General features: G+C 59.5%; 39 protein-coding genes, 1 tRNA gene and 1 pseudogene (1 of these 41 cut by a window edge). 24 read left to right on the top strand and 17 right to left on the bottom strand.

Going from position 1 to position 57,671, the window contains the following annotated elements:
• From E3O56_RS26210 to E3O56_RS26190, 5 genes are all read left to right on the top strand, one after another.
• Positions 1 to 11: the final stretch of a YciI family protein gene (locus E3O56_RS26210; protein ID WP_005790820.1), read on the top strand. Its footprint begins 289 nt before the window's first position; 11 of the gene's 300 nt are visible here — the last part of the coding sequence; the start codon falls outside the window, past its left edge; its stop codon occupies positions 9 to 11.
• A 100-nt stretch (positions 12 to 111) separates the two neighbouring features.
• Complete coding sequence (locus E3O56_RS26205; RefSeq protein ID WP_078822169.1) at positions 112 to 789, top strand: response regulator transcription factor; 678 nt, start codon at positions 112 to 114, stop codon at positions 787 to 789.
• A gap of 103 nt (positions 790 to 892) precedes the next feature.
• A complete protein-coding gene (locus tag E3O56_RS26200) occupies positions 893 to 1,351 on the top strand; it encodes a hypothetical protein (protein WP_005790823.1) in 459 nt (152 codons plus the stop codon).
• A 65-nt stretch (positions 1,352 to 1,416) separates the two neighbouring features.
• Positions 1,417 to 2,760, top strand: a complete 1,344-nt coding sequence (locus E3O56_RS26195) for a HAMP domain-containing sensor histidine kinase (RefSeq protein ID WP_032879728.1) — start codon at positions 1,417 to 1,419, stop codon at positions 2,758 to 2,760.
• Between the two features lie 40 nt (positions 2,761 to 2,800).
• Complete coding sequence (locus tag E3O56_RS26190; protein ID WP_248129192.1) at positions 2,801 to 4,150, top strand: CoA transferase; 1,350 nt, start codon at positions 2,801 to 2,803, stop codon at positions 4,148 to 4,150.
• 573 nt (positions 4,151 to 4,723) lie between these two features.
• Here the strand turns inward: E3O56_RS26190 and E3O56_RS26185 are convergent.
• Positions 4,724 to 5,587 carry an AlkA N-terminal domain-containing protein gene (locus tag E3O56_RS26185; protein WP_248129191.1) on the bottom strand — a complete coding sequence of 288 codons (864 nt, stop codon included), beginning with the start codon at positions 5,585 to 5,587 and terminating at the stop codon, positions 4,724 to 4,726.
• Positions 5,584 to 7,011, bottom strand: coding sequence for an arginine-ornithine antiporter (gene arcD, locus E3O56_RS26180; RefSeq protein ID WP_248092657.1), 1,428 nt, complete (start codon positions 7,009 to 7,011; stop codon positions 5,584 to 5,586). Before arcD (E3O56_RS26180) ends, E3O56_RS26185 begins: the two co-directional genes overlap by 4 nt.
• A 404-nt stretch (positions 7,012 to 7,415) precedes the next feature.
• Here arcD (E3O56_RS26180) and arcD (E3O56_RS26175) point away from each other — a divergent pair, with 404 nt between their 5' ends.
• The 12 genes from arcD (E3O56_RS26175) to E3O56_RS26120 all read left to right on the top strand — a co-directional run bounded on the left by arcD (E3O56_RS26175) (position 7,416) and on the right by E3O56_RS26120 (position 21,869).
• Positions 7,416 to 8,843, top strand: coding sequence for an arginine-ornithine antiporter (arcD, locus tag E3O56_RS26175; protein ID WP_032879725.1), 1,428 nt, complete (start codon positions 7,416 to 7,418; stop codon positions 8,841 to 8,843).
• Positions 8,844 to 8,868: 25 nt separating this feature from the next.
• Entirely contained in the window at positions 8,869 to 10,125 is a 1,257-nt protein-coding gene (gene arcA / locus E3O56_RS26170) for an arginine deiminase (RefSeq protein ID WP_005790835.1), read from the top strand.
• Positions 10,126 to 10,137: 12 nt separating this feature from the next.
• Complete coding sequence (locus tag E3O56_RS26165) at positions 10,138 to 11,148, top strand: ornithine carbamoyltransferase (protein WP_248129190.1); 1,011 nt, start codon at positions 10,138 to 10,140, stop codon at positions 11,146 to 11,148.
• Between the two features lie 151 nt (positions 11,149 to 11,299).
• Complete coding sequence (arcC, locus tag E3O56_RS26160; protein ID WP_248092655.1) at positions 11,300 to 12,229, top strand: carbamate kinase; 930 nt, start codon at positions 11,300 to 11,302, stop codon at positions 12,227 to 12,229.
• Between the two features lie 18 nt (positions 12,230 to 12,247).
• Positions 12,248 to 12,610, top strand: coding sequence for a DUF5064 family protein (locus E3O56_RS26155; RefSeq protein WP_005790842.1), 363 nt, complete (start codon positions 12,248 to 12,250; stop codon positions 12,608 to 12,610).
• Positions 12,611 to 12,819: 209 nt separating this feature from the next.
• Positions 12,820 to 14,328 carry a sigma-54-dependent transcriptional regulator gene (locus E3O56_RS26150; protein WP_005790844.1) on the top strand — a complete coding sequence of 503 codons (1,509 nt, stop codon included), beginning with the start codon at positions 12,820 to 12,822 and terminating at the stop codon, positions 14,326 to 14,328.
• Between the two features lie 410 nt (positions 14,329 to 14,738).
• On the top strand, positions 14,739 to 15,122 hold the full coding sequence (gene gcvH, locus E3O56_RS26145; protein ID WP_248129189.1) for a glycine cleavage system protein GcvH: 384 nt from the start codon (positions 14,739 to 14,741) through the stop codon (positions 15,120 to 15,122).
• Positions 15,123 to 15,132: 10 nt separating this feature from the next.
• Entirely contained in the window at positions 15,133 to 17,970 is a 2,838-nt protein-coding gene (gene gcvP, locus E3O56_RS26140) for an aminomethyl-transferring glycine dehydrogenase (protein ID WP_248129188.1), read from the top strand.
• A 159-nt stretch (positions 17,971 to 18,129) separates the two neighbouring features.
• Complete coding sequence (locus E3O56_RS26135; protein WP_248129187.1) at positions 18,130 to 19,506, top strand: L-serine ammonia-lyase; 1,377 nt, start codon at positions 18,130 to 18,132, stop codon at positions 19,504 to 19,506.
• Positions 19,507 to 19,545: 39 nt separating this feature from the next.
• Complete coding sequence (gcvT, locus tag E3O56_RS26130; RefSeq protein ID WP_248129186.1) at positions 19,546 to 20,670, top strand: glycine cleavage system aminomethyltransferase GcvT; 1,125 nt, start codon at positions 19,546 to 19,548, stop codon at positions 20,668 to 20,670.
• Positions 20,671 to 21,064: 394 nt separating this feature from the next.
• Complete coding sequence (locus E3O56_RS26125; RefSeq protein WP_014719702.1) at positions 21,065 to 21,286, top strand: cold-shock protein; 222 nt, start codon at positions 21,065 to 21,067, stop codon at positions 21,284 to 21,286.
• Positions 21,287 to 21,380: 94 nt separating this feature from the next.
• Complete coding sequence (locus tag E3O56_RS26120) at positions 21,381 to 21,869, top strand: RDD family protein (protein WP_034128556.1); 489 nt, start codon at positions 21,381 to 21,383, stop codon at positions 21,867 to 21,869.
• A 63-nt stretch (positions 21,870 to 21,932) separates the two neighbouring features.
• Here E3O56_RS26120 and nadA read toward each other — a convergent pair whose 3' ends face one another.
• A complete protein-coding gene (gene nadA / locus E3O56_RS26115; protein WP_032879720.1) occupies positions 21,933 to 22,991 on the bottom strand; it encodes a quinolinate synthase NadA in 1,059 nt (352 codons plus the stop codon).
• Positions 22,992 to 23,462: 471 nt separating this feature from the next.
• Here nadA and E3O56_RS26110 point away from each other — a divergent pair, with 471 nt between their 5' ends.
• From E3O56_RS26110 to E3O56_RS26100, 3 genes and pseudogenes are all read left to right on the top strand, one after another.
• A complete protein-coding gene (locus E3O56_RS26110) occupies positions 23,463 to 25,178 on the top strand; it encodes a ShlB/FhaC/HecB family hemolysin secretion/activation protein (RefSeq protein WP_248129185.1) in 1,716 nt (571 codons plus the stop codon).
• Positions 25,179 to 25,284: 106 nt separating this feature from the next.
• The gene (locus E3O56_RS26105; RefSeq protein ID WP_248129184.1) at positions 25,285 to 30,240 is read left to right on the top strand and encodes a hemagglutinin repeat-containing protein; all 4,956 of its coding nucleotides are present in this window, start codon (positions 25,285 to 25,287) and stop codon (positions 30,238 to 30,240) included.
• A 31-nt stretch (positions 30,241 to 30,271) separates the two neighbouring features.
• Positions 30,272 to 30,358: pseudogene (locus E3O56_RS26100) on the top strand (outer membrane lipoprotein carrier protein LolA); the annotation flags it as partial.
• 37 nt (positions 30,359 to 30,395) lie between these two features.
• On the opposite strand, the gene E3O56_RS26095 reads toward E3O56_RS26100, so the two are convergent.
• The 5 genes from E3O56_RS26095 to E3O56_RS26075 all read right to left on the bottom strand — a co-directional run bounded on the left by E3O56_RS26095 (position 30,396) and on the right by E3O56_RS26075 (position 36,114).
• Positions 30,396 to 30,857, bottom strand: coding sequence for an SRPBCC family protein (locus E3O56_RS26095; protein WP_103734725.1), 462 nt, complete (start codon positions 30,855 to 30,857; stop codon positions 30,396 to 30,398).
• An 86-nt stretch (positions 30,858 to 30,943) separates the two neighbouring features.
• Complete coding sequence (locus tag E3O56_RS26090; RefSeq protein ID WP_248129183.1) at positions 30,944 to 32,491, bottom strand: MDR family MFS transporter; 1,548 nt, start codon at positions 32,489 to 32,491, stop codon at positions 30,944 to 30,946.
• A complete protein-coding gene (locus tag E3O56_RS26085; protein ID WP_248129182.1) occupies positions 32,484 to 33,635 on the bottom strand; it encodes an HlyD family secretion protein in 1,152 nt (383 codons plus the stop codon). Before E3O56_RS26085 ends, E3O56_RS26090 begins: the two co-directional genes overlap by 8 nt.
• A complete protein-coding gene (locus tag E3O56_RS26080; RefSeq protein ID WP_248129181.1) occupies positions 33,632 to 35,113 on the bottom strand; it encodes a TolC family protein in 1,482 nt (493 codons plus the stop codon). Before E3O56_RS26080 ends, E3O56_RS26085 begins: the two co-directional genes overlap by 4 nt.
• Before the next feature lie 260 nt (positions 35,114 to 35,373).
• Positions 35,374 to 36,114 carry a helix-turn-helix transcriptional regulator gene (locus E3O56_RS26075; protein ID WP_103734721.1) on the bottom strand — a complete coding sequence of 247 codons (741 nt, stop codon included), beginning with the start codon at positions 36,112 to 36,114 and terminating at the stop codon, positions 35,374 to 35,376.
• A gap of 332 nt (positions 36,115 to 36,446) precedes the next feature.
• Between E3O56_RS26075 and E3O56_RS26070 the strand changes: the two genes are divergently transcribed.
• Positions 36,447 to 37,835, top strand: a complete 1,389-nt coding sequence (locus E3O56_RS26070) for a lipid II-degrading bacteriocin (RefSeq protein WP_032879713.1) — start codon at positions 36,447 to 36,449, stop codon at positions 37,833 to 37,835.
• Positions 37,836 to 37,915: 80 nt separating this feature from the next.
• Positions 37,916 to 38,470: a hypothetical protein gene (locus E3O56_RS26065; protein ID WP_248129180.1), complete on the top strand. Its 555-nt coding sequence runs from the start codon at positions 37,916 to 37,918 to the stop codon at positions 38,468 to 38,470.
• A 110-nt stretch (positions 38,471 to 38,580) separates the two neighbouring features.
• Here E3O56_RS26065 and E3O56_RS26060 read toward each other — a convergent pair whose 3' ends face one another.
• The 3 genes from E3O56_RS26060 to E3O56_RS26050 form a co-directional block, all read right to left on the bottom strand.
• Positions 38,581 to 39,459 carry a PoNe immunity protein domain-containing protein gene (locus E3O56_RS26060; protein WP_148852621.1) on the bottom strand — a complete coding sequence of 293 codons (879 nt, stop codon included), beginning with the start codon at positions 39,457 to 39,459 and terminating at the stop codon, positions 38,581 to 38,583.
• A gap of 92 nt (positions 39,460 to 39,551) precedes the next feature.
• On the bottom strand, positions 39,552 to 40,151 hold the full coding sequence (locus tag E3O56_RS26055) for a hypothetical protein (RefSeq protein WP_103734717.1): 600 nt from the start codon (positions 40,149 to 40,151) through the stop codon (positions 39,552 to 39,554).
• A gap of 13 nt (positions 40,152 to 40,164) precedes the next feature.
• A complete protein-coding gene (locus tag E3O56_RS26050; RefSeq protein WP_248129179.1) occupies positions 40,165 to 40,749 on the bottom strand; it encodes a papain-like cysteine protease family protein in 585 nt (194 codons plus the stop codon).
• 535 nt (positions 40,750 to 41,284) lie between these two features.
• On the opposite strand from E3O56_RS26050, the gene grxD reads away from it, so the two are divergent.
• Both grxD and E3O56_RS26040 read left to right on the top strand, forming a co-directional pair.
• Positions 41,285 to 41,602, top strand: coding sequence for a Grx4 family monothiol glutaredoxin (gene grxD, locus E3O56_RS26045; protein WP_103734715.1), 318 nt, complete (start codon positions 41,285 to 41,287; stop codon positions 41,600 to 41,602).
• Positions 41,603 to 41,779: 177 nt separating this feature from the next.
• Complete coding sequence (locus E3O56_RS26040; RefSeq protein ID WP_248129178.1) at positions 41,780 to 43,165, top strand: IS4 family transposase; 1,386 nt, start codon at positions 41,780 to 41,782, stop codon at positions 43,163 to 43,165.
• Positions 43,166 to 43,247: 82 nt separating this feature from the next.
• Here the strand turns inward: E3O56_RS26040 and E3O56_RS26035 are convergent, their stop codons facing one another.
• The 6 genes from E3O56_RS26035 to ybgF all read right to left on the bottom strand — a co-directional run.
• Positions 43,248 to 43,727, bottom strand: a complete 480-nt coding sequence (locus E3O56_RS26035; protein WP_081883329.1) for a pentapeptide repeat-containing protein — start codon at positions 43,725 to 43,727, stop codon at positions 43,248 to 43,250.
• Entirely contained in the window at positions 43,724 to 54,070 is a 10,347-nt protein-coding gene (locus E3O56_RS26030) for a filamentous hemagglutinin N-terminal domain-containing protein (protein ID WP_248129177.1), read from the bottom strand. The genes E3O56_RS26035 and E3O56_RS26030 overlap by 4 nt, the downstream gene beginning before the upstream one ends.
• Before the next feature lie 30 nt (positions 54,071 to 54,100).
• Entirely contained in the window at positions 54,101 to 55,822 is a 1,722-nt protein-coding gene (locus tag E3O56_RS26025; RefSeq protein ID WP_103734714.1) for a ShlB/FhaC/HecB family hemolysin secretion/activation protein, read from the bottom strand.
• Positions 55,823 to 56,223: 401 nt separating this feature from the next.
• Positions 56,224 to 56,299 (bottom strand) — tRNA-Lys (locus E3O56_RS26020).
• A 123-nt stretch (positions 56,300 to 56,422) separates the two neighbouring features.
• On the bottom strand, positions 56,423 to 57,070 hold the full coding sequence (queE, locus tag E3O56_RS26015) for a 7-carboxy-7-deazaguanine synthase QueE (RefSeq protein WP_020302705.1): 648 nt from the start codon (positions 57,068 to 57,070) through the stop codon (positions 56,423 to 56,425).
• A gap of 164 nt (positions 57,071 to 57,234) precedes the next feature.
• Positions 57,235 to 57,671 (bottom strand): tol-pal system protein YbgF (gene ybgF, locus E3O56_RS26010; protein ID WP_248129176.1); only part of this gene is annotated, 437 nt, incomplete at its 5' end.

Raw genomic sequence — 57,671 nt, 5'->3', positions numbered from 1 at the left:
TCCTGCCTTGAACCCGGCTGCGTCGAACCTAATCGTTTCGGCGCACTCCTAATGGCTCACGGCGGCACCGGTGGGGTCGTCGCCGTCGACAATGGCTAAATCGAGTGAGTCATGAGCGAGCTGTTACTGATAGATGATGACCAGGAGCTCTGTGAGCTGCTGAACAGTTGGTTGAGCCAGGAAGGCTTCCAGGTGCGCGCCTGCCACGATGGCCTGAGCGCCCGCAAAGCCTTGGCCGAAGCCGCCCCGGCGGCGGTGGTGCTCGACGTGATGTTGCCCGACGGCAGCGGCCTGGAGCTGCTCAAGCAACTGCGCAACGACCACCCGGAACTGCCGGTGCTGATGCTCTCGGCGCGGGGCGAACCCCTGGACCGCATCCTCGGCCTGGAGCTGGGCGCCGACGACTACCTGGCCAAGCCTTGCGATCCGCGCGAACTGACCGCCCGCCTGCGTGCCGTATTGCGCCGCAGCCACCCGACCGCGGTCTCGACCCAGCTTGAGCTGGGCGACCTGTGCTTCAGCCCGGTGCGCGGCGTGGTGAGCATCGATGACCAGGAGTTCACCCTGACCGTCTCCGAAAGCCGCCTGCTCGAAGCCTTGCTGCGCCAGCCCGGCGAGCCCCTCGATAAACAGGAACTGGCGCAGATCGCCCTGGGCCGCAAGTTGACCCTTTACGATCGCAGCCTGGACATGCACGTCAGCAACCTGCGCAAAAAGATCGGCCCGCACCCGGATGGCCGGCCGCGGATCGTGGCGCTGCGCAGTCGCGGCTACTATTACAGCCTCTAGAGGCAGCCTTACCAAATCTTTACCCTCCGCTGACGGCGGCTGACCTTGCTCTGCGTAACCTACTCACATCCGGACTCACCGGAATAGAGACAGGAGAATCACCATGCGCAAGACCCTTATCGCTTTGATGCTCGCCGCTGCACTGCCTACCGTCGCCATGGCCATGCCTGAAGGCCCGGGCCCGATGGGCGGGCACGAAGGCCACATGATGGGCGGCCCTGGCCACGGCGAACACGGCCCGCGTGGTAAAGGCGGCCCGTTCAGCCAGCTGGACTTGAGCAAGGAACAGCGTGAGCAGATCCGCAAGCTGATGGGTGACCAATGGCACGCTCGCAAAGACCTGACCCAAAAGTACCTGGACAAACTCCCGGCCGCTGACCAGAAAGCCATGCAGGACGAGATCGCCGCCGGCAAGCAGAAAACCCAGGCCAATATCCGCGCCGTGCTCAAGCCTGACCAGCAGAAGCAATACGACGAGATCGTCAAAAAGCAAGCCGAGCGCCGCGCCGAGTGGAAGCAATTCCAGGAATGGAAAGCCCAGCAAGCGCAAAAAGCGCAATAATGCAAACGTAATGCCTACGGCCCAGTGGTTCACACCACTGGGCTTTTCCTGTTTGAGGGTTTCCTGTGCGTTCATTGTTCTGGCGTATCCTGGCGAGTTTCTGGCTGGCCATCGCCCTGGTTGGCGGGTTGTCGATTCTGCTTGGGCATATGCTCAACCAGGACGCCTGGATTCTCAGCCGCCACCCCGGCCTGAACAACCTGGCGCAAGAGTGGACGCAACTCTACGAAGCCCAGGGTGAGGACGCCGCCCAGGACTTGCTGCAACAGCGCAAACGCCAGTACCACATCGATGTGCAAGTGCTTAACGAGAGCGGCGAGCCGGTGGTGCGCGGTACCTTCCCGCGTCGCGCCGCCGCCTTTGAAGCCCGGCAGAATGACAGCCAGGACGGCCACCTGCCCTGGCGGCGCCTGACCGCCGAGTACACCAGCGACAAAACCGGCGACACCTACCTGCTGATCTACCGCATTCCCCACCCGGAGTTGGAAGCCTGGCACCGCAGTAGCCTGCTGTGGCCGCTCAGTGCCCTGGCAATCACCCTGGTGGTGTTGACCCTGTTCAGCCTGCTGGTGACCTTGTCCATCACCCGCCCACTCAGCCGCCTGCGCGGCGCGGTGCATGACCTGGGGCAAACCACCTATCAACAAAACAGCCTGGCGCAACTGGCCAACAGGCGCGACGAATTCGGTGTGTTGGCCAATGACTTCAACCGCATGGGCGCGCGCCTGCAAAGCCTGATCGGTAGCCAGCGCCAGTTGCTGCGCGACGTGTCCCACGAACTGCGCTCGCCCCTGGCACGCTTGCGTATCGCCCTGGCCCTGGCCGAGCGCGCCAGCCCCGAAGAGCGGGAAAAACTCTGGCCGCGCCTGACCCGCGAATGCGACCGCCTGGAAGCCTTGATCAGCGAAATCCTGGTCCTGGCGCGGGTCGACGCCGACAACGCCAGCGCCGAAGACATTGACCTCAACCCATTGCTCAAGACCCTGCAAAAGGACGCCCAGCTCGGCGCGCCCGAGCAAGTGGTGCACCTCAGCACCGACGTCGACCTGCGGCTCAAGGGCTGGCCGACCATGATCGAGCGCGCCGTGGATAACCTTCTGCGCAATGCCCAACGCTTCAACCCGGCCGGCCAACCGATTCAATTGCAGGCCCAGCATCAAAACGGGCGCATTCTGATCAGCGTACGCGACCACGGCCCCGGCGTTGAAACCGAACACCTGGGCCAACTGGGCGAGCCGTTTTACCGTGCGCCGGGCCAGACTGCGCAAGGTCATGGCCTGGGCCTGGCCATCGCCCGCCGTGCTGCCGAGCGCCATGGCGGCACCCTGATCCTGGCCAATCATCCCGACGGCGGTTTTGTCGCCAGCATCGAACTGCCCTTGGTCCCAGGGGCTGCCACACCGGTGTGATGTTCTTCTATAGTGGCCCTTCTCTTACGGAGGGCCTTAGATGACTGACCTGCTGACTCCCATCCAAGCTGCACTCGATTTACCGCACATTGCGCTGCCCGAGACCTCGGCAGGCGCGCTGCCCTCGTCCTTCGCCGTGACCGACCTGGCCGTCGCCAGCATCGGCGCCGCTGGCCAGGCTGTTGCCCAGTTGATCCAGCAACAGACCGGGCGGCTGCCCAGCGTCAGCGTGGATCGGCGTCTCGCCTCGCTGTGGTTTTCTTCGTCGATTCGCCCAGTGGGTTGGCAAGTACCGCCGCTGTGGGACCCAGTGGCCGGTGACTACGCCAGCGCCGAGGGCTGGATTCGTCTGCACACCAACGCACCCCATCACCGTGCAGCGGCCGAACGGGTGCTTGGGCCTGTGGCCGACCGCGCCGAGATGGCGACCAAAGTCGCTACATGGAACGCCGCAGAACTGGAACAGGCCATTGTCGACGCCGGCGGTTGTGCGGCGCAGATGCGTACGTGGCAAGCCTGGCAGCAGCATCCGCAAGGCTTGGCGGTGAATGCCGAAGAGTTGATACAGCGTCAGGTCTTCGACCCTGGTATCGACAAACCCTGGCTTGGCTCACCTGCGCGCCCGCTGGCGGGTATCAAGGTGCTGGACTTGACCCGCGTATTGGCCGGCCCCGTGGCCAGTCGTTTCCTCGCCGGATTGGGTGCAGATGTACTGCGCATTGATTCGCCAACCTGGAACGAACCGGGCGTGGTACCGGAGATGACCCTGGGCAAGCGCTGTGCCCGCCTCGACCTGAAAAGCCCTGAAGGCCGGCAGGTATTCGAAGCCTTGCTCAAGGACGCTGACGTACTGTTCCATGGTTACCGCGCCGATGCACTGGAACAGCTGGGTTACACCCTCGGCGAGCGCCAACATATCGCCCCCGGCCTGATTGACGTCAGCCTCAATGCCTATGGCTGGAGTGGCCCGTGGCGTAACCGTCGCGGTTTTGACAGCCTGGTGCAGATGAGCAGCGGGATCGCCGAGGCGGGCATGGCCTGCAAGCAAGCGGATAAGCCCGTGCCGCTGCCGGTGCAGGCGCTGGATCACGCTACCGGTTACCTGATGGCCGCCAGTGCGATCCAGGCCTTGAGCGAGCGGTTTGCGTCAGGTCGGGGCGGTTCGGCGCGGTTGTCACTGGCGCGCACGGCCAAATTGCTGGTGGACGCAGGACAGGTGCCGCAGCACGCAGCGTTGCGCGGCGAAGACATCAATGATCAAGGCTTGGTGGTAGAGCAGACCACCTGGGGCCAGGCCCATCGGTTACTGGCGCCGCTGAGCATCAGTGGCACGCCGTTGCAGTGGGATTTGCCGGCAGGGGAATTGGGCGCGCACCGGCCTCAGTGGTGAACTGAAGACCGCCATCGGGGGCAAGCCCCCTCCCACTTTTGAATGTATTCACACATCAAATGTGGGAGGGGGCTTGCCCCCGATGAGCATGGGTATCTACACAACTTCGTAGCAGTCACCAGTAACCACGATGCGAAGCGAGCCGCTCTTGATCTGTTTTTGATCTTGGGCGCCCCGTTAAACCACGCTGGCCGGAATTCGACAGGGATTTTGGGGGTAAACCGGCAGGGATGCCGGTTTAGCCGCCCCGCGCCATGGATGGCGCGTGGCGGCGGCCCCCCAAATCCCTGTCGGATTACGGGCACACCGAGCCTGAGCGAGGTGCCGAGTGGTGGGGCGAGGACCTTTTGCTTACTTTTGGGTCCTTCCAAAAGTGAGCCGCTGTAAGAGCGGAACCCTAAGTGGCCGTTACCTAAATAACGGATATGTACTCGGTTTGATCCGGCATCCTGGTCGGCCCTAAGGCCGCCATCGGGAGCAAGTCGAATCGTCGCACCGCCCCTCCCACAGCTACAGCGCCATACCAGAAGTTGTGTAGATACCCATGTCCCGATGAGGCCAGTACAGCCCCCATCAATCCCCGCGGTTCAACGACGTCCACAAATGCTGCGCTGCATACGCCCTCAACGGCCGCCACGCCTCTGCCCGCGCCAGCAACTGCCGTGCCGACACCGGCCCGCCTTCCAGCGCCGTCAGCGCATTGATCAAGCCGATGTCCCCCGACGCAAACGCATCCGCCTCGCGCAACTGGCGCATGGCGATGTACTGCGCGGTCCAATCGCCAATCCCCGGCAATGCCACCAAGCGTGCAACACCGTCCTTGAGACTGGCCTTGGGCTCGAAAATCCGAGGGTCATCCAACAACGCCTGGGCCACACCGGACAAGGTGCGGCCTCGCGCCTTGGGCATGCCCAGGGCCGCCAGGTCCGCCGCCGCCAGCACCTCGGGTGCCGGGAACAGGTGAGTAATACCGGCGTGGGGGGTTTGCAACGGCTGGCCATACTGCGCCACCAGCTTGCCCGCCAACCGGATCGCCGCCGCCACCGTGATCTGCTGGCCCAGCACTGCGCGAATGGCCAACTCCAGGCCGTCCCATGTACCCGGCAACCGCAGCCCTGGTCGAGCCGCAACCAGTTGCGCCATCAACGGGTCCTTGGCCAATTGCAGGTTGATCACGGCGGGCACGGCATCCAGATCGAACATCCTGCGCAGGCGCCGCTCGATCTCGGGCAGCGCGACCGGCTCGGGAAAGTCGACCGTCACCTCCAGCCAATCCCCCGCCCCCGGCGCGACGCTGATCCAGCCATGTCGCCCGGCCACACTGATGCTGCGTCGATACACTCCGGCCACCACGGTTTCCAACCCGGTGATTGCCCGGGCCGATAAGAACTCCACCATCGCCGCCCAGTCGTAAGGCGGTTGATACGCCAACCTCACAGCGACAATACCCCGCTATACAGCCCGTACGCAGCCAACCCGGCGCCCGCGATCACACAACCGAAAATGCCTTTTTCAAGCGAGGTAAACAACGGGCGGCCCTGCTCCCGCTTGGCCAGGGCAAACAGGATCACACCCGGTGCATACAGCAGCGCCGACAGCAGCAAATATTTCAAACCGCCCGCATACAACAGCCACACCGCGTAACCGAGGGCAATCAAGCCTACCAGCAGATCCTTCATGCGTCGGCGCTGAGCGCCTTGATAGGTTTCGCCGCGCGCGCTCAACAGCACCGCATAGGCCGCCGACCACAGGTACGGCACCAGAATCATCGAAGACGCCAGGTAGATCAGGGTGGTATAGGTACTGGCCGAAAACAGCGTGATCACCAGAAATGCCTGGATCATCACATTGGTCAGCCACAACGCGTTAACCGGCACCTGATTGGCATTTTCCTTTTTCAGGAACGCCGGCATGGTCTTGTCATGGGCAGTGGCATAGAGGATTTCCGCGCAGAGCAACGCCCACGAAAGCAATGCCCCGAGCAGCGAAACCGCCAGGCCGAGGCTGATCAATACTGCGCCCCAGGGCCCGACAATATGCTCCAGCACGCCCGCCAGGGACGGGTTCTGCAACTGCGCCAGTTCCGGCTGGCCCATGATGCCCAACGACAGCACATTCACCAGCACCAGAAGCGCCAGCACGCCCAGGAAACCAATCACCGTCGCGCGCCCCACATCCGAGCGTTTCTCGGCCCGCGCCGAGTACACACTGGCGCCTTCGATACCGATAAACACAAACACCGTGACCAGCATCATGTGGCGCACCTGCTCGACCACGCTGCCCATCTGCGGGTTGCCCAGGCCCCAGATATCACGGGTGAAGATGTCGGCCTTGAACGCCACGGCGGCAATCACGATAAACATCAGCAGCGGCACGATCTTCGCCACGGTGGTGATCTGGTTAATGAACGCCGCTTCCTTGATTCCGCGCATCACCAGAAAATGCACCGCCCACAGCAACAGCGATGCACAACCGATGGCCAGTGGTGTATTGCCCTGACCGAACGCCGGGAAGAAGTAACCCAGGGTGCTGAACAGCAACACGAAATAGCCGACGTTGCCCATCCACGCACTGATCCAGTAGCCCCAGGCCGAGGAGAACCCCATGTAATCGCCGAAGCCGGCCTTGGCGTAGGCGTACACCCCGGAATCCAGTTCCGGTTTGCGGTTGGCCAGGGTCTGGAACACAAACGCCAGGGTCAACATGCCAACCGCGGTAATGGCCCAACCGATCAGCACCGCGCCTACTTCGGCGCGGGCCGCCATGTTTTGCGGGAGCGAGAAGATCCCGCCGCCGATCATCGAACCTACTACCAGGGCGATCAGGGCACTGAGCCGAAGTTTCTGGGCTGGTTGGGACATGCAGGTTCCTCGCAATAAATGTTTGAGCCGACCACCGCGCACTCAACTAATTCAATTTAATGACGCTAGCGTTTCATAACATAAGGGTATGTAAACGCAGGAAGTTTAGGCTTATTTAGAATTTAAATACGGCAATTATGAAGCGCTCGTCAGGCAACATACAAAAAGTTTGCACATTCGCAAATACGAACTAGCTTCAACACCCATGCCCCAGACCAAATGATTAACCACATTGTAGGAGACCGCTCTAGCGAGCGCCTTTGCACAGGCCGTGTCGCCCCGCAACTTCCACCCTAAGTCGTTAATTCACAATGGAATGTGCCAATGAACTGATCTGAGTCAGCTGTTTTATTAGCGCACGGAATTATTCTGTGATCTCTCTTCTCCTGCATTGGAGTCACGCAATGTCTGATTCTCCCGGAAAACTTAGGCTTGGTGCGCTGGTTGCACTTGTCGTGGGCTCAATGATTGGCGGCGGGATCTTTTCACTCCCGCAAAACATGGCCGCCAGTGCCGACGTAGGCGCCGTGTTGATTGGTTGGGTGATCACCGCCATCGGCATGTTGACCCTCGCATTCGTGTTCCAGACCCTCGCCAACCGCAAGCCCGATCTCGACGGCGGGGTGTACGCCTACGCCAAGGCCGGTTTTGGCGATTACATGGGGTTCTCATCGGCCTGGGGTTACTGGATCAGTGCCTGGCTGGGCAACGTCGGGTACTTCGTACTCTTGTTCAGCACCCTGGGTTACTTCTTCCCGATCTTTGGCGAAGGCAACACGCCAGCGGCGGTGATAGGTGCCTCGGTACTGCTGTGGGCGGTGCACTTTCTGGTGCTGCGCGGCATCAAGGAAGCAGCGTTCATCAACCTGGTGACCACCGTTGCCAAGGTGGTGCCGCTGCTGCTGTTCGTGCTCATCGCCCTATTCGCGTTCAAGCTGGACATCTTCACCGCAGACATCTGGGGGGTAAAAAACCCTGACCTGGGCAGCGTGATGAACCAGGTGCGCAACATGATGCTGGTCACTGTGTGGGTGTTCATCGGCATCGAAGGCGCGAGCATCTTTTCCTCCCGTGCCGAGAAACGCAGCGACGTGGGCAAGGCCACCGTGATCGGTTTTATCACCGTGCTGCTGTTCCTGATGCTGGTGAACGTGCTGTCTTTGGGGATCATGACCCAACCGGAACTGGCCAAGTTGCAGAACCCGTCGATGGCTGCCGTGCTTGAGCATGTGGTGGGCCACTGGGGTGCGGTGCTGATCAGCGTCGGCTTGATCATCTCGCTGCTGGGCGCGTTGCTGTCGTGGGTGCTTCTGTGTGCGGAGATCATGTTTGCCGCCGCCAAGGACCACACCATGCCGGAGTTCTTGCGCAAGGAAAACGCCAACCATGTGCCGGTCAATGCCCTGTGGCTGACCAACGCGATGGTTCAGATATTCCTGGTGATCACCCTGTTTTCCGCGAGCACCTACCTGTCGCTGATCTACCTCGCCACCTCGATGATCCTGGTGCCTTACCTGTGGTCGGCGGCCTACGCCCTGCTGCTGGCGGTGCGCGGCGAAACCTACGAAAACGCGCTCAAGGAGCGCAAGAAAGACCTGTTCATCGGCGCCGTCGCCCTGATCTACGCGATCTGGCTGCTCTATGCCGGCGGCACCAAGTACCTGCTGCTCTCCGCCCTGCTCTACGCCCCCGGCGCGATCCTGTTCGCCAAGGCCAAGCGTGAACTGGGCAAACCGATTTTCACCAACGTCGAGAAGCTGATTTTTGCCGCAGTGGTCATTGGCGCCCTGGTGGCGGCCTATGGGCTCTACGACGGCTTCCTGACTCTGTAATTGTATGTTCACTGGAGGATCTGTAATGACCACGGAAAAAGTTAAGTACGGCGTACATTCCGAAGCCGGCAAACTGCGCAAAGTCATGGTGTGCTCCCCAGGTTTGGCCCACCAGCGGCTGACCCCCAACAACTGCGACGAGCTGCTGTTCGATGACGTGCTGTGGGTGGCCCAGGCCAAACGCGACCACTTCGACTTCGTGACCAAGATGCGCGAGCGGGATATTGATGTGCTGGAAATGCACAACCTGCTCACCGATATCGTCGCCATCCCCGAAGCGCTGGACTGGATCCTGCAACGCAAGATCACCGCCAACACCGTGGGCCTGGGCCTGGTCGACGAAGTCGGCTCGTGGCTGCGTAGCCTGGAGCCGCGCAAGATCAGCGAGTATTTGATCGGTGGCGTATCGGCCGATGACCTGCCGAGCAGCTTTGGTGGCAAGACCATCGAGATGTTCCGCGACTTCCTCGGCCACGCCAGCTTCATCCTGCCGCCGCTGCCCAACACCCAGTTCACCCGCGACACCACCTGCTGGATCTATGGCGGCGTAACGCTCAACCCGATGTACTGGCCGGCCCGACGCCAGGAAACCCTGCTGACCTCCGCCATCTACAAGTTCCACCCGGAGTTCACCAACGCGGACTTCCAGATCTGGTACGGCGACCCCGACCAGGAGCACGGCGCTGCCACACTGGAAGGCGGCGACGTGATGCCGATTGGCAATGGCGTGGTGTTGATCGGCATGGGCGAGCGCTCGTCCCACCAAGCCATCGGCCAACTGGCGCGCAACCTGTTCAAGAACAAAGCGGTGGAGCGCGTCATCGTGGCCGGCCTGCCCAAATCCCGCGCAGCGATGCACCTGGACACCGTGTTCAGCTTCTGCGACCGCGACCTGGTCACCGTCTTCCCGGAAGTGGTCAACCAGATCGTGCCGTTCACCCTGCGCCCTGACGAAAGCAAGCCTCACGGTATCGACATTCAACGGGAGAAAACCAACTTCCTCGAAACCGTCGCCGCAGCGCTCAACCTCAAGGCCCTGCGCGTGGTCGAGACCGGCGGCAACAGCTTCGCCGCCGAACGCGAGCAGTGGGATGACGGCAACAACGTAGTGGCCGTGGAACCCGGCGTGGTGATCGGTTACGACCGCAACACCTACACCAACACCTTGCTGCGCAAGGCCGGTGTGGAAGTCATCACCATCAGCGCCGGTGAGCTCGGCCGTGGCCGTGGCGGCGGCCACTGCATGACCTGCCCGATCATCCGCGACCCTATCGACTATTAAGGAGATTCCATCATGGCTTTCAATATGCGCAACCGCAGCCTGCTGTCGCTGATGCACCACACTACTCGCGAACTGAACTACCTGCTGGACCTGTCCCGCGACCTCAAACGCGCCAAATACACCGGCACCGAGCGTCCGCACCTGCAAGGCAAGAACATCGCGTTGATCTTCGAAAAAACCTCGACCCGCACCCGCTGCGCCTTCGAAGTCGCGGCCCATGACCAGGGCGCCCACGTCACCTATATCGACCCGGTGTCGTCGCAGATCGGCCACAAAGAAAGCATGAAAGACACCGCCCGCGTCCTGGGTCGGATGTTCGATGCCATTGAGTACCGTGGCTTCGAACAGGAAATCGTCGAAGAGCTGGCCAAGTTCGCCGGTGTGCCGGTGTTCAACGGCCTCACTGCCGAATTCCACCCGACCCAGATGATCGCCGACACCCTGACCATGCGCGAACACAGCGACAAGCCGCTGCATGACATCAGCTACGCCTACCTGGGGGACGCCCGCTACAACATGGGCAACTCGCTGCTGATGATCGGCGCCAAGCTCGGCATGGACGTGCGCATCGGCGCGCCGAAAGCGCTGTGGCCGCACGAGGATTTCATCAAGCAATGCCAGGCATTTGCCGAGGAAAGCGGCGCGTGCATCACCATCACCGAAGACCCGAAAGAAGCAGTGAAGGGCGTGGACTTCATCCACACCGATATCTGGGTGTCCATGGGCGAGCCGGTGGAAGCGTGGGACGAGCGTATCGAGCAACTGCTGCCGTACCAGGTCAACGCGAAGATGATGAAAGCCTCGGGCAACCCCCGGGTGAAATTCATGCACTGCTTGCCGGCGTTCCATAACAGCGAAACCAAGGTCGGCAAGGACATCGCGGCGCGCTATCCGCACCTGGCCAATGGTGTGGAAGTGACCGAGGAAGTCTTCGAGTCGCCGGCCAATATCGCGTTTGAGCAGGCGGAAAACCGCATGCATACCATCAAGGCGATCCTGGTGTCGGCGTTGGCGGATATCTAACTCTCACTGTCGGAACAGGGTTCAAAAATGTGGGAGGGGGCTTGCTCCCGATAGCGGTGGCTCAGCTATAGATAGATTGACTGTCCTGCCGCCATCGGGAGCAAGCCCCCTCCCACATTGGGCTCTGCTCACACCCTAAAAGGATTGCATTATGCGCATCGTCGTAGCCCTGGGCGGCAACGCCCTCCTGCGCCGTGGTGAACCCATGACCGCAGACAACCAACGCGCCAATATCCGCATCGCTACCGAACAGATCGCCAAGATCCACGCCGGCAACGAACTGGTGATCGCCCACGGCAATGGCCCGCAAGTCGGCCTGCTGTCGTTGCAGGCGGCGGCCTACACCAGCGTCTCACCCTACCCGCTGGACGTACTGGGCGCTGAAACCGAAGGCATGATCGGCTACATCATCGAACAGGAACTGGGCAACCTGCTGGACTTTGAAGTGCCGTTCGCCACCCTGCTTACCCAGGTGGAAGTGGACGCCAAGGACCCCGCCTTCCAGAACCCCACCAAGCCTATCGGCCCGGTGTATGCCAAAGCCGAAGCGGAACAACTCGCCGCCGAAAAAGGCTGGGCCATCGCCCCCGATGGCGACAAATACCGCCGTGTGGTTGCCAGCCCGCGCCCTAAACGCATCTTTGAAATCCGCCCGATCAAGTGGCTGCTGGAGAAAAAAGCCATCGTGATCTGCGCCGGCGGCGGCGGCATCCCGACGATGTATGGCGAAGACGGCAAGCTGCGCGGCATTGAAGCGGTGATCGACAAAGACCTGTGCTCGTCGCTGCTGGCCGCGCAACTGGACGCCGACCTGCTGGTAATCGCCACCGACGTCAATGCCGCTTTTATCGACTTCGGCAAGCCAACCCAGAAGGCCATCGGCCAGGCCCACCCGGACGACATGGAAAAACTCGGCTTCGCCGCGGGCTCCATGGGCCCCAAGGTACAGGCAGCCTGCGAGTTCGCCCGCCAGACTGGCAAAACCGCGGTGATCGGTTCACTCTCGGATATCGAAGCCATCGTCCAGGGCAGCGCCGGCACTCGCATCAGCACGGCCAAACCTGGCATCACCTATCTGTGAAGTAGAGGAGAAACGCCTATGGCCATCTTTGAACCCGGTCACTTGCACGTCGAACGTCACGCGCTCAACAAGGACGACTACAGCTACAACCTGTGCATCGACTATGAAGTCAGCCAGGACCCCAAGGAAGGCAAAGGCATGTTATTCAAACTGCACGGTTCGGTGCAGGGCAAGGACCTCAAGGAGGAGTTCTTCCTGCCCAAGGACCAGGCATTCGACTTTGCGCGGCATGCGATGAACATCGCGCAGAAATACGGCATGCCGAAGGTCGCGGTGTTGAACGGCTCGATGCACAAGCAGTACGACTTGATGTTTGAGGACGTGCGGCATCAGTTGGATGTGAAGCCAGGCGACCCGGTCAAACCCGAACACCTGGAGTAACACGCCTGCACTGACACAATACAGTTCAAAATGTGGGAGGGGGCTTGCTCCCGATAGCAGTGTGTCAGCCACAGGTTGATTGGCTGATCCAACTATATCGGGAGCAAGCCCCCTCCCACATTTTGATCTCCATCATTTGTCAGATTTCACCTGCGCCCCGCGCCAAGGCATACTTGCCGCCTCTGCTCTCCAGAATTGCCAATCGCCCCATGCGTATCCACGTCAGCTTCATCGACCGCGTCGGTATCACCCAGGAAGTCCTGGCCTTGCTCGGTGGGCGCAATCTCAACCTGGATGCGGTGGAGATGGTGCCGCCCAACGTCTATATCGACGCACCCACCCTCAGCGCCGAGGTGCTTGAAGAACTGCGCGATGCGCTGTTCAGCGTGCACGGCGTGCAAGCGGTGAAGGTGGTCGACATCCTTCCGGGCCAACGCCGCCACCTGCAACTGGACGCCCTGCTGGCAGCCATGACCGACCCGGTGCTGGCCCTGGACAGCGCGGGCAAGATTTTGCTGGCCAACCCGGCATTGATCGCGCTGTACGGGCGCGAACCGGCCGGCGAAAGCATCGCCGAGCTGTTCAACGACCCCGCGCTGCTGGAGACCTTGCTGGAGCATGGCTTTCGCTTGCCGTTGCGCGAGATCAGCGTCAATGGCCAGACCCTGCTGCTGGACGCCACGCCGATCACCGACGCCGGAGCCCTGCTCACCCTCTACCAGCCCAACCGCATCGGCGAACAGCTATCGGCGCTGCACCACGACCATGCCGAAGGTTTTGATGCTCTGCTGGGCGAATCCCCGGCGATCCGCACCCTCAAGGCACGGGCACAACGGGTGGCGGCGCTGGATGCACCGCTGCTGATCCAGGGCGAAACCGGCACCGGCAAGGAGCTGGTGGCCCGCGCCTGTCACGCGATCAGCACGCGCCACAGTGCACCGTTTTTGGCGTTGAACTGCGCGGCGCTGCCGGAAAACCTCGCCGAAAGCGAGTTGTTCGGTTACGCCCCGGGCGCCTTTACCGGCGCCCAGCGCGGTGGCAAGCCAGGGCTGATGGAACTGGCGAACCAGGGCACGGTGTTTCTCGATGAGATCGGCGAGATGTCGCCGTACCTGCAAGCCAAGTTGCTGCGTTTTCTCAACGACGGCAGCTTTCGCCGGGTGGGCGGTGACCGTGAGGTGAAGGTCAATGTGCGCATCCTCAGCGCCACCCACCGCGACCTGGAAAAAATGGTCAGTGAGGGCACCTTTCGCGAAGACCTGTTCTACCGCCTCAACGTGCTTAACGTTGAAGTGCCGCCACTGCGCGAACGCGGCCAGGACATCCTGCTGCTGGCCCGCTATTTCATGCAGCAAGCCTGCGCGCAGATCCAGCGCCCGGTCTGCCGCCTGGCGCCCGGCACCTATCCAGCGCTGCTGGGCAACCGCTGGCCGGGCAATGTGCGCCAGCTGCAAAACGTGATCTTCCGCGCCGCCGCCATCTGCGAGGGCAGCCTGGTAGACATCGGCGACCTGGACATCGCCGGTACGTCGGTGGCGCGCCAGAGCGATGGCGAAGTCGACAGCCTGGAACAGGCGGTGGAAGACTTCGAGCGCGATCTGCTGGAAAAGCTCTACGCCAGCTACCCCTCGACGCGCCAGCTCGCCAGCCGATTGCAGACTTCCCACACGGCGATTGCCCATCGCTTGCGCAAGTACGGCATCCCCAACAAGCCCTGATTCAAGTTGGAATACAAACAAATGTGGGAGGGGGCTTGCTCCCGATAGCGGTGTGTCAGCCATAAATCTTTGACTGATACACCGCTATCGGGAGCAAGCCCCCTCCCACATTTGGAGAGCATTCCAAAATTTGGTCCAGGAACGACATTCAGTGTACTGAAAGCGCTACAGCGTAACGATATCGCTACAACCCTGTTTTTTACGCGCCATGCAAGGCTTTGATCCACATAGGCTTTTTTTCAAGCACTCGACTGTAGCGAAATCGCTACAGCCAAATGCACTAACGTCATAACCGATTTTATTAACCTGTTGATTTATAACGAATTAATAACCTTGGCCGCAATATTGCTAAGCAACTCCCCATTATTCCAATCCCGTCCACCAGACGATTCTGGCCCTGAGGAGTTTCCATGAGCGAGTTGCGTTTCACTGAAGATCACGAATGGCTGCGCGCCGAAGCCGATGGCAGCGTCACCGTGGGTATCACCGCTTTTGCGCAGAACGCGCTGGGTGATGTGGTTTTCGTGCAACTGCCGGAGTTGCAGGCTTACGACAAGGGCGCCGAAGCCTCCACCGTGGAATCGGTCAAAGCCGCCAGCGGCGTCTACATGCCGCTGGACGGTGAAGTGCTGGAAGTGAACGACAAACTCGAAGGCAGCCCGGAACTGGTCAACGAAGACCCGATGGGCGAAGGCTGGTTCTTCCGCTTTAAACCAACCGACGCCGATGCAGTGGCTAAGCTGTTGGATCAGGATGCATACGACCGCCTGATCAAAGCCAACGCAGAAGCCTGAGGAGCGCGCCATGACCGTTAATCTGACCACCGCCAACGAATTCATCGCCCGCCACATCGGCCCGCGCCAGGAAGATGAGCAGCAAATGCTCGCCAGCCTGGGCTTTGATTCCCTCGAAGCCCTCAGCGCCAGCGTGATCCCGGAAAGCATCAAGGGCACCAGCGTGCTCGGCCTGGAAGACGGCTTGAGCGAAGCCGAGGCCCTGGCCAAGATCAAGGCCATTGCCGGGCAGAACCAACTGTTCAAAACCTACATCGGCCAGGGCTACTACAACTGCCATACACCGTCGCCGATCCTGCGCAACCTGCTGGAAAACCCGGCCTGGTACACCGCCTACACCCCGTACCAGCCAGAGATTTCCCAAGGCCGCCTGGAAGCGCTGCTGAACTTCCAGACCCTGATCAGTGACCTTACCGACCTGCCGATCGCCAACGCCTCCCTGCTCGACGAAGCCACCGCCGCCGCCGAAGCCATGACCTTCTGCAAGCGCTTGAGCAAGAACAAGGGCAGCAACGCCTTCTTCGCCTCGGTGCACAGCCACCCGCAAACTCTCGACGTCTTGCGCACCCGTGCCGAACCCTTGGGCATCGAGGTGGTGGTCGGCGATGAGCGCGAGTTGACCGATGTCAGCGCGTTCTTCGGCGCCCTGCTGCAATACCCGGCCAGCAACGGCGATGTATTCGACTACCGCGAACTGACCGAGCGCTTCCACGCCGCCAACGCACTGGTAGCCGTGGCCGCCGACCTGCTGGCCCTGACCCTGCTGACCCCGCCGGGTGAATTCGGCGCCGACGTCGCCATTGGCAGCGCACAACGCTTCGGCGTGCCGCTGGGCTTCGGTGGCCCGCACGCGGCGTACTTCTCCACCAAGGATGCATTCAAGCGCGATATGCCAGGCCGTCTGGTCGGCGTGTCGGTAGACCGCTTCGGCAAGCCGGCCCTGCGCTTGGCCATGCAGACCCGCGAGCAACATATCCGTCGCGAGAAAGCCACCAGCAATATCTGCACCGCGCAGGTGCTGCTGGCCAACATCGCCAGCATGTACGCCGTGTACCACGGTCCCAAGGGACTGACCCAGATCGCCCAGCGCATTCACCAACTGACCGCGATCCTGGCCAAGGGCTTGACGGCCCTGGGCTTGAAAGTCGAGCAGCAACACTTCTTCGACACCCTGACGATCAACACCGGTAGCAACACCGCCGCCCTGCATGACAAGGCCCGCGCCCAGCGCATCAACCTGCGCGTCGTGGACGCCGAGCGTGTTGGCCTGTCGGTCGACGAAACCACCACCCAGGCTGATATCCAGGCCTTGTGGGCCATCTTCGCCGACGGCAAAACCCTGCCGGCCTTTGCTGCAACCCAAAGCACCCTGCCGAGCGCCCTGCTGCGCCAGTCGCCGATCCTCAGCCACCCGGTGTTCAACCGTTATCACTCGGAAACCGAGCTGATGCGCTACCTGCGCAAGCTGGCCGACAAGGACCTGGCCCTGGACCGCACCATGATCCCGCTGGGCTCGTGCACCATGAAGCTCAACGCGGCCAGCGAAATGATCCCGGTGACCTGGGCCGAGTTCGGTGCCCTGCACCCTTTCGCCCCCGCCGCACAAAGCGCCGGCTACCTGCAACTGACCACCGAACTGGAAGCCATGCTCTGCGCGGCCACCGGCTACGATGCGATCTCCTTGCAGCCCAACGCTGGTTCCCAGGGTGAATACGCAGGCCTCCTGGCCATCCGCGCCTATCACCAGAGCCGTGGCGAAGAACGTCGCGACATCTGCCTGATCCCGTCGTCGGCCCACGGCACCAACCCCGCCACCGCCAACATGGCCGGTATGCGCGTAGTGGTGACCGCTTGCGATGCGCGCGGCAACGTGGACATCGAAGACCTGCGCGCCAAGGCCATCGAACACCGTGAGCACCTCGCCGCGCTGATGATCACCTACCCGTCCACTCACGGTGTGTTCGAGGAAGGCATCCGCGAAATCTGCGGGATCATCCACGACAACGGCGGCCAGGTGTACATCGACGGCGCCAACATGAACGCGATGGTCGGCCTCTGCGCACCGGGCAAGTTCGGCGGCGACGTGTCCCACCTGAACCTGCACAAGACCTTCTGCATCCCCCATGGCGGTGGCGGCCCGGGTGTTGGCCCGATTGGCGTCAAGTCGCACCTCACGCCGTTCCTGCCCGGCCACGCGGCCATGGAACGCAAGGAAGGCGCGGTATGCGCCGCACCGTTCGGCAGCGCGAGCATTTTGCCGATCACCTGGATGTACATCAGCATGATGGGCGGCGCCGGCCTCAAGCGCGCGTCGCAGTTGGCGATCCTGAATGCCAACTACATTTCCCGTCGCCTCGAAGAGCATTACCCCGTGCTCTATACCGGTAGCAACGGCCTGGTGGCCCACGAATGCATCCTCGACCTGCGCCCGTTGAAAGACAGCAGCGGCATCAGTGTGGACGACGTGGCCAAGCGCCTGATCGATTTTGGTTTCCATGCGCCGACCATGTCGTTCCCGGTGGCCGGCACCTTGATGATCGAGCCGACCGAAAGTGAATCCAAGGAAGAACTGGACCGCTTCTGCGATGCCATGATCGCCATCCGCGAAGAGATCCGTGCAGTGGAAAACGGCACGTTGGACAAGGACGACAACCCGCTGAAAAACGCACCACACACCGCGGCTGAATTGGTGAGCGAGTGGACGCATCCATACACCCGCGAACAAGCGGTGTACCCGGTGCCGTCATTGATCGAAGGCAAATACTGGCCACCGGTTGGCCGGGTCGACAACGTGTTTGGCGATCGCAACCTGGTGTGTGCGTGCCCGTCGATCGAGAGCTATGCATAACTGAAGAGGTACTCAGTCTAAATGTGGGAGGGGGCTTGCTCCCGATAGCGGAGGGTCAGTTATTAGATCTGGTGACTGACGCACCGCCATCGGGAGCAAGCCCCCTCCCACACTTGACCGAGTACGGCCTCAAGAATAATAAGAAACCGGAGAACAACCATGTCCCTTAGCGTGTTCGACCTGTTCAAGATTGGCATCGGCCCCTCCAGCTCCCACACCGTCGGCCCGATGCGTGCGGCGGCTCGATTCGTCGAGGGCCTCAAGCGTGACAACCTGCTGAGCGCCACCACCGGCATCAAAGTGGAACTCTATGGCTCGCTCGGCGCCACCGGCAAAGGCCACGGCAGCGACAAGGCCGTACTGCTGGGCCTGGAAGGTGAACACCCGGACACCGTCAATACCGAAACCGTAGCTGCACGCCTGTCTCAGATGCGCAGTGACGGGCGCCTCAACCTGCTCGGTGAACACAGCATTGCGTTCAACGAGAAAGAACACCTGGCGATGATTCGCAAACCCCTCGCCTATCATCCCAACGGCATGATCTTCCGCGCCTTTGACGCCGCCGGTATCCAGATTCGCAGCCGCGAGTACTACTCGGTCGGTGGTGGGTTTGTGGTGGATGAAGACGCTGCCGGCGCCGACCGGATCGTCGAAGACGCCACGCCCTTGACCTTCCCGTTCAAGCACGCCAAGGACCTGCTCGGCCATTGCACCACCTATGGCCTGTCTATCAGCCAGGTGATGCTGACCAATGAAAGCGCCTGGCGCCCTGAAGCGGAAACCCGCAGCGGCCTGTTGAAAATCTGGCAGGTCATGCAGGACTGCGTCGACGCTGGCTGTCGCAACGAAGGCATCTTGCCCGGAGGCTTGAAGGTCAAGCGCCGGGCGGCGGCGCTGCACAGGCAGTTGTGCAAGAACCCCGAGTCCGCCCTGCGCGACCCGCTGTCGGTGTTGGACTGGGTCAACCTCTACGCCCTGGCGGTCAACGAAGAAAACGCCAATGGCGGGCGCGTGGTCACCGCGCCCACCAACGGTGCAGCGGGGATCGTGCCGGCGGTGCTGCATTACTACATGCGCTTTATCCCGGGCGCTAACGAAGACGGCGTGGTGCGCTTCCTGCTCACCGCCGCCGCCATCGGCATCCTGTACAAGGAAAACGCCTCGATCTCGGGCGCCGAAGTCGGCTGCCAGGGTGAAGTGGGCGTGGCCTGTTCCATGGCCGCGGGCGCCCTGTGCGAAGTGCTGGGCGGCAGCGTGTCCCAAGTGGAAAACGCCGCCGAGATCGGCATGGAACACAACCTCGGCCTGACCTGCGATCCAATTGGCGGGCTGGTGCAGGTGCCGTGCATCGAGCGCAATGCGATGGGCTCGGTAAAGGCGATCAATGCGGTGCGCATGGCCCTGCGGGGCGACGGGCAGCATTTTGTATCCCTCGACAAGGTCATCCGCACCATGCGCCAGACCGGCGCCGATATGAAAAGCAAATACAAGGAAACCGCCCGTGGCGGTTTGGCGGTCAACATTATCGAGTGCTGACGCCCACAAGCGCGTCGGCACGTTTTTCAGGAGCTGAATATGTCCACCGAAACCCTGTTGAAAACCCCTCTGCACGCCCTGCACCTCGAACTGGGCGCACGCATGGTGCCCTTCGCCGGCTACGACATGCCGGTGCAGTACCCGCTGGGTGTGATGAAGGAACACCAGCACACCCGTGATCAGGCCGGGTTGTTCGACGTGTCGCACATGGGCCAGATCCGCCTGACCGGTGCCAATGCCGCCAAGGCCCTGGAAACCCTGGTGCCGGTCGACATCATCGACCTGCCGGTGGGCATGCAGCGCTACGCCATGTTCACCAACGAGCAAGGCGGCATCCTCGACGACTTGATGGTGGCCAACCTGGGCAACGACGAACTGTTCCTGGTGGTCAATGCCGCCTGCAAGGACCAGGACCTGGCACACCTGCGTCAACACATCGGCGACCAATGCACCATCGAACCGCTGTTCGAAGAACGCGCCCTGCTGGCCCTGCAAGGCCCGGCTGCGGTGAAGGTGCTGGCGCGGTTGGCACCTGAAGTCACCCGGATGACCTTTATGCAATTCGCCACCCTGCGTTTGCTGGGCGTGGACTGCTATGTCAGCCGCTCCGGCTATACCGGTGAAGACGGCTTCGAAATCTCCGTGCCGGCTGAAAATGCCGAAAGCCTCGCACGCAGCCTGCTGGCCGAAGCCGAAGTACAGGCTATCGGCCTGGGCGCCCGCGATTCGCTGCGCCTGGAAGCCGGCCTGTGCCTGTACGGCCACGACATGAACACCGACACCACGCCGATCGAAGCCAGCCTGTTGTGGGCGATCTCCAAGGCCCGCCGTGCCGATGGCCCGCGTGCCGGCGCTTTCCCTGGCGCCGACCGGATCTTCACCCAGCAACAAGCCGGCGTCAGCCGCAAGCGCGTGGGCTTGCTGCCTCAGGAGCGCACCCCGGTGCGTGAAGGTGCAGAGATTGTCGACGAACACGGCACCGTGATCGGCACCGTGTGCAGCGGCGGTTTTTGCCCGAGCCTGGGGGGCCCGCTGGCCATGGGTTACCTGGACACGGCCTTCACTGCACTGGATACCGAAGTGTCTGCGTTGGTGCGTGGGAAAAAGGTGCCACTACGTGTAAGTAAAATGCCATTTGTGCCGCAACGTTACTATCGCGGCTGACGGATTGTTTCCATAAGTAACGCGGTTGCGTTAACGTGCACTAAACTGTAACGCAACCGCCATAAAACAGTGCATTTGCGATAGTCATTTTTATAGGAATAGCCCTATAACAAGTGAACTACTCTATCGAATAAGTCAGCTGCTCGGCATTCAACAAAGTGTCATGCACCCCAGCAAAACCGGGGCCTTGCGCAGGGCTTGTTTTTTTCATATTAGTTGGCGTAGAGTTTGCTCACTGTGTTTGCATGGGTCGCTTGGAACCTGGACCTGGGCAGTAGCTCAAGTAGTTTGCTACAACCCGTTCGACGTCTCTTAACTTTCCTGCAACCCAGCCCAGTACTCTTTCGTGTGAAAGGGGCTGTCATTAATTTTTAGCGTCAAAGGAAAGAAGAAAATGTCGGATAAAGGTGGACGTCAGAGCGGTACCGTCAAGTGGTTCAACGACGAAAAAGGTTTTGGTTTTATCACTCCTGAAAGCGGCCCGGATCTGTTCGTGCATTTCCGCGCTATTCAGGGCAATGGCTTCAAGAGCCTGAAGGAAGGCCAGAAGGTCACCTTCGTTTCAGTTCAGGGCCAGAAAGGCCTGCAAGCTGACGAAGTTCAAGCAGAAGGCTGATCCTTGCTGCGACAAAAAGCCCCTGATATGACATCAGGGGCTTTTTTATGGGCGCCATTGCGTAAACTGCGTGCTTTCTCCAGAGAGCCCTGCCATGTCCAAACCCCTGTTGAGCCCCCAGGGCGAATTCCCCGCCGTTGGCCTGGGCCGCCGCCTGGCAGCGATGTTCTATGACTTCCTGTTGTGCACCGCCCTGCTGATCGTCACGGCGTTCATCTACAAGCTCGTCTGGATCGCCTTCGTCGGCGAAGCGAAGATGCGCACACTCACCGAGTCCGGCGCGCTGGACGGTGACCCGTTGTTGTCGACGATCCTGTTGTTTGTGCTGTTTGGTTTCTTCGCCAAGTTCTGGACCCATTCGGGGCAAACCCTGGGCATGCAGGTGTGGGGCGTACGCGTGCAAAACGCCGACGGCTCGCGGATCAGCCTGTGGCAGGCGTTGCTGCGTTTTGTGGTGTCGATTGCGTCGTGGTTGTGCGTGGGGCTGGGGTTTATCTGGTCGTTGTTCGATAAACACAAACGCAGCTGGCATGACATCTATTCGGATACGCAACTGGTGCGGATCCCGAAGCAAAAGAAGTAACTCAAGCACATCGCCGATCAATTGTGGGAGCTGGCTTGCCTGCTCCCACATTTTGATTTGTGTTCAGGCGTTGCCGGCCAGTTTCAACCGCGCAGCCTGGGTGAAGTCCAACATCCGCTTGAGCGGCCGCACCGCCTGCGGAATCACCGACGGCTCGACGAAAATCTCGTTACTGCCCTCACGCAAACACTGCAATGTACGCTCCAGCGTATTCATCGCCATCCACGGGCAGTGCGCGCAGCTGCGACACGCGGCGCCGTTGCCGGCGGTGGGTGCTTCGATGAAGACCTTGTCCGGACACAGCTGCTGCATCTTGTAGAAGATGCCGCGATCAGTCGCCACGATAAAGGTCTTGTTCGGCAAGCGTTGCGCCGCAGCGATCAGTTGGCTGGTGGAACCCACCGCGTCCGCCAATTCGATCACCGAAGTCGGTGACTCCGGATGCACCAGGATCGCCGCATCCGGGTACAACGCCTTCATGTCTTCCAGCTGCTTGGACTTGAACTCTTCGTGCACGATGCAGGCACCGTCCCACAGCAGCATGTCGGCGCCGGTCTGGCGCTGGATGTAGGTGCCCAGGTGTTTGTCCGGGCCCCAGATAATGGTCTCGCCGTTGTCCATCAGGCTCTCGACGATTTCCAGTGCGCAACTGGAGGTCACCACCCAATCGGCACGGGCTTTGACCGCGGCCGAGGTGTTGGCGTACACCACCACGGTGCGTTCGGGATGCTGATCACAAAATGCAGAAAACTCATCCACCGGGCACCCCAGGTCCAGGGAGCACGTCGCTTCCAGGGTAGGCATCAGGATGCGTTTTTCCGGGGTGAGGATCTTGGCGGTCTCCCCCATGAATCGCACACCGGCCACCAGCACGGTCTTGGCTGGGTGGGCAGCGCCGAAGCGGGCCATTTCCAGGGAGTCGGAAACACAGCCGCCGGTTTCTTCGGCCAGGGCCTGAATCACCGGGTCGCAATAAAAGTGGGCGACCAGCACCGCGTCCTGAGCCTTGAGCTCGGCGGCGATGGCAGTACGCAAGCTTGCCTCTTCAGCAACGCTGAGAACCTTGGGCTGTTTGGCGTCGAGGTGGGCTTGAACCAGTAGGCGTTCGGAAATGTGCGTCATGTTCGCAAGACCTGCAGGCGCAGTAGCGCGAAAGTCGAGTGTACCACCGGCTCGGGAGCCCTTCGGGCGCCGCCGGACGAAGTGTTTTTGTTCATCAAGCACGGGTAAAGCGGAAGCTGCGCAAGGCTACAGAATATCCAATGGATTCAAAAGCCTAATCTGGCAACGAGGCAAGCTGCCGTTCCTTGATCGGGCCCAGCCGATTAGGCGAAGTCTTGACAACAATCCAAACCATCCCTCTGCCACTTACACGCCTTTAAACGCAGGAATGACGGGCCTGCACACCTCATGCCGCACCAAAAATGTGCATAAAAGCACTTAATTACGCGACCTTTCTTACGTATTGTGTGATAAATCCTACAGCGATGTAACAAACCGTCTACCACTCACTCAAGTGTGGCAAGTCCCGCTGAGTTCACTGTTTGGCTCGGGCGGATGCATCGCGTGTATTTCTACGTTTAAGGAAGTCGATTGCCACATCAGCTCTCAACCGCACACCTGTGTTGTACCCGAAAACTGGGCATCGCCCTGCTCTGCCTGTGGGCGCTGCCGGTGGCTGCCGCCGATAGCCCACAGCCCGGCCAGGAAGCCCTGCGCTTGCAGCAGCAACAGCAGCGCGATTTGCAGCAATTACAATTGGAGCAACGCCAGCGCCAAATGCAGCGCGGCAGTTTCGGCACGCAACCAGCCACGCCGGCCATGCCAAAAGAGACTGCCAAGGATGAAGGTTGCTGGCCCCTGAGCGGTACACGTCTGGCCGGAGTTACGCTGTTCACCCGCAGCGAGCTGGACAAACACATCCAACCCTACGTGGCCCCGTGCATGGGCGTCACGCAGATCAACCGCCTGCTGGCGCAGATTACCCAGCTGTACGTCGAGGCCGGTTACATCGCCAGCCGCCCGTACCTGATCAGTGCGCCGGCCGCCGGGCAGCCGTTGGATATTCATGTCGAAGAAGGCTACCTGGAGGCCATCGAGTTGGCCGATCAGAGCCTGCCGGTGGCGCTGGGCGGGGCATTCCCCGGGATGCTCGGCAAACCACTGAACCTGCGCGACCTGGAGCAGGGCCTGGACCAGCTCAACCGCCTGCGCTCGGTGGACCTGACCGCCGACATCGCCCCCGGCAGCACACCCGGCGCCTCACGCATCATCCTGCGCTCGCGCAGCAGTGCCTCGCGCTGGGCGCTCGGGCTTGGGGTGGATAACCTCGGCAGCGCCGGCACCGGCCGTGATCGCAACGCCATCAGCGTGAGCCTGGACAGCCCGTTGCAAATCAACGACTCGCTCAACCTGAGCTTCAGTGACACGCTCAACCATGGGCCACGCTACAGCCGCAGCCACAGCCTGTTCTATTCCATCCCTTACGGTTACTGGACCTACAGCCTGTTCGCCAGCCATGCCGAATACCGCTCACCGTTCAAGCTCAGCCGCACGACGCTTTACAACAGTGGCCGCACCGATCAGCTCAGCCTGCGCAGCGACCGCGTGCTGTGGCGCGACCAGAGCCACCAACTGAGCGCCAACCTGCAACTGGCCTACAAGGACGTCGACAGTTACCTGCAAAAGGTCCGTCTGGACATTCAGAGCCCGACGCTGACGGTGGCCGAAGCGGGCCTCAACCTGTTCTGGCTCAATAGTGCGGTATGGAACCTGGACGTCAATTACGCCCAGGGCCTGACGTGGTTCGGCGCCGATCGGGATGCCGACCAGGTGCAAAAAAAACACCCCAAGGCACAGTTCCACAAGTACCGCGCCAACCTCACCCAATGGCGCAACGGCCAATGGTCGGCGCAGCCATGGCAGTGGCAAAGCCAGCTGTCGGTGCAGTACAGCGAGGATGCATTGCCTGCCATCGAACAACTGCTGATCACCGATGACTCGGCCGTGCGTGGCTACCGCGAAAACAGCAGCTCCGGCGCCATGGGTGCGGTATGGCGCAACACCTTGCGCCTGCCGCTCAACACGGGCTTGCCGGTGAAGCTCACCCCGCGCCTGGGCCTGGACAATGCGTGGGTCAAGCACGAACACGGCGCCCAGAGCCAACGCCTGAGCGGTGCCAGTGCTGGGCTCAACCTGAGCTGGAAGAACGTGCAACTGGACATCGATTACCAACGCAACCTCAACACCCCCACAGGCTTTCGCCAGGAGCCGGAGGTCTGGCTGACACGCCTGAGCCTGCAAATATGAACCACCGCTGTTTTTAGCCTGAGACAACCGCCGTACCTGACCACCACAGCAGCGTTGCAACGAACAACGCACGTCGCGGATCAGCCAACACAGAGCGAAATTATTTATGCCGACTACTTCACACAGCTTTCACCTTTCACCCCAGGGCAAACTGCGCTGGGCCATTGCCAGCCTGTTTCTGCTGCCACAGTTGGTACTGGCTGGCGGCGTGACCGTCGTCACAGGCCCCGGCGGCACGCCGCAACTGCAAGACCAGGGCGGTGTGCCCATCGTCAACATTGTCGCGCCGAATGCCGGCGGCCTGTCCCACAACCAGTTTCTGGACTACAACGTCGACCGCCAGGGCCTGGTGTTGAACAACGCCTTGCAGGCCGGCCAATCCCAACTGGCCGGGCAACTGGCGGCCAACCCGCAGTTCCAGGGCCAGGCGGCGAGCGTGATCCTCAACGAAGTGATCAGCCGCAATGCCTCGGCCCTCAACGGCGCCCAGGAGATTTTCGGCCAGGCCGCCGATTATGTGCTGGCCAACCCCAACGGCATTTCGGTCAATGGCGGCAGCTTCATCAACACCCCGAACGCCAACCTGGTGGTGGGCCGCCCGGAACTCAACGACGGCAAGCTGCAAGCCTTGAGCACCCGCGATGCCAACGGCCAACTGACGATCCAGGGCCAGGGCCTGCACAACCGCGAGGGCTCCATCAAGCTGATCGCGCCACGCATCGACAGCGAGGGTCGCCTCAGTGCCCGTGATCAATTGAACCTCACGGTCGGTCGCAACCAGGTGGATTTCGCCAGCGGCGAGGTACGCCAGGTCGACCCGGCCGGCAAGGCCCAGGAGCAACGCATCGACGCACGCCTGTTCGGCGCGATGCAGGCCGGGCGCATCAATATCATCAGCACCGCCGAAGGGGCCGGGGTACGTGTGGGTGGTGTGCAGGTGCAAGGCACTGACGGTGTAAAGATCAGCTCGGCCGGTGACCTCGATGTCAGCGGCCAAGTTCACGCCAACAGCCTCGACGCCACCCGCGCCGGGGTGCAGAGCCGCCAGGGCGACGTCGACTTGCACAGCGCCAAGGACTTGAACCTGGCCGCCACTGACGTAGGCGGGCGCAACGTCAAGCTGGATGCCGGGCGCAACCTGACCCTCAGCAGCCTGGAAAGCCGCAAGCTTCAGGAAAAACGTGAGCAGTGGAACAACAGCAACTTGCTGTTCACCTACGAAACCTACGACCGCACCACCACCGACAAGGATTCCCGCCAGCACGGCAACACGCTCGTCGCCCAACAGGACGCGGCATTGTCTTCCGGCGCCAAGGCCGACATCAAAGCCAGCCACGTCGAAGCGGGCCACGCTTTGCGCGTCAACAGCGGCGCCGACCTGCAGGTGACTGCCGCTACCGAAACCCATGAGACCCGCGACCAGGGCAACCATCGCAAGCACCTGTGGAAAGCCAACTGGGACAAATCCAGCAGCGAACAGCGCAGCATCACCAGCAGCCTCAAGGCCGGCCACACGCTGGAGCTGACCAGTAAACAGAAACTGCAATTGCAGGGCGCCGAGCTGAAAACCCCAGGGGACATCCAATTGGCAGGCCGCCAAGTGGACATCACCAGCGCCAGCCGCACCCAAAGCAGCAGTGACAACACCTACGCAGGCGACCTCACCGGCGGCAGCTTCTTCGGCAAGAACGGCGACGGCAACCAGGGCAAGACCTTGAACACCGCCAGCAAGGTGAATGCCGACGGCAAGCTGATCGTCCAGGCAGACGACGTGCGCATCAGCGGCAGCCAGGCCCGAGGCGGCAAGCAGGCCAGTGTGATCAGCGACAAAGGCTCGCTGGTGATCGACGGCGTACAAGACACCTCCCACGACAACCGCTACAGCAACGACAGTAAGTTCTTCGGCATCTCCAAGGATGAAAGCCGCAAGAACCTCAAGGACAGCACCGTGGTTGCCAGTAACCTGCGCTCGGACAGCAACCTCAAGCTGCAAAGCGCCAAGGACATCACGGTCAGTGGCTCCCAGGTGTCTGCCGCGGGTGAACTGCAAGCGAATGCCAAGGGCGATATCAAGGTCGTTGCGGCGCAGAACACCGCCCACGACACCACCAGTACCCATACCCGCGGCTTCGATGGCTACGCCAAGGAAACTGAAGGTGTCAGCCGCCAGTACCGTGCGGGTCTGAGCTATGAAGACCAGCAGCAAACCCGCCAGACCGACACCACCGGGCAGCAGGCTTCAAGCATCAACGGCGCCAGTGTGGCGGTTAACGCCGGTGGTGACGTCAGCATCAGCGGCTCCAACCTCCAGGCAACCGAAGGCGATGCAAGCCTGAGCGGCAAAAACGTCGAGCTGTTGGCCGCCCATGACCAGCGCACCGAAGCCGTCGACAAGACCACCACCGGCGGCAGTTTCTACTACACCGGCGGCATTGATCGGGCAGGCAATGGTGCTCAGTTCAGCCACCAGAGCAGCCACGACACCGCTGAAAAAACCACCGCGCAAACCAGCACCGTGGCCGCGACCGGCAAGCTGACCATCAATGCTGGCAACACCTTCACCAGCGAGGGTGCCCAGGCCAAGGCCGGCACCGAGCTGCGGGTCAACGCGGGCCAGATCGACAACCTGGCCGCCCATTCCACCGAGACCAGTACCCACAAGCAAAACGGCTGGACCGCCGATGTCGGCGCCAATGTGGAATACAAAGGCATTACCCGCCCGATCGAAAAAGCTGTTGAAGGCGTGGCCCAGGCCAAGTTCCATCAGCCGGGTTTGCTGGATGCATTCGAACAACCCAATGTCGGGCTGGACGTGGAAGTCGGGCATACCCACAGCACCCGCACACAACAGGACAACACCGCCGTGGTCAGCCAATTCAGTGGCGCCACGGTGCAGGTCGATAGCGTCGGCAAGTTGCAGGATGAGGGCACGCAGTACCGCGCCACCGAGGGCGGGCTGACCATCAATGCCGGCGAGCATATCGCCAAGGCGGCAGCCAATACCCACAGCAGCAGCGAGCAAGGCGTGGACGCCAAGGTCGGCGTGCGGGTCTACACCACCACCGGCGAGGACGTGAATGTACGCGGCAGCGGCAGTGGCGGCAGCCGTGATGTACGCCAAGCCAGCAGCACGGCAGTGGTCGGCAGCTACGCGGGCACCCAGGGCGTGAGCCTCCAGACCAAGGGCGATGCAAGTTATGAAGGCAGCCAGTTCAACGGCGGCCAGGCAGGCGTCAACCTCAAGACCGGCGGTGAGTTGGCGCTCAACCAGGCTAACGACACCCAGAGCAACACCAGCAGCACGTTGCGCGGTAACGCGTCATTGACCGTGGGCACAGCGCCCGGCGCCAATGGCACCAACATCAACCTCGGTGCCGGTGTGCAATTGGATAACCAGCGCCTCGACACCCAGGACAGCCAGGCACGCGTCGCGACGCTCCAGGGCAACGGGCCGATCCAACTCGGCAGCGGCGGCGACATGACCCTGCAAGGTACGCAGATCGGCTCCGGCACCGCCAAGACCGGCGATATCAGCCTCAATGCCGGCGGCAAGCTGGACCTGCAAGCCGCCACCCACCGCCACGTCAGCAACGGCAGTAACCTGGGCGGCGGCCTGACCCTTGGCGCCGGCAAAACCAGCAGCGCCGAAAGCAGCAGCAAGACCGGCAACCTCAGCGCCAATTTCAACATCGGCAAGGTGGCCGAAGATGACCAGGGCGTAGTCGTCGGGCAACTGCACAGCAACGGCAAGGTCAGCCTCGCCAGCGGTGCCGATGCAGCCGATGCCATTCACTTGCAGGGTACTCAGGTAAGCGCGGCCAGCGTCAACCTCGACGCACAAAACGGCGGCGTCCTGCAGGAGTCGGCACAGTCGACCCAGGCTCATGACAGCTGGGGCGTGACCCTGGGCGCGGGCGCCAGCGTGGGCAAGACCACCTTGGCCGACGCCGGTGAACACGAGACACCCAAGACCCAACGCGGCATCAATGCGCGGGCCAAGGTCGATGTGGATCACGTGCAAGGCACCACCCAGCACGACAGCCTGATCAAGGCCGATACCGTGGTCATCAACAGTGCCGGCGATACCCGTCTGGCGGGCGCACGCATCGACGCCGAGCAGGTGAGCGGCAAGGTGGGCGGCGACCTCGTTGTCGAAAGCCGCAAGGACCAGGTCAACAGCACCCAGGTTCATGTCGATGCCAAACTGGATGTCGAGAAAAACCAGCCTGGCGTGGTCGATAAACTCGCCAAGGCCAGCGGCCCGCTCAAGGACACCGTAAAAGCCAAGGCCGAAGGCGCGTTCGACAAGCATCGCGACAAATTGGAGAACGTGGTCGACAAGGGCACCGGGCACCTGGCTGCGGCCAAGGACAAAGTGCTCGACAGCGTGGTCAACGCCAAGGAACGCCTGGAAGAAAAACTCACCCGCAGCGCCAGTTACGACGTGAACCCCGAGCCCCGCGGCGCGTTCGGCACCCGCGTGGACAAGGCCAAGGCTTACCTGGCAGACAAGAAGGATGCGCTGGGCACGCGCCTGTCGGGCTTCAAGGACAAGGTCTGGCCAAAAACCAGCGACAGCTACGTTGTCAGCGGCAAGAACACCACCGGCAGCAAGGTGGCCGATACGGCTGAAAGCGTGTTGTTCGGTGACAAGAGTGGCAACACCAACTACACCCCGACCCTGAACCTGGACGTCAGCCATGTGATCAAGGACAGCGTCGCTCAGGCGTCAGGCATTCGCGGCAGCCAGGGCGTCAGTCTGCAGGTCGGTGGTGATACGCGCCTCACGGGTGCGCGGATCAGTGCCGAGCATGGCAAAGTCGAGCTGGGCGGTTCCAGGGTCACCGCAACCACACTGGCAGGCAGCGACTACCGCGCCGATGTCGGGCTGAATGTCTCCAAATCACCGGTCAACCTCGCACTCGGGGCCAAGGACGAACTGACCCAGAAACAGGACGACGCTACGCGCAAGGATCAAGCCTTGAACCTGGGCCTTCTGCGCGCCGGTGGCCATCGAGAGAGCCAGGCCTTGCAGGCGGGGATTGATCAGGCCATCAACTAAAGGCTAATACCGGCCCACTGTAGGAGCGAGCTTGCTCGCGAAGAACGTTAACGATGGCGCTGGCCTGTTGAAAGTACGCGGCGCCCTCAGGTTTTTCGCGAGCAAGCTCGCTCCTACAAAAGGCGTATTCTCAGCGTGCCAGCACCCTCGTCATGTCAGTTGAACAGCGCCTGCAGGTTCTTCATCGCATCATCGGCAAAGCCTTGCAGGAACGCTTCGAACGCCGGCATATCCTCCTTGCCGCCAGTGTAGGGCTGGCCAATGATGGTCCAGGTCACCAGGCTCTGGTTCGGGCCTTGCGGCGCCACTTCCATCAGCGCCCACAGGTTGCCGATATTCAGTGAGGTGTAAATCAGTGACCAGGTCATCGTCATGGCTTGGTCTTCACGGGTGTTGAGTTGCTCAATCACCACGTTGCCGTCCTTGAACAGTTTCTTGCGGACCGAACGCACGCCCTCGCCCGTCATTTCGATATGGGACAACGCCGGAATGAATTTCGCGAAACCAGCGAAATCTCCGACGATACTCCACACGCTGCGCGCATCGCCATTCACGGTGACGCGGGCGACTACAGGGTTGCCGAGCGGGTTACGGACCAGGGTATCGGGTTGTTGCATGAGAGAGCTCCTCTTTTCCGGGGGGCAGATAGTGGGCTCCAACCAAACGCAGTGGGCTGTACAAGTTCAACACCTCCTTGGCGTGGTTAAGCGTTCTTGGCTGACTGCCGTAATGCCAAGGCCGCGACACCACACAAGATCAACGCGATACAGGACACATAGAACGCATCGCTATAGGCCATCAGGTACGCCTCGCGACGCACGGTGTGGATCAAGCCCTCGATAACCTGCTGTTGAGCGGGCAACAGTTGGTTGAAGATAAAACCCTCGCTGTCAGCCATGCTGGCGCGCAGGCGTTCCTGCAAGGACGGGGAAAACAGTGTGATCGACTCCCCTACCCGCTCGGAGTGAAAGCGTTCGCGCAGGGCGACGATCTGCGTCAGGCCTGCCGTACCCACGGCACCGCCAAGGTTACGCAGCATGGAGAACAACGCCGAGGCAGAGCCGGCTTCGTCTTTGGCCAGCCCGGACACCGCCAGTACCGAAAGCGCCACCATGATCAGCGGCTGTCCGATACCGCGTACCACCGTGGAAGGAATGATCACGTTGGCAGCGCTGTCCACGTCCAGGTGCGCACCGAGGTAGCACCCCAGGGCCATGATGAAAAAGCCACTGGCGACCATCAGTTTCGGGTTGAGCCACTTCATCAAGCGCGGCATGAACGGCGCCAGTACCAGTTGCACCATGCCGTAGGCGATCAGACTGATGCCAATCTCCCGAGCGTTGTAACCCTGCAACTGGGAGAGGTAATTGGGCACCAGGAACACCAGGCCGAACGTGGCCCCGCCGAAGATGAACATCGCCGCGCTGGCTACTCCGAAGTTGTAGCTCTTGAGCAGACGCAGGTTGATAAAGGAGCGGCTGCCATACAGCTGCGACAGTACGAAGTACACCAGGGCAACGCCTGCGACCAGCGACATCCACACAATGAAATCGGAGCCGAACCAGTCCTTACGCCCGCCTTCTTCCAGCACAATCTGCAAGCCCCCCAGGCCGACGATCATGGCGATGATGCCGCCCCAGTCGCCGCGCTTGAGCAGGCTCAACTGCATGGGTTTGGCATCGATGGACCATGCCACCGCCAACAGCAAGAGAATGCCAGGGGCCAGTTGCAGGTAAAAGATCCAGCGCCAGGAATAGGCATCGGTCAGCCAGCCACCAATGGACGGCCCGGCGGCCTGGGCGACGCTGTTGGAGAGCGCGAACAAGGCCATGCCCATCGCGATCTTGCTGGGCGGCAGTTCAGTGATGATCAGTTGGAATGACAAGGGAATCAGCACTGCGCCGGCAGCGCCCTGGATCACCCGAATGATGATCATCACTTCCAGGTTAGGCGCCCATGAACAGGCTATGGACGCCATCAGAAACACAAACGAGCCCACGAGCATCACACGCCGCAGAGAGAACACCTGCACCAACCAAGCGGTCAGCGGGATCATCACGATTTCCGCGACCAGGTAGGCGGTGGAAATCCACGAGCCTTCTTCGAACGTCGCCCCCAGGGAACCTTCGATCTCAGGCAGCGCGGCGCTGGTCACGTGCACGTTCATTCCGGCCATGAAACAGCCGAACAGCCCCCCGATTACCGCCACCCAGGCGCGAAAGGAGACGCTCTTTTCAGCCGCTTCAGTCATGTGCAGCGCCCTGCTTATCTGGGCGAGTGTCCACCGTGGTGATCACCGACATGCCCGGCAGAATAGGTCCGCCTTCGTCATGCTCATCAATGACGATCTTCACTGGAAAGCGTTGCACGATCTTGGTGAAATTGCCGGTGGCGTTGTCCGACGGCAACAGCGCGAACACTGCCCCGGAACCTGGCGAGAAACTCATCACATGGCCCTTGAGCTTGCGTCCTGAATAGCTGTCGATGCTGATGTCCACGGGTTGGCCGGCACGCATGTCGCGCAACTGGGTTTCCTTGTAGTTGGCCACCACGTAGGCCTGCTGCAAGGGCACCACTGCCAGCAGCGGCAAGCCTGGCGCGACGTACTGGCGGGTGCGCACTTTGCGCTGCCCCACCACGCCGTCGATGGGCGAGCGAATCAAAGTGTCTTCCAGGGCATGGGTCGCCAGGTTCAACTGCGCCTGGGCCTGACTGCGCCGGGCAATCTGCTGCTGGAGCGAAGCTTCGGCCAATTGGCGTCGGGTGACGGCCACGGTCAAGCGGGTTTCCTGTTGGCGTTGCATGGCCTTGGCAATTTCTACCGCGGCATTGGCCTGGGTGTAGCTGGCGGCGGTCGTTTCCAGACGCTGGGCGCTGGCGGCGTGGTCGCGCACCAACTCTTCGTAGCGGCGCTGGTCGAGGCTTGCGCGGCGCAATTCTGCGGCCACACTGCGGGCGTGAGCCTCAGCCTGGGCAACCCCGGCCTTTTGCTGGGCGATCAGGCTATCGGTGACGTGCAGGTTGGCCTCTTGCGCTGCCACCGAGGCTTGGGTCTCGGCCAGTTCTGCACGAGCTTGTGCCAAGCGCGCCTGGTAGTCACGGTCCTCGATTCGCACCAGCACGTCCCCGGCCTTGACGGGCTGATCGTCCTCCACCACCACCTCGGCCACATAGCCTGAGACCTTCGGGCTGATGGGAATCCAGTCGGCGCGCACATACGCATCATCGGTCTGTTCCAGGTAGCGGCCGACCGTCATCCAGTACACGCCGAACACCACCGCAGCGATCAACAGCGCAGCGCCGCCCAGCAGGAGCAGATGCCTTTTGCGGCGTGGGCTGCGCGTATGCGCCTGTTCATCCTGGACAGCAGTTTTTTCATCAACGGCGATATTCATGGTTGGGTACCGGAAAAAGTGGTGTGAGCGTGGGTGGGCGCTGAAGGCTGCCAACCACCGCCAAGCGCCTGAAACAGGCTGATCTGGCGTTGCAGCAACTGGCCGTCGGCGTCGGCGCGAGTGGCCTGCAAGCGGATCAGTTCACGCTCGCTGTCCAGCACGTCCAGAAAGTCGATAGACCCGGCGTCATAGTTGAATTCGGCCAACCTGTAGGCGTGGCGGCTGCTGTCCAGTGCCTGGCTCAAGGCCGCGTGGCGCTGGCGTTCGCCGTCATACAAGGCCAGGGCCTGGCGCACCTCCTTGAGCGCCTTGAGTACGCTGGCCTCGAATTGCGCCACCTCCACCTGCTCAAGCGCCCGCGCCTGGTTGACCCGTGCGCGGTTGGCGCGCCAATTGGGGAACTGCCAGGTGATCAGCGGGCCGATGCCGAACATCACCGCGCTGCTGTCGCCCAGCTCATGGAATTTGTTGGCTGAGGAAGACACTGAAGCACCGAAGGTGACCTTGGGATACAGGTCGGCCTGGACGATATCCACTTGCAGCGTGGCCGCCTGCAACGCTCTCTCGGCCTGACGGATATCGGGGCGGCGCGCCAATAATTGCCAGCCATCGCCCACCGGCAGTTCGGCATTGAGGTGTGGAACCACCTCACAGCTCGCAGCGCCAGCGCCTTGTTCCAAATCAGCCACGCCGGTCAGCATTGCCAGTTCATACAGCGCAGCCTGTCGACGCGCCTCCAGCATCGGCAGCAAGGCCTGGGTTTCGCCCTGCAAGGCTTGCATACGCGTGTATTCAAGGTCCGTCACCACACCGGCCTGGCGCTGGCGATCGATCAACACCAGGCTGCGCCCGACCACGTCCAATGAATGACGCTGGACCTTGGCACGAGCACCGAGGGCACAAGCATTCACATAGGCGCGGGTGGTTTGCGCCACGACCGTGATGCGCAACAGGTCTTCGGCGTCCTGCGCCGCCGCGGCTTGCACCTGGGCTCGTTCGATCGTGCGCTGGACCTGGCCCCACACATCCACTTGATACGCCAGCTCGAAGCCCGGGTTGAACGCCCATTCTGACGGTGCATGGCTATCGGTGGCCTTGGCCAGGGTCTGATCATCGGCGGTCTTGCCATAAGCCGCCCCCAGTGACGCCTGGGTGGCCGGCCAACGCTCGGCATCAGCCTGCATGATCCCGGCCAGCATCGCCTGCACATGGGCCTGGGCTGCCGCCAGGTCACGGTTGTGCAGCAATGCCTGCTGCACCAGCCCATCGAGTTTCGGGTCGTTGTACAACTGCCACCAGCGCTCGGGTAACGCCTGGGCCGATACACCTTGCGGCAAGTGGCTCAGGGTATTGATGCGCTCTGGATGTGACTGTGCAGGCGGGTGAGCAACCCAGGACGAACAACCCGCCGACAACGCCAGCGCAATGCCCAGCAGCGCAACACGGCCATGCCATGGGGGAAAAGAAGGCGAACCCATCGAAGAAATCCAGAAGGCCAAGTAGAGACCCAGGGTAAGAGCGCGACGGAGTGCGAATCTCTCGAGTTCCGGACAACCATCGTTTTGATTGGGACAAGGTGCGGGGTGGCTTGGCAGTACTCGGGGCAAATGTGGGAGGGGGCTTGCTCCCGATGAGGGAGTATCAGTTAGCAAATCTGTAACTGACCTACCGCCATCGGGGGCAAGCCCCCTCCCACATTTGAACCGAGGCTGACAGGGAAGCCTATCGCCAAGTCAAATCACACCAATCGACAGTTACTCGGGGGGTAACCCATAGTGCGCTTGAACATCGCAGTAAACGCACTCGGGCTCTGATAACCATGCTCCAGCGCCACTTCCAGGATCGACACACCACAGGCCAGCCGCTGCATGCTGAGCAACAGCCGCGTGCGCTTGCGCCATTCGCCGTAACTCATGCCCAACTCCTTCCGGAACAGCCGCGCCAAGGTGCGCGAACTCATATTGAGCTGTAGCGCCCAACTCTCCAGTGTCGATTCCTGGGAAGGGTTGTCGATAAAGCCCGCACACAACAACTTGAGCCTCGGCTCATCCGGAATCGGCACATGCGCCAGCACCCTTTGTGCCCTGTCGAGCTCCGAGAAAATCAACTCGACAATCTGTGCGTGGCGCACCAATGCCGCCTCACTGTCGAGCTTATCCCCGGCAGCGATAATCAGCTCACGCAACAGCGGCGAAACCCTGATGACCTCGCACTCCGTCGTCAAGCCACGATGCGCCCCCGGCGAGATCAACAAGGTGCGCATACGCACTTCACCGGTCATGCGGATCTGATGCTCCAGCCCCGAGGGCACCCACAGTGCATGCCCGGAAGGCACCACCCAGGCGGTCGCCTCCACCGACACCAGCATCACACCGTTGATGGCATAAACGAGCTGGCCCTCGTCATGTCGATGGGGCGCCACGATGTGGCCGTGTCCATAGTTAGCGGCGAGCGCAGCTAATGCGGTAGGCGCGTTCATTTCAGCAGGCCATCGCGGCGTTTGCTCGTTTTGAGAGAAGCGCGCTATGTCGGCAGTTGCAGGAAGAGGCTGTGGGCATCATATCGTTTCTCCTTTCTAGGGCAGACCGCCAGGAGCGTTCGGCGCGTCTTGAGTGCGGAAATAACCCGTACATCAGAAAAAATGCACAAATGCATATTTTCGCCTTGAAAACCTCACTGTATGGATACACAGTATCAGCAGGCCTCATCTTATGCCGATTCATCGCTACCGCCGAGCAGCGCGGCGAGGCCGAGCCAGAGGGGTAATTCCCAACAATTGACCGAAATATATATCGATAAGGATATCGACTCATGACTATCGTTCTTCCACCCATCGTCGTCACTGCCACCGAGCCCGGTTACCCGGCAAATCCTGGAGGCCTGCCGTTTCCCGCGCCGAACCCGGCGGTTGTGTTCCAAGGGCAGATGCTGGAACGCTTTGCTTATTATCGCCAGGGGTTGTGGCGCGAGATGCTAATCAAAATCGCCAACGAACAGGTCACCTGGGGAATGACAGGAGGGCCAGCGCCAGGGATCGTCCATGATTTGCAATCGGTGCCGTTTGCAGATAGCTACCTTTACTTTAATCCGGGCCTGACTTCTGGCCATGGTTTGAATTACGCCCAGCAATATTTCCAATCAGGTGGCGTAACCTCCTCTCCAGGCCTCTCGGGCGGAGACCTGACTCCGGTCGCGGCCGTTGGACACTTTCTTTACGGCAAAGGTACTCCAACCGAAACCTCAATCAACCTATTCGGGCTGAACTCACCGAGCATCTCAAGCGCTGTGTTCAATGATGTTCTAGCCTCAGCGCCAATTGGAACGTCGCCGATTTCCATTGGCAATATTCCTTTTACGCCAGACGCCACGTCCTGGCAGCTTGCAACGTGGATAGACAATCTTTCCCTGACCTTGCAAGGCACCCTCAATAAGGGTCAGGACGGTAGTTATCAATTTAACGGCTCCGTATCCGCCGCCAACCACACCTACGATTCGATGCCTGCCGGTTTCAAAGCGGCCATCGGCGAAGCGGCTGCAAATACGCTTCAAAGCGTATTTGACGCTCATGGCGCTATGCCCTTTGAGGTCGTGATCAAAGGCGAAACCGCAGTTACCGTTACCAAAGAGCTCACACCCGATGAAAAGGCTGCCTATACAGACGCTGTCAGCTTCGTATCGACCGCCAACGAACAAATGCTTCAAAAATATGGTGCCAACTTGAGCAAAGTCGCCCAAGACATGCAAGCTGAGATCGCTGGCAAGAAAGTCAGAAGTTATGCAGAAGCAATGGCGACCTTTGAGAAAATCAGCGCTAACCCCGCTATGAAACTGAATGCGTTGGACACCCAAGCAGTGGTCGATGCGCTGAATGCACTGGATAAGGCGACCTTTGCGGATAACATCACCCGTTTGGGCAAAGCATTCGGTGTGGTCGGTAAAGTCGTACAAGCAGAAGCCATCCGCGAGAAAACCGTTTCCGGTTTTCAAACCGGCGACTGGAAGCCTCTGATGCTTGAACTTGAAGCGATGGCAGTCGGCACAGGTGCTGGAATTTTGCTCGCCACCAGCATGGCGTTCTTCTTTCCTGTTTTTGCGTCGGCTGCCGCTGGAGTCGTCGTGGTGGCCTTGATGATGGCAGCCACCGCTGCCTATTTTGATGCAGCCAAAGTCGATGAGATCAACAACCTGATTCTTAACTAAAACAAAGGGTCCGGGCGAGCCGAGTCTTGTCCGGGCCCAGCGTGTTAGGATTAAAAATCGTACAACAGGATTTCCGAGCAATGAACAAGTCAATCAAACAGTGCATACCTCTGCCCTATTTATTCATTGCAATGACCATGGCACCTATATTTTTCCTAGCTTTTTTATTTCCTGCAAAGGCCACATCCGCGCCCTATATAAATATTGAAAGCTTCATAAACACCTACCTGCTCGGCGTGGTAGGGTTTTGGTCGTCTAACTTCCCTTTCAGCTCCACAGTCATAACAAACTACATTGGCTTGCTCGGACCGATATTTGCGGTGATCTTTTTCTTGAAGGTCCGCAAGGGGATGATCATCGATGCCGATCAATATGCAAACATGACCATCAGCAAATATCTGTTCGGCTTGATAGTTTTATCGAGCTTTATCTATATGATCGTATCCGTGAGCTATTTTTACCCGCATGATCTGGCGGCTCACAACTTGAAATGGCGATTGTTTGGCACACACCTATTCACATATGCAATATTCTCTTCGGGCGTGCTATTTATCATTTACTTTATTACCTTGATCTCATACTTCTCTTTATTATACATACCGAGACTTTTAATAAAAAAGAATAAACAGCGCTAGCTTCACGCCATATAGCAAGATGACGGATAAAAGGATATTTAGTCCCGAAACAGGTGTAAGCCTATTTCGGATTGGAGACCATATCCCCTTCTCCCACTGCCACACCAATACTAATGCCTTTTGCTGTCTTTACGGCTTTTCAGCCCCAGCAACCGCCCCCACCACCCAGACTCGGCACTTGAATTAGGTGTTGGTATCACTTTCTCATTGGGATGTAGCAAATCACCCGGATAGTGCTCGTGCCCAATGCAATCGCTGTCCTCAAGCCCAAATACTTTCACGGCGGCGACCGCCTCAAAACACCAGCGGCCGAAGTAGCTTCCCATCTCAAGTGGGTGCATTACCGGATCACCATAAATGTACCACCACGGTTGCTGTTTACCGCGCCTGTTCAGCTCTGGATACCAATGCTCCACGAACGCCAGCAGTAGAGTTGCTTGCTGCGCCTGTTGCGCATCAATTGCCTTGAGCAGTCTCACATATGGCTTGGCGTGTAGCAGCTTCTCCCCAATTTCCCGCTCTGGTTGGCGGTACGCAATGATCCGATCCAGCAGAATGTCCTGCCCCCCATCACCTATTAACGCAACCAATCGAAGCCACTGCTCATCGGGAATCTCCAGAGTAAGCGCTAGCCCCACCAACCAGAAACAATAGATGTAATGGTTTAAATCGGTTAGTTCGAAGGTCCAGTCTCGGCAAGTCTTAAGATCATTTTCAGCGCATATTTTGTCGGACTCTCGGTTGGAAATTTCCCATGCATCCAGAACGCCGGGGAAGAATGTTGCAATCGTCGTAATATTTCCACCACTCGAGTAGCCCCGTATAGCCGCACGCAAATTATCTTTGGCAAAGTCGAATGTAAATTGCGCTCTATATACGGGATTAGCCGAAGGCTCCGACAGAATCTTACTGACACGCTCAATCCATTGCAGATCTTTTGCCTCATGATCATCCCAATACTGCTTATTTCCCCAAGGTGCACGAATCATGGAAAAACTCCATTCAACGCCGCCTTTTTACAGGCGGCGCCTTTATTTACAAGGCAAACCCGGACAGTGTCCGGTGATTACCTAAGGGTTGATCAACTGCCCAACAGTCCACTGGTGTCCGCGTCGAAGCGCTTACGGGCCTGATCAGCCGCCGGTTTGAGCAGCATGAGCAGCGCCGCCTCACTGTACAACTGAGTGACCGCCAGTTCCTTGGGGGTCGGCTCAATCGGGATCAGAACATCTTCGCTGTCTGCGTGCAGCCAGATTGCCACAACGTGCAATGCCGAGATGAACAGCACTCGCAGCTCAACGGTTTTACCTTGCAATTGCGGAGACTGTTCCGCCATTTTCAGCGCATCTACCGTCGCCGCAGCCAGGGGCCCGTGGTTGAGCGAGGCGAACTCGACATGCCCGCCTACGTCGGCCAATTGCGCATCCGCAATCGTCACGCCATCGGCAAACACCAAGTAATGCCAATCGCCGACCTCAGCGTCTTTCAGACCTTTACCCTGAGTCAAATCCTCGAGGGTGAGCGAGTAGCCACGATAGGCTTCGCTAAGCCTGATGTTGCCCGGTGCGGCGGCCGCGAATGAGTGATTGCGCCCCAGGCCCTGGGTTTGCAGCGCGGCTTGCAACGCCGGACGCAGTGTCTGTACGCCGTTTGAGGGCGCCTTTGGATAAATCAGTTGCATGATGCAGCCCTCCTCAGTTTTTTACGGTGAAGTAAGTGTTGGTCCAATTGCCGCCGCCGTTGTACGAACCGGGGAACGCGTTCAACGCACGGGTCGAGTAACCGTAGATCGAATCTGCGATCAACAGGTAGTTGCCGTTGGTCCCATAGATCACCAAAAAGTGCGCACCGCCACCGTACCAGGCACAACGCAAACCGATGGGGCGGCCCCTGTTGATCTGGCTCTGGATGGCCGACATTTGCAACGAGCCTTGATTCACGCCGTTGTAGCTGCGCGTGGTTCGTAAGGCGGAATCCAGATAGCCGTAGACGTTGCACGGTCCAGGTTGATTGCAGCAGTTGCGGTCAAGCTCGCTGCTGGCTACACCGCACTGGGTCCAGGACCCGGTGCCGTAGTAGTTGCCGACCGAGGCAGAGAGCGCCGCCCAGCACCAATTGCTCTGGGTTTGTCTCTGCATGCTGAAATTGAGACTGGCGGCAGCCATTGCTTGGGGCTGAGCAGCCGCTTTGACTTCGACCAGTTGCGGATCGATCAGATGACCGACCAGGCAATTGGGCGGTGTGTCGCCGGTGAGTCGAGTTGTTTCAGTGGATAACATTTTTCAATCCTCCATGAGTGAAAACCAGCGTCCTGCTGGTAAACGTGTAGCGGTGTTGCTGAGCTATCGACGTTCAAGGTGGCCCATATTTGATGGGGGCGTTGCGATCTGGCTCGAGGTAACCCTAGACGCGAATATGCATATACGCAAATATGTAAATGCATTGGCGCATATTTTTGACGAGTGCGCGGGGTTTGTCTGGCAGGGTGAACCTATTTCAGGACTAGACATGGAAAAAAAATCTGTCCCCTTTTTCTACGAGGAAGGGATGTTGACAACTAAAGATACGTATTTCAGCTGCGACGCTCACCGCAACTCCACCTAGGGCTTTAGATTTAACTTCCGCCAGTCACTCCCTTTTATATTCAAAACTTCTAAATACCTCTAAACCCATAACAAAATATACCAAGCAACTGTCATACTTGACAGTATCCACCAAGTAAAAACACGACTATAAATCTCTATATGAATACGTGCAACATATCCCCCTATTGATACACCGGAAACTTTATAAATCTTTCAAACAGGTTCCGTAATGAACATACACACAAGAATCGATGATATTGTACAAAGCCACAATATCGTTCTGTTTATGAAAGGTTCCGCACAGTACCCTATGGATGGTTTCAGTGCAAAAGCCATTCAAATGTTGGAGACCTGCTTAGATCCAACCAAGATACACACAGTTGACGTTCTTGAAGACGACGAGCTACGACAAGGAATAAAGGATTATTCCAACTACCCTACCATCCCGCAACTCTACGTCAAGGGAGAGTTTATTGGCGGGAGGGATATCATAATAGACATGCATGCAAGCGGAGAGCTCCAACAACTGCTAAACGCCTCCGAATAAAACACTCTCTCACCAATACTAAATCGCCCTTAACGAAGAGGAAAAAAGGGGGCAGATTTGAATGGCACTTACTTAACAGCTAACTAGCTGATTCAGCTGCAAAAAAATGAAAAAAAGGCCGTCCTTGGTCTACGGTGATAGTTGCGAACACACACCACTCGAACAAGGACAGCCCGCGTGAATCGTAGACGTCAAATCGTCAGGCATCAACAGCAGCGCGCTCATCAGCACGCAAAAAACAGCAATGCCCATGCATTCTTCAAGCTGCTCGCCGATCCAGAGCTGCTTCAGCGTGTCGAGTCAATGATGCCCAAGCATCGTCAACGGCTGTTCCCGCCCACCGAAACACTGTCGATGTTTCTAGCCCAGGCCATGAATGCAGACCGCTCTTGCCAGAATGCCGTGAACGACTTTTCAATCAAACGCTCTTGCAATGGGTTAAAGCCCAGCAGCGTACACACCGGCGCTTATTGCAAAGCACGGGCGCGGTTGCCGGTAGAGATGGTGTCAACATTGTTGCGCTCCACGGGATCTGCGATGAGTCACAACGCGCCAGCGGCATGGCGCTGGATGGGTCGCCCGGTGCGCCTCGTGGATGGCACCACGGTGACCCTGCCGGACACCGCCGCCAACCAAGAGGCTTATCCGCAATCTCGTGGTCAGAAGCCCGGGCTGGGTTTCCCCATCTGCCGTTTGGTTGGGATTATTTGCCTGGCCAGCGGTTCCGTTTTAGACGCCTCGCTGGGACGCTTTCGAGGCAAAGGTGGTGATGAACAAACACTTCTCAGAACGATGCTCGACACGCTGAACCGAGGCGACATTGTGCTGGGTGATGCCTACTACGCGACGTACTTTTTGCTGTGCGAACTGCAACGTCGCGGGATCGATGGTGTGTTCGAACAATACGGCGCCAGGCGGCGCAGTACCGACTTTCAACTTGGGCAATCGTTGGGTCCGGAAGATCATTTGGTTGAGCTGAAAAAGCCCCCACAACGACCCTCCTGGATGAGCCAGACGTACTACGACGATGCACCGCAAACACTGACAGTACGTGAACTGAAAACCGGTGGAAAAATCCTGGTGACCACCTTGAACTGCCCACAGCAAGCGCCCAAGGCTGGGCTGAAATCTCTGTACAAGGACCGTTGGCATGCTGAGTTGGATCTGCGCAATCTCAAGACAACGCTGGGGCTTGAAACGCTGAGCTGCAAGACGCCTGCCATGGCCGTCAAAGAGTTATGGGTGTATCTGCTGGCGCATAATCTGATTCGGATGATCATGGCCCAATCGGCGCTATTGGAGGATTGTTTACCGCGAGAGCTGAGCTTCAAACATAGCCTTCAGCTATGCCTTGCACTGAGGCATTACGGAGCGGGAGAAGACGACGAGGACGTGTTGAGCCTGCTCAAATTGATTGCCCGAAAACGTGTTGGAAATCGACCCGGTAGAATCGAGCCCCGCGCTGTAAAACGAAGACCCAAGCCTTACCCCATGCTGATGCAGGCACGAAGGCTGGCAAGGGCCGAGGTACGCGAGAATGGGCATCCGAAGAAGGTTAAGTAAGTGCCATTCAAATCTGTCCCCTTTTTTTCCAAGTCTTCTTTAGCTCTCACTTCCAGAACCTCAAACAAAAAAACATTTCCTTTTACTTTCTTAACAACCCATAAACTCCTGGACTGAAGCCTTCTGGCCACTTAGTTAAATTATTATATACCCCCCCCTGAAGCTTACACGCTTCCAACCCAACAACACTGACATCCGCCCCGGAAAAATCAGCGCCTCGAAAGTCGCAACCATCTACATTAGCGCCCTTTAAATTTGCCAAGCCTAAATCCACATTAGAGAAATCAGAATACATTAGTAACGCCCCAGACAAATTACTCCCCCTCATTCTAGACCCTGTCAATATTGCATTAACCATTGAAACATTTTCCATGCACACATGATCTAACACAGAAAAATAAAAAACGGAATTCCTCAGATCACCACCTGTAAAATCAGCCCGACTAAAATCCAGATACTCAAATATAGCACGATGAAAATCTATCCCCTTAAGATCCGCTCCGACAAAGCTTTCAATAGGAAGCTGTAAATTGTCACCCGTCTCAAACCTTACAGTAATCATCTGTTATCCCAATCTAAAGGTGAAATCTCAAGATTAACGGTTGGCCTTTTCTTACTAGCTTTGTAGCTAGTCAACACACCAGGATCTATCTCAGGCTCCTTACCAAGTATTTTAGCTGCAATATATCTATGATTCCCATCCACAATAACATTGCCATCCATTTTAATTGGTGGAGCAACATCCCCTTTAAGGAGCCTATCAACGTACCGTTGAATCATTGGCAGAGAAACACCATCTTGCGCACTAATAGTTTTGTCATCCCTCAGTGCTTTCTGGATAATTTCTGGAGTTACATCGCTTCCTTTAGTTACCAGTGGCTTTGCATTTGCACCGCCCGCTTTTTTAACTCCAAACAGCATAGCTGTCCACTTGGAAAGCATACCCACCGTCTCAGGGGCTATGTCAACGCCTGCTTCCCCAGCCGCGTTACTCGCTGCCTGCAAAGCACCATCGACAATGCCTACACCAACCACCTTCAATCGGGAGTTGACGTTCAGCAAGTCAACTGCCCCCAGCATGCGTTCCACCTCATCAGGTAGGTCACCGTGGGCTCGTACTTGAGAAATCATCTCATGGGTTTTGTCATAGCTCGCCACCCAGTCGCCATAAGCTTCCTTGCACTTAGCAGGATCGCTTTCACAAATAGCATTCAGGCGTTTTTCGTTAGCCTCATTCAAATCAGCATATTTATTGATGACGTCCCTGCAACTGTCTGTTGCAGTACAGGTTTTAGCCTCACCAATGAGCGCTTCAACCTCCTTGTGCTGCAGCTCGTTATAAATTGTGCCCTGCTGCGCTACCCACCCCGCTACCTCCTGGTCTTTTGCACTCCCACCCACACCTGCCGCAACCGTCATTCCGATTAGCTGGGAAGTCATGGCCAACACGCGATCGTGAGCCTCGCCAGGGAATAACTTCTCACCGAACGTTTGTATCAGGGCTTTATTCGCGCCAGCAGCAATAGCACCAGAAGCGAAATCTCCTCCTGCCGCTTCGGCGATTAATCCTCCGACAATCGCATGCACTGCCACCTTAGTGGAAAGGTTGGAACCAACGAGTTCGGTCCCCACACGCTCATAAATCATTCCAGAGAGAACGCTGGCAGTCAGATCAATAGCTGCTTGTCCGATATTCTTAGTAAAACTGCCGCCATTGGTGACAGTTCTCAGCGCCGAGTTGACCGCCAATTGCCTCCCAAGGTCTGCGGCAGTGAATTCACCGGTGACGCCGGCAAACTTCGCTATCGCCCCACTGAGCCCTGCGATTGCATAGCCTTTCAGGCTATCGCCCGACGTCACATCCTTGGCAATATCGCCTAAGTTCCCTTTGTTGTTGATGGTACTTGTCGCGCCTTTGACTGCGACCGCAGTAACCACCGAGTTCGCAACGAGACCGGTTGTTGTAGTAGACGCCGCTCCCACAAGACCCGCTCCAGCGCCCCAGGTGAAGTAAGTGACAATGATGGCGATGACCAACGCCGCGCCACCACCCAGGCTTGAGTTGTTGTACTTGAAGCTATCGTGAACTTCTTGGACCTTGCGCCAATCCACGTCCCCGCGCTGCTCGGCTTCTTTCAACCAAGCCAGTTGCGGGTCGGCCTTAACCATCACATCAATGGTTTGGCTGACGGTGTGCTGATCAATGTGCTTGATATCAATCTTCAAACCATCGACCGCTTTAATCACGACGCTACCTTGCGCAATCATCTGCGTCTGACGTAGCGTCTCGTCGGTGTTGCCTTTGCCTTTGGAGCTCGTCCACACCATGTCACTCTTGCTCTTGGTGTGGCTCTCGTCATGCAGATCCTTCACCGCCTCAAACGTCACCGCCCCGCCACTGACAATCGCAATATCCCCACCACTCTCAAGCTTCGCCGCCTGATACTTCTGATCCCCACCACTCTCCAGCGTCAAATCCCCCCCAGTCTTGATCTCGCTCCCGACATTCTTCACATCGGTCACTTCATCACGCTGAGTCTTCTTGCTGCCCCAACTGCCCTTCTTGCTCATGTCATACAGCGAGTAGTGGCTGTCCTGCGCCGCCAGCATTTGCAGTTCGTTATCCGCATGCACATAGGCTTCATTGCCCGCGCTGATTTTGCTGGCGACTAGCGTGAGGTCGGTGCCAGCAATGGCGATCAGGTCGCCGCCGGCTTTGAGTTCGGCGCTTTGTTGGGTGACGTCGTCCAGTTGAGTAGTGGTTTTGGTACCGCCTTTTTTGCCTTTGGAGTAATCGTGCTGTTCGTTGGCGGCGGCGGCCAGGGTCAGGTTTTCGCCGGCTTTGACGCTAAGGTCTTTGGCAGCGCTGACGGTGCTGGCGACCACTGCAACGTCGCGGCGGGCGTCGATGGCGAGGTTGCCGCCCACGTCCACACCGGAGGCGTGTTGCAGGATGGTTTGCTCGGTGCCGCTGATGCGGCGGCGTTGGTAGGCGTAGTCGTCCTGTTCGGTCTGGCTGGCGATCAGCACGTCCCGCCCTGCGCTCACGCTGGCGTTGCCACCGGCCTTGAGGTTGCTGCCAACGTTGAGCACATCGCGCCCGGCGTTCAGCTTGAGCGTGTCGGTGGCTTCGAAGCGTGAGGCTTCGCTGGCCACGTCGTTGCGCAGTTGATAGCCCTGGCCTTCCTGTTTGAAGGTGGTGACGGTGCGCTCATTGATGATGTCGCCGGTCACGGCGGTGGCGCTGATGTCGCGGCCATTGATGATGCCGCCACGGCTGTTGCGGATCGAGTCGGTGGCGAGCATTTCCAGGCGGTTGCCGGCTTGCATCAGGCCGCTGTTGTCGATGTTGCCGGCGACCATGTTCAGGTTGTTGGTGGCGCGCAGGGTGCCGCTGTTGTGCAGGTCGCCGCCGGTGATCAGGCTCACGTCCTGGCCCTGGATCAGCGCGCCGTTGGGGGCCAGGCGGTTGTTGGCCTGGGCCAGGTAGAGCACGGGGGTCAGGACTTTCTGGCCGTTGACCTCGGCTTCTTCCATCCACACGATGTCGTGGGTCAGCGCCGCGACTTGCTCGGCGGTGAGGGATACGCCCAGTTGCAGGTTGAGCGAGTCCTTGTAGGAGATGGCGTTGTCCATCAGGTAGCGGAACAGCTGGTCATCGCTGGCGATGCCGTTGATGTAGCGCTGGCCGGTGCGGGCCACCACGGCTTCGCGGATCAGGCGTTGCTCGTACAGGCCGTCGCCCAGGCGCTTCCAGCTGGCGTCGGGGTTGTAGCCGAGTTTGCCGAGCAGGTAGTCGGAGCTCATGAACTGCTTGAGGTCGGTGAGCGCCGGGTTGGTTTCGATCAGGTATTTGTGGCTGTTATCCACCGGGGCGATTTCCGGCAGGCCTTGCACGCGGGTGATCGAGGGTGTGCGGCCGTCCAGGACCAACGGGCCCTGGCCGTTGACTGCGCCGCTGACGGGCTGGCCGTCGAGGTTGAAACCGCGTTCTTGCACGGCGGTGTAGTCGAGGGTTTTCTCGCGGTCAGCGGCGGTGATGACACGCCCGTTGACGCTAAAGTCCCCGGTGGCGGTGTCCGCTTTACTCGCTGCTCCGCCTTTCGCTGCCTGGCCGCTGAGACGGAACAGGCCGTTCTGGCTGGTCGGCAAACTGAAGCCGGGTAAGGTCACCGGGTTGACTTGGCGTTGGGCCAGGTCTGGCGGTAGCTGTGCGGTGATCGCCGGTTTTACCGTGGAGGCAAATACGTCGGAGTTGGTGTTGCGGTTGGCCGCCGGGGTGTCGATGTTGGTAGCGTTCGGGCGGATGACGCTGTTGTTGATTTCTTTGGTTGCGTTAACGGTGACCGATCCGGCTGCCTGGATCACCGCTTGGGCGATCACGCTGCCAGAGGTGGGCACGGTGTAGTCGATAGGTGATGTGAAGAAGGTGTCCGAGAACCTCGTCTTCTCAATGAACTGGTCGAACGTGTACTGACCCGGCTTATAGTCACTTGAGCTGGGATCGTTGCTACGGTTGAACTGTTCGACTTCGCTCATCAGCAATGAGTAAGCCGACCGGTTACGCGTGTAGTAGGCGTAACCGAAATTACGCTGCTCACCGCCGGCAGCGCCGGTGTTGTTCAGCACGTCGGTGTTGATCAGGATGTTTTTAGCGGCCGATACCGAGCTGTAGAGGTTATCGAACGTCTGGCTGCCTACCGTGAGATCACCACCGGTATTGATGAACGCGGAGGCGGAGCTGCCTTTGATGACGTCCTCATAGGTTTCGACACCGCTGAAACTCAGTTCGCAGCCTTTACCTTTGCAGTAATCGTTGCCGTAGACACCGATGCTCCCGGAAACCAGGCTTTTCTCCGTGGTGAACTGGTCGCGTCGGTTGCTCAGGGTATCCGCCAGCAAACGCATGTTGCCGTCGCTTTCCAAGGTACCGGAGACGTTTTCAATCAGTGCACTGCGCCCATTGGCATCATCGCGTGCGATGTCGAGGCCACCCAGGCTGTAGACATCACCAAAACGGTTGCTGAAGTCATTGACGCGCAAGGTCATGTCCTTGCCGCTGAACAACAGGCCTTTTTCATTGAGCAGATGCGTGGCGTTAAGGCGGACATTCTCGGAGCCGCCCAGGGTGCCGTAGTTTTTCAGGGCGCCAGCGTTGACCGTCAGGTCGCCTACCGAGGTCACGCGACCACGATTGGTCAGGACGTTGGTGCTCGTGACCTGGGTAATTGCGCCACCGGCAATCCGTGCGCTCTCGCCCAGGTCCATGTTGGCGGCGGCGAGGGTCATGTCGCCCAGGCTACTGACCCGGCCGTTACCGCTATAGCCGCCGGTGAGGGTCAACTTGAGGGTGCCGTCACTGGCCAGCAGGCCGTCGTTGGTCCAGGTGTCGCCGGTGCCGGTCAGGCTTTGTGCGCCGAGCAATTGGCCGCTGGCGGTCTGGGTGAATTGGCCAATGTCCAAGTTCAGTCGTCCGGCCTGGATCACACTGCTGTTGGTCCAGCTTGCTGCCTTGATATCCAGTTGGCCGTTGGTGACGAAGCTGCCACCGGCACGGGTGACCTGGTCGGAGGTCAGGTCAAACGTGCCAGTGCCGGTATGCACGACGCGCCCACCGTTGTTGTCCAGGCTGGCGGTTTGCAGGTTGAGGGTTTCGTTGGCGCTTTCCAGCGCGCCGAAGCGGTTATCGAACAGGCCCGTGGTACGAATATCAGTGGTGCCAACCCGGCCCATGGCGCGCAGGTTGCCGCTGACGTTGTTGATGGTTTGCGCGGCGAGGCGCAGGGTGTCGTCGCTTTCAATCAGGCCATAGCTGTTGCTCAGCGTGCCTGTCAGGCCGAAATCAATTGCGCGGGCGCCGACCTTGCCACCATTACCGACCTCAGTGCCCTGGTTATCGAAGTTCGCGGCCGTGACTTTGAGCAAGGTGTCGGCATACACACCGCCGCCCTGGTTATTCAAGGTGCTGGTGACGATGCGGTTTTCACCGCCCAGCGCCGACAGATGCCCCATCTGGTTGAGCAACCCGTCCCTGGCTGTGATATCCAGCGATTGCGCCTGGGTGATGCCGCTGCCGTTATCGAACAGGCCGGTGACCAGCTTGATCCAGCCCTTGCTGCTGTTGAGGATGCCGCCTGCGGTGTTGGTTACGCTGGCCGCTTCCAGGTCCAGGTTGCCACTGAGGCTGTCGACCCGACCGCCCTGGTTGTTCAGGGCGCCACTGAGGCGCAAGCGGTTTTCGGTCTGGCTTTGCAGCGTGCCCTTTTGGTTGTTGAGCGCTTGAGCGGCAAGATCCAGCTTGCCTTTTTGGCTGTAAATCAAGCCGTCTTGCTGGTTGTGGATGTCACCGGCCAACAGCTTGATGACCAGGTCTTTCTGGCTGGCGAGCGTGCCTTTGGCGCTGTTATCCAGGTCGCCGTTGGCAAGGGTCAGGTCGAGTCGATCCTGGCTGACCAGTTGGCCGCCACGGTTATCCAGGCTGGCGGCGTTCAGCAACAAGGCTGCTCCTCTGGCCAGACGGGCGTTGTTGGCGTTGATCAGCGCACCACTGAGGGTGCCTTCCAGGGTGCCCTGGCTGATCAGTTGCCCGCCGCTGTTGTCCAGGCTTTGACCGGTCAGGGAGATATTGGCCGCGCTGATCTGGCCGCCACGGTTGAGGATTTCACTCTGGGCGTTGTTGAAGTCCAGCTGTTGACCGGCAGAAATCAAGCCGCTGTTGCCGTTGTCCAGGCGACCGGCAACGGTGAGGTCAACATCGGCCTGGCCGGAGATGATCCCTTGGTCATTGTTCAGGCTGGCCGCGCTGAGGGTTTGTTTGCCCTGGCTGACCAGAGCGCCCGCTGCGTGGTTATCCAACGCGCCGGTGAGGCTGGTTTGCAGGGTGCCGCTCTTGCTCGACAACGTACCTTCGGCACTGTTGTCCAGGCTGCCGCCCACTACCGCCAGGCCATTCCAGCCGGAGATCAAGCCCTTGTTGGCGTTGACCACTGTATCCGCTTCAAGACGCAATTGATCAGCGCTGAGGATGACCCCACGATCACCGTTATCGATGCGTTTGGCAGCTACGGTGAACGCCGTCTGACTGGAGATTTCGCCTTGTTCGCGGTTGGTCAGGTTGGCCAGGCGCGCGAAGGTCAGCGGGCCTTTGGCGCTGATCAAGCCTGCGCTGTTGTCGAGATTGCCGCCTTGCAGGTCGAGGGTTACGGCGCGTTCGCCGATCAAGCGGCCCTGACGCTGGATCAGCTGTTGGACGATGAGCTTCAAGTCGCCCTTGGCTGAGATTTCGCCATCCAGGCTTGAGTCGACTGTTTGCCCGGTCAGGGTCAAGTCCGCCTGGCTGTTGATCAACCCGGCAGTGTTATCAAGGTTGGCAGTGGTCAGGTTCAGCGCCTGTTGACTGCCGATCACACCCGCGCGGTTATCCACATTGGCGGCAGTGACTGTCTGGCTACCGTCGCTGACGATACGCCCGCCCTGGTGATTGTCCAACGCGCCGGTGTTGAGCGTCTGTAGCACACCGGCCGAGAGGCTGCCCTTGTCGCTGTTGTTCAAGGAGCCTGAGGTGGTAGTCAAAACCGTAGCGGCGGATATCTGCCCCTGGTTATGGTTATCCAGCACACCGGTGACCTTCAGGTCCAGCGCACCACGGCTGGCGAGCGCGCCACGGGCCTGGTTGTCCAGGCTGTCGGCTGCCACTTGCAGAACGCTCTTGGCGGACAGTACACCTTCCACGCTGTTATCCAGCGCCTTGGCGATACGTACCTGCAGGCTGTCGCCACTGATGACTTTGCCGCCGCGGTTATTCAGCGCATCGGCCATCAACAGGAATGACTGGGTGCTGGAGATTTCACCGCCCTGACTGTTGTCGACGGTGCCCAGGTTGTTCAGCAGCAGTTGGCCCGGTGTCGCGATCAGGCCGTGGTCGCGGTTGATCAGTTGCCCATGACTCAAGTCCAGGTCGATGCTGGTATTGCTGATCAGCTCGCCACGATCATGCTGGTCCAGCCCACTCAGGGTTGCCTTGACCGTTGACTTGGCGAAGATCGACCCTTGTTGGCTGTTGTCCAGTTGCCCTGCGTTGAGGGTGATACCAGCGTCACTGCTGATACTGCCGCGCTGGCTGTTATTCAGGCCGGCACTGCGCACATCAACCTGCTGCTTGGCGCTGATCACACCGCCCTGGCTGTTGTTCAGCGCAGCGCTGACCAGCGTGGCGGTGCCATCGGCGAGTAGTTTGCCTGCCTGGTTGTTCAACTGGCCCTGAGTGGTGATCGACAGCGCATTGGCTGCGGACAAAATGCCGCCCTGGCTGTTGTCCAGCGTACCGGCCTTGACGGTTAACGCGCCCTCGCTGAGCAGCGTGCCCTGCCCTTGGTTAAGCAGGTCGCCGGTCAGGGTGATATTCAGGTCTTTTTGGCTGCTGATACGACCACCCTGGCTGTTATCCAGTTGGGCGCCGTTCAACACAAGGCTCTCACGCCCCGCCAGCAGGCCTTTGCTCTGGTTGAGCAGACGTTGGACCGTGAGCGTCAGGCCGCTGTCGCCGATCACCTTGCCGGTGGTGTTGTTCAGTTGATCGGCGACCACCAGCACCTTTGCCTGGCTGGATATCTCGCCTTGCTGGTTAAGGATGGTCTGGCTGCGCAGGTCCACGCCGTGGGTGGCAGCGATAAGGCCGCCGTTGCGGTTATCCAGGGACGTGCCGGTCAGGTTCAGCGCACCGTCGCTGACGAGTTCGCCCGCTTGTTGATTGAGCACACCGACCGTTGCCTGCAAGTCGCCCTTGGCGCTGATGCGACCGGCGCTGTTTTCGAGCCGGTCGGCGTTGAGGGTCAGCGCACCATCGCTGCCCAACTTGCCACCGTTGCTGTTGTTCAACTGATTCAGTTGCACGTGCGCTACGGCCTTGGTGCTGATCACGCCCGCTTGGCTGTTATCCAGATCGCCGCCGGTGAGGGTCAGCGCGCCGTCGGCAATGACCAGGCCACCCTGGTTGATCAGGCTGTCGCCGTGCAACGCCAGGGTAGTTTTGCTGGACACCAGGCCGCCCTGGCTGTTGTTCAACTGCCCTGCGGTTATTTGATGAGCCCCCTGGCTGACGAGGTTGCCTTCATTGCGATTGTCCAGCAGCCCGGCGACGGTCAGGTTCATCACGCCCTGGCTGGCGATGGAACCTTTGTCGCGGTTATCCAGGCTGGCCGCCTGTACCGTCAGGCTGGTGGCGGAGAAAATCCCCAGGCGGTTATCGATGGCACCGCTGGCGGTCACGTTGAGGTTGCTGCCCAACAATTTGCCGGAACGGTTATCCAGGTTCGTGGCAATCACGGTGGTCTGGCTGGCAGAGATTTCACCCGCCTGGTTACTCAACTGCCCGGCGGTTACACGGGCCTGCGCCTGGCTGGCAACCAGACCGCTATCGTTAGTCAGTTGGCCGGCGTTGAGCGCCAGGTTCTTGAGGCCGATCACGCGACCGCTCTGGTTATCCAGTGCAGCGGTTACCGTAACGTCGGTGCTGTTTTCACTGTGCAGCAGACCATTGGTGCGGTTATCCAGGCCGGTGGCCGTGACCTTGAGCGAGTCCTTCCCCAATACACGACCGCCACGGTTGTCGAGTTGGCCGGCGTTAACCACGGCGTCTATACCGCTCAATGTGCCACCTTGATTGTTCAAGGTTTGGTTGGCTGTCGCGGTGAGGGTTCGGCTGGCAACCACGCTGCCGCTATTGCTCAGGTTCGCCGCGTGCAGGCTGACATCGCCATTGGCATTGCGGCTTTCATCAGCGTTGACACCGGCTTCGATGATGCCGCTGTTGACCACCGTGCCACCGCTGGTAACGGTGATACTGTCGCGGGCCGCCAGGCTTTTCTGGTTGTTCAGGCCCGCTGTGGTTTGCAGATCGATTCGCGTGCCGGCATACACAGCCCCAGCAGCGTCTAATTGACCGGCCTTGACCACCACCGCTTCGCTGGCTTTGGCATTAGCCATGCTCAAGCGTCCATTGGCATCGAGCTGAATATCCCCCCCACTGGCCATCAACGCACCGTCGAGCTTAACGCCCACACCGGCTTCAGTCCCCACCAGCTTGATCGCCCCGGCATACATCCCACCCAACGCCGTCGAGTCAATCGCCAGCTCCGGCTTGGCACTGCCGTCATCGGCGCGGGTGGTGGCGTTCAAGGTCTGCGCATTTACATCATTGCGCCCAGCAACCACGCTCAAGTTGCGCGCATTGATCTGCGCATTGATCTTGGCCGAGCGGGTGATGATTTCGAAGCGGTCGACGTTGCTGGCGTTCAAGCCCTGGCCGTCGATAGTCACGGCACCGCCATCGACTTGGTAACGGTCCAGGCGGCCGTTATCGAGGATGGGTTTGCCGGTGGTCAGGGTAACGTTGGGGGTGTTGATGAAGCCGCAGCCACTGCAGGTGATGCCGTAGGGGTTGGCGACGATGACCTTGGCCGACTGGCCCGCCACTTCGGTGTAGCCGCGCAATTGGCTCGGGCTGCCACCGTTGACTTCGTTGAGGATGATATTGGCAGCGCGGCCCTGCAGGTTCGGGTTGCCCAGGATGATGCCGCCCAGTTGCGTCGATTGAGTGCGTTCGGTGGCGTTGTTGAGGATCACGCCGTTGGTGCCGACGTTGTAGTCCTTGAACTGGTTGTGGGACAAGCCACTGCCATTGGGGGTGGCGATGTTCACTACCGGCACGCCATTGCCCGCCGCGCCCACTGTGGTGCCGGGGGCGCTGACCACGATGCCTTCGGCCTGGGCCAGCAGCGGTTGCCAGAACAGCGCATTGGCCAGGATCAGCGCCAGGCCACGTTTGGGCAGGCCGAGGAACGCGTCACGGCTTTTCAGGGCAGCAGAAGGCTGGCGAACCAGGAAGGCAAATTGGCGAACATCCATTTCAAATTCTCGTTGCAACTGGGCGTTGAATTACAGGAAGAAATCCATGCGGAAGTAGATCGGTGCTTCACGCTCAAATAGCGCGGCCGGTCGTTCCAGCGAGTGGGCAAAGGTCACGCTGGTACTGACGTGTTGGCCGCGGGCGAACAGCTCAAGCGAGTTGCTTGAGACGCGGCCGTGCACTTCGCCGTTGTAGCGACCGTTGCGGATCACGCCCTGGTCGTAGCCCACGCTGGCACCGTATTCACCGAACACCGGGCGCAGCCAACCGAGGGTCACCGGGCGGCTCCAGCGCAGGTCATTGCGCCAGTAGCCGCCACTGTCGCCGGTCAGTTGCTGGTCCTTGTAGCCACGTATCGACGCCGAGCCGCCGAGGCTCATGCGCTGGGGGCTGAACAGCACGTCTTCACTGCGCTGGCCGGTGGCCAGGCTGGTGAAACTGAACGACTCGCCCCACAGCGTGAACGGTTGCAGGTAGCTGACGGTGGCGGTGTATTTGCGGTAGCGGGAGTTGGCCAGTCGATTGCCGTTCTGATCGCGCTCATGTTGGGCCTGGGCATCAAGCAAACCAATGCCGTCCTGCATACCGAGGTCAATGTTGACAAAAGCACTGCCAACTCGCCGACCGTGGTTGATGCCCCACTGCAACTCGCTGAGCCGATTGCTGCTGACGGCCAAGCGGCTGTCTTCGATGTAATTGTTGGTACGCAGGTGGGACAGGCCGACGTTGAGCGAGGTTTTGCTCACGGCATCACGGTGGATCACCCGCTCAGCGCGCAACTGATGGTTTTCACTGTCCCCGGTTTGCTTGAAGTCGAAACCATCGCCCTGGACGACCGAACGGTAGTCGCTCTGGTTGTAGCTGTAGCTGAAGTTCCACCAGCCCCAGGGCACGTTGTAGTACAGCATCGCGTTCTTGGAGGTTTTCTGGTGATCGCTGACGGCGTCGTGGCCGCCGCGCAGAATCAGTTGATCGGCCAGGCCCAGCGGGCTGTCCCATTCAAAGCCGGTACCCCACTGTTGTTCGCCGGTGCTTTTCTGGCCATCGTTGTTACGCGACAGGCTGGCACGCCATGGCTTTTGCGGGTTGTTTTTGACCATTACCGAGCTGCCGCCCACGGCCTCGCCCGGCGTCAGCTCCATCTGTGCCTGATTGGACGGTAAACGGTTGAGTTGATCGACAGCCTGCTCGATTTCTCGCAGGTTCAATATCTCGCCGCTTTTGCCGGGAAAGGCCATGGCCAGTTCGCGGTCCGACAGCTTGCTGCTGTCGGCGCCCTTCAGGCCTTCAAGCTTGCCTTCCACCACCAGGACTTGCAGATGCCCTTTGGACATATCCTGCTGCGGCAAGTAGGCGCGGCTGGTCACCAGGCCTTTGTCGATGTAGTAGTTGGTGATGTCTTTGAGCAGGGCATTGAGTTGTGCAACGCCCAGGCACTGACCGGCGTACGGTTTGAGTAGACGCTCGCGTTCAGCGGCAGGCAGGTGGTCGGCACCCTGGAGTTCAATGGTCTGGATCGGGAAGCAACGACTGTCCACCGGGGCTGCCGGCGCTTCGGGCCTGGCCGCTTTGCCGGGCAGTTCCTTGAGCTGCTCAAGACGGCGCTGCTGATCTTCCAACAGGCGGTTTTGCCGCTCGCGGATCAGGTCCTGATCACCCGGCAGGGTCGCCGCCATCACGCAGTGGGAAGCGAGGCAGGCAAGCAGGGCAATGCTCAGTGAATACCGAGTCCGTGGCAGTGAGGCAGACATGTTCGATCCATCGAATTTACGAAGGGTGGCAAATTAACATCGACCACCTTTCTCGCCAATAATCTGACCAAGCTTTAGGAAAAGCCATAAAAAACACGCAACCAACTGATGGCTAACGAAAAAAATCAAATAGGAACAGATCTCGCTTGAAGTTTCTGGTTGTTTTCCGACCAGCGGTATCAAATTTGATACACATTGAACACGCACACGAACGACCGGACTATTCGGCCAACACCGGTCCGCGTATGAGTATTTGATTGATTTAAGGAATGTCTGGACGACAACGGGAATCTGAGCAGCCGCTGACCCAAGGTCGACTCGGCCAGGCCAAATTACAGGCAAAAAAAAACCCGGAAATCCTCACTTGCGTGGGCCTTCCGGATTTTCTAAACCGCCAAAAATGGTGGGTCGTGTGGGATTCGAACCTACGACCAATTGGTTAAAAGCCAACTGCTCTACCAACTGAGCTAACGACCCGCTGTGTGGTGGCGCGTATAATACTGATTTCTAAGGATTATTCAACACCTTATTTGAAATAAATCAGAAAAAACGCATTTGAACGGTAATTCGGTGGGCAGAACGTCTCTCGCAGCAGCCGTATCAGCGCCCCGGCTCGTCGTTCCACAGGTACTTATGCAGCTGCAATTGCAGGCGTACCGGCAGGTTGTCTGCCACTACCCAGTCCGCCAACTCACGGGCATTCAGGTCGTGATGGCTGGGCGAGAACAGCACCTCGCCCGCGCGACGCTCCAGGCCATACTGGATCAGCTTGGAAGTCGCCCAGTCATAATCGTCGCGGGAACAGATGACGAACTTGACCTGATCGTTGGCCGTCAGCAAGTCGATGTTCTCGTAGCGGTTGCGGTGGGCTTCCTTGGAGTCGGGGGTCTTGAGGTCGACCACCCGGCTTACACGCGGGTCGACCGCAGAGATGTCCAGGGCGCCGCTGGTTTCCAGTGAGACCTCGTAGCCGGCGTCACACAGCCGTTTGAGCAGTGGGATGGCATTGGGTTGCGCCAATGGCTCACCGCCCGTCACGCAGACGTAGCGCGGCCGGTAGCCGGCAACCTGTTCCAGGATGTCGTCGAGGGTGCGCACGGTGCCGCCGCTGAAGGCGTAGGCGCTGTCGCAGTATTGGCAGCGCAATGGGCAGCCGGTGAGCCGTACAAATACGGTGGGCAGGCCAGCAGTGCGCGTTTCACCCTGCAACGAGTAAAAGACTTCGGTAATACGTAATGTGTCTTGCATATTCGCCACGGGCGTAACAGCTAAACAGGCTGTCCGCCTCCGTCAGGCACTTCAAGGGATTGCGCCAACGCGCCAACCCCAGGAAGCGTGTTTCATAAAAGGGCGTGGATTCTAACGAAAAAACCCGCGCCAGGCGCGGGTTTCTTCTAAACGGGCGGTATTGCTTACAAGCGTTGCAGATCGCGCTGGGCCAACTGCGCGGCGGAGGTACCCGGATACTGGGCAACCACCTGTTGCAGAATGCCTTTGACCTTGTCGGTATGACCCAGGCGGCGCTCTACGTCAGCGAGCTTGTACAGCGAGTCCGGCACCTTGGCGTGCTTGGGGTACAGCTGGCTGACCTTGGCAAAAGCCTGGCCTGCCCCCTGCAAATCACCCTTTGCCAGGTTGACCTCGCCCAACCAGTACTGGGCATTGCCCGCGTACTGGCTGTTGGGGTACTTGCGCAGGAATGCGGTAAAGGCCTGGCTGGCCTTATCGAAATCCTTGGCCTTGATCAGGTCGAAGGCTGCATCGTAATACAGCTTTTCCTTCGCCGGATCACCCGGTTCACTGCTGGCGGCAGGGGCAGCCGCGGCGGCCCCAGCTGCAGCGCCACCGG

Origin of the sequence: Pseudomonas sp. W2Aug9 (assembly GCF_023127755.1) — a bacterium.
Lineage (GTDB): Bacteria > Pseudomonadota > Gammaproteobacteria > Pseudomonadales > Pseudomonadaceae > Aquipseudomonas > Aquipseudomonas synxantha_A.
The sequence above is the reverse complement of the archived record's forward strand: the minus strand, read 5'-3'. Positions and strand labels throughout refer to the sequence as shown.

Excerpts from the sequence above, each read along its gene's own strand:
- E3O56_RS26165 (WP_248129190.1), top strand. The coding sequence starts at position 10,138 with ATGGCTTTCAATATGCGCAACCGCAGCCTGCTGTCGCTGATGCACCAC.
- E3O56_RS26120 (WP_034128556.1), top strand. The coding sequence starts at position 21,381 with ATGTCCAAACCCCTGTTGAGCCCCCAGGGCGAATTCCCCGCCGTTGGC.
- E3O56_RS26205 (WP_078822169.1), top strand. The coding sequence starts at position 112 with ATGAGCGAGCTGTTACTGATAGATGATGACCAGGAGCTCTGTGAGCTG.
- E3O56_RS26070 (WP_032879713.1), top strand. The coding sequence starts at position 36,447 with ATGACTATCGTTCTTCCACCCATCGTCGTCACTGCCACCGAGCCCGGT.
- E3O56_RS26090 (WP_248129183.1), bottom strand. The coding sequence starts at position 32,491 with ATGACTGAAGCGGCTGAAAAGAGCGTCTCCTTTCGCGCCTGGGTGGCG.
- E3O56_RS26190 (WP_248129192.1), top strand. The coding sequence starts at position 2,801 with ATGACTGACCTGCTGACTCCCATCCAAGCTGCACTCGATTTACCGCAC.
- E3O56_RS26055 (WP_103734717.1), bottom strand. The coding sequence starts at position 40,151 with ATGCAACTGATTTATCCAAAGGCGCCCTCAAACGGCGTACAGACACTG.
- E3O56_RS26035 (WP_081883329.1), bottom strand. The coding sequence starts at position 43,727 with ATGATTACTGTAAGGTTTGAGACGGGTGACAATTTACAGCTTCCTATT.
- arcD (WP_248092657.1), bottom strand. The coding sequence starts at position 7,011 with ATGTCCCAACCAGCCCAGAAACTTCGGCTCAGTGCCCTGATCGCCCTG.
- arcC (WP_248092655.1), top strand. The coding sequence starts at position 11,300 with ATGCGCATCGTCGTAGCCCTGGGCGGCAACGCCCTCCTGCGCCGTGGT.
- E3O56_RS26105 (WP_248129184.1), top strand. The coding sequence starts at position 25,285 with ATGCCGACTACTTCACACAGCTTTCACCTTTCACCCCAGGGCAAACTG.
- E3O56_RS26075 (WP_103734721.1), bottom strand. The coding sequence starts at position 36,114 with ATGAACGCGCCTACCGCATTAGCTGCGCTCGCCGCTAACTATGGACAC.
- nadA (WP_032879720.1), bottom strand. The coding sequence starts at position 22,991 with ATGACGCACATTTCCGAACGCCTACTGGTTCAAGCCCACCTCGACGCC.
- E3O56_RS26065 (WP_248129180.1), top strand. The coding sequence starts at position 37,916 with ATGAACAAGTCAATCAAACAGTGCATACCTCTGCCCTATTTATTCATT.
- arcD (WP_032879725.1), top strand. The coding sequence starts at position 7,416 with ATGTCTGATTCTCCCGGAAAACTTAGGCTTGGTGCGCTGGTTGCACTT.
- gcvP (WP_248129188.1), top strand. The coding sequence starts at position 15,133 with ATGACCGTTAATCTGACCACCGCCAACGAATTCATCGCCCGCCACATC.
- E3O56_RS26155 (WP_005790842.1), top strand. The coding sequence starts at position 12,248 with ATGGCCATCTTTGAACCCGGTCACTTGCACGTCGAACGTCACGCGCTC.
- gcvH (WP_248129189.1), top strand. The coding sequence starts at position 14,739 with ATGAGCGAGTTGCGTTTCACTGAAGATCACGAATGGCTGCGCGCCGAA.
- E3O56_RS26030 (WP_248129177.1), bottom strand. The coding sequence starts at position 54,070 with ATGGATGTTCGCCAATTTGCCTTCCTGGTTCGCCAGCCTTCTGCTGCC.
- E3O56_RS26050 (WP_248129179.1), bottom strand. The coding sequence starts at position 40,749 with ATGTTATCCACTGAAACAACTCGACTCACCGGCGACACACCGCCCAAT.
- arcA (WP_005790835.1), top strand. The coding sequence starts at position 8,869 with ATGACCACGGAAAAAGTTAAGTACGGCGTACATTCCGAAGCCGGCAAA.
- E3O56_RS26080 (WP_248129181.1), bottom strand. The coding sequence starts at position 35,113 with ATGGGTTCGCCTTCTTTTCCCCCATGGCATGGCCGTGTTGCGCTGCTG.
- E3O56_RS26060 (WP_148852621.1), bottom strand. The coding sequence starts at position 39,459 with ATGATTCGTGCACCTTGGGGAAATAAGCAGTATTGGGATGATCATGAG.
- E3O56_RS26200 (WP_005790823.1), top strand. The coding sequence starts at position 893 with ATGCGCAAGACCCTTATCGCTTTGATGCTCGCCGCTGCACTGCCTACC.
- E3O56_RS26095 (WP_103734725.1), bottom strand. The coding sequence starts at position 30,857 with ATGCAACAACCCGATACCCTGGTCCGTAACCCGCTCGGCAACCCTGTA.
- E3O56_RS26085 (WP_248129182.1), bottom strand. The coding sequence starts at position 33,635 with ATGAATATCGCCGTTGATGAAAAAACTGCTGTCCAGGATGAACAGGCG.
- E3O56_RS26135 (WP_248129187.1), top strand. The coding sequence starts at position 18,130 with ATGTCCCTTAGCGTGTTCGACCTGTTCAAGATTGGCATCGGCCCCTCC.
- E3O56_RS26125 (WP_014719702.1), top strand. The coding sequence starts at position 21,065 with ATGTCGGATAAAGGTGGACGTCAGAGCGGTACCGTCAAGTGGTTCAAC.
- gcvT (WP_248129186.1), top strand. The coding sequence starts at position 19,546 with ATGTCCACCGAAACCCTGTTGAAAACCCCTCTGCACGCCCTGCACCTC.
- E3O56_RS26150 (WP_005790844.1), top strand. The coding sequence starts at position 12,820 with ATGCGTATCCACGTCAGCTTCATCGACCGCGTCGGTATCACCCAGGAA.
- queE (WP_020302705.1), bottom strand. The coding sequence starts at position 57,070 with ATGCAAGACACATTACGTATTACCGAAGTCTTTTACTCGTTGCAGGGT.
- grxD (WP_103734715.1), top strand. The coding sequence starts at position 41,285 with ATGAACATACACACAAGAATCGATGATATTGTACAAAGCCACAATATC.
- E3O56_RS26025 (WP_103734714.1), bottom strand. The coding sequence starts at position 55,822 with ATGTCTGCCTCACTGCCACGGACTCGGTATTCACTGAGCATTGCCCTG.